The sequence below is a fragment of the Paenibacillus sp. TSA_86.1 genome (assembly GCF_052691815.1).
The window spans coordinates 115,343-173,013 of the sequence record NZ_JBQZGE010000011.1 but is presented as its reverse complement, the minus strand read 5'-3'; the positions used below and the strand labels follow the sequence as shown (position 1 = coordinate 173,013).

The following is a 57,671-nucleotide window of genomic DNA, read 5'->3' as shown; positions in this document are numbered from 1 at the left end:
GTTCAAAGTGTTCACGAGCTTGAAGCCAGCTCTTGATCTTTTGAATCACCTCTTCACTCGATATATATAACAGTCGTTCCTTACGGCCTTTTCCAAAGATCAGCACGGTTCGCTCTTCAAGATCGATATGTTCAAGGTCTATGCTAACCAATTCACCAATTCGAATCCCAATGACGTACAACAACTCAATAATTGCAGCATTTCGCAGGTTTATTCTTTTTCGAAAAATCGTGTGTAACTGTTTCATATGCTCTTGCGGAGCATTCAACAGTTTTTCAATCTCATTCACGGACAGTGTCTTGGGAATACGCCTTGCCGTTTTGAATTTCTTCCCGTAACCATTGATGGGTGATTCTTTAAGATCTCCGTTCAGTACGAGGTAATTAAAAAACGCTTTAAAACATATGTATTTTCTCTTAATCGTAGAGTCTTTTAGTATCTGTTCACTCGTTAATTGTTCAAGATACCTGCGCAAATTCTCCCTGGTTACTTCGTTTAATTCGTTGGAATCCAGCCATTGCACAAGTCTATTTAGATCAGAGAAATAAGCTTTGATGGATTTATGGGACAGATTGCGTTCCACACTTAAGTAGATCTCATACTGTCTCAAATACTGGTTTAGATCAATTATGCTGAGTTTCATGATGCCTCCTGATGTGCATGTCATATGCTGCCAATAGTCCGACCTACATTATTACGCATTCGACTTTATTTGTGAAGATGCCTTCAGACATACTTCAATATTACACGACAAAAAAGCCGGATTTCTCCGGCTCTATACATCGGCTATTTTACACTCCAATTGACCCATATAGCTTACATAGGCTTTCAGATCATATACGACATTGCTCAACACATACTGCCCCTGATTCACAAAAATCTCAATCAAATTAGGCTCTACAAAGATATTAAGTTCACATTCCCCTTGCAGCTCGGGAGTCTGAAACTGAAGATCGTATTGATCCAAGCCTCTAAATACCTCTGCACGATCCGTATGCAACCTGCCACCTTCCAGCCACACACGATAACCGCCAATGTCCAGAATTTCATGTTCCTGCAACACGGTTTTCAGTTGAAACGGTTTAGTATAATCAATCTGCTCGATAGCGATACTACTTTTAAAATACGCTTCCACCTCAGGATGCACACGGAAATAAACATGTTCATTCTCCACCTCAATCACTCGCGGCAATGCCATCATGCCAATCCACGGATTCTCACCCGGTTTCTCTACAGGCAATGGCATTCGCATCCAGGCTACCATGACCCGGCGCCCTGCGGCATCCAGATTGGTCTGAGGGGCATACAGATCCCGACCATAATCCACCATTAACAGGTGATCTGGTATGACGATATCACAGCTTTCCTCTTGAAAAGAAACCAGACTGCACATGGCATGACTCGTATACAGCGGCCCATCATGAATACCTTCTGGAGACATCAACAAGACCGTGTGCTGCGCATCAGTAAGAAGATCAGGCAAGCTGAACATATCCGGGCACTCCCACATATAACCCAATCCTGGCTTGGTATAACTATTAACGACCGACCAATGGAACAGATCCTCACTTGTATAGAACAAAAGTTTCCCCTGCTGATCTCTCGTCTTTGTACCTAAAATCATGTAATACCGATCCTGATGCATCCATACTTTTGGATCACGTGTATGTGTACGATCCCCCAGATCAGAATCAACGATCGGTGGTATGATCTGCCGCTTAGAGGTCAGGTTATCAAACGTATAGCCATCCTCCGAGATCATCACAGCCTGACTCGATTCGAATCGATCATCCACAATCACATGAACGTTCTCCTCATTGATCACATCATATTTCACAGCGGTATAAAATAAAAACAATTGTCCCTGTACCTCTAATGCCGTGCCTGAAAAACAACCATTCTGGTCATACCCTTTGCTTGGAAACAGAGCGATAGGATGGTGCGTCCATGTGACCAGATCCGGACTGGTTGCATGCCCCCAATGCATCGTGCCCCACTGCAAGCCATAAGGGAAATACTGATAAAACAAGTGATATTCTCCCTTGTAGTAAATAAATCCGTTCGGGTCATTCATCCAGTTACCTGGTGCTTTTACATGTAATTGATCTTCTTTCATCACGGCCTCCATCAACGATTTAAATGAATCTGATTTACCATGTATGTAACGCTGCCCTCTTCAACTTTTTTACACCAGCATATGTACAGGTATCCCCTGATTCATATCTGTTCAAGTCAAAAAAGCCGCCGATCTCAGCGACTTCAATTGTAACATTATTTTTTTCTCTGTAGTCTACATTTGAGAGTATATATCTAAGATTATATTTATCATTTATTCCGGGTTAAATAATCTTTCGGAACAGGTCGATAACCTCATCCTTGGATGGTTGATACGGGTTTCCTGGTGCACAGGCATCTTTCATCGCATTACTTGCGAGCAGTTCTACATCCGGGTTCTGTACGCCGAGTTCCGATAACTTCTCAGGAATGCCTACTTCTTTCGCCAATTCTCGAATTGCCGCAATCACATAGTCCGCACATTCCTCGTCGCTACACTCCTTCACGTCCATGCCAATTGCCTTGGCGATATGACGGAATTTGTCAGGTACATGTTTGGCGTTCATCTCCTCGACATAAGGCAGCAGCATGGCATTGCATACTCCATGCGGCAGATCATACACCCCGCCCAATTGATGGGCCATAGCGTGCACATATCCAAGACCCGCATTATTAAATGCTATGCCTCCCAAGAAACACGCGTATGTCATATACTCCCTGGCTTCCAGATCAGTCCCATCCTTCACAGCCCTTGGCAAATATTCAAAGATCAACTTGACTGCGGCTGCAGCCGTTGCACTTGTAACCGTAAAACCACCAGGTGTAACCATCGCTTCTACCGCATGGGTTAAGGCATCCATGCCTGTAGCTGCCGTCAGACTGGCAGGTTTATTCAACATGAGCTCGGGGTCATTCACCGACAGATCAACTAGACAGTTTCGATCCACCATCACCATTTTCACTTTTCGCTCCTCATCTGTAATCACATAGTTCATCGTTACTTCGCTTGATGTGCCAGCTGTTGTATTCACAGCTACAAGCGGAACTGATTTGGTTTTGGATTGATGTAGTCCTTCATACTGACGGATGTGTCCACCATTCGCAGCAACGATACCAATTGCTTTGGCAGCATCCTGCGGTGAACCTCCGCCTATCGATATAATGGCGTCACAGCCATGGCTCTGGAATACTCGTAATCCTTCATGCACTTGATGGCATGTTGGATTGGGCTGTACCTCATCATATACGACATAGTCTAACCCTGCTTGCCGCAGTGCAGACAATACACGCTCAGCGACACCTGACGTAACCAGTGCCTGATCTGTAACAACCAGAGCTTTGCGTATACCCATCTGTCCAATCATTGGAGCTGCATCCTGCAAACACCCTCTACCCATCAAATTCACGGGTGGAACATAATATGCATGCGTTGCCATCTGAATCAGCCTCCTGTAACCCTGATTTACTATCTTTATTGTAACTGAATCCGTTTCCAGCTATAGTGAAATAAATCACAATCACTTGATAAATGTTACATTGTCCCATCTTGTGACAAGGAAGTTTAAAACTTATTTCTTGTTCTTTTTAAATTTTTTATTTTTTATTTTTTATTTTTTTAATTGTTTAGTTTCGTGCTTGTTTGCGTAGCTATTCGTTTATTTTTATCGATGCTATGTATCCCGTACTATGTTTCCAATGATATTTATGCGCAAAAAAGGCGACTTATCCCCTAAAGAGTCTAAGTCGCCTTATCTTGCTGCATAGCCATAGTTTATTTATTAGCTAGAAAATTTGGACAACTATAGAAGGTCGCTACACACCGCCCAAGTTCTAACGCTCGCCAGAAAGCCTTACTTCCCCTCATTCTCGCATAAAAAAAATCTAACGATCCTCAGCGACGCTATTGAGCTCATTTTGAGCAAAACTGAAGCCAAAACGGGTATATTCCACCAAATAACGTTCCTACGGTTCGTTAGAATCGTGGATCACGCCAAAATGGCGAAATAAGCTCTGTGGAGATCGTTAGCCCATACCACAGCAGGCAACACAGTAACATGCGGAAAACCTTACTTACAGTGCTTTGTCGTTCACACCATCAAGCCATGCTTCGATATCACCAATGACAGAGGACACGCAGCCGTCTTCAAACGGTGATTTCAAACCAGCAAGCTCTACCAGACCAGTGAAGGACAGGCTACCACCTGCTTTGCACAATGTCAGATAATCCGCCCATGCCGATTTCATATCTTCATTGCTGCGTTTCCAGAACTGGAATGCACAGATTTGAGCCAGCGTGTAGTCGATATAATAAAATGGCGATGAGAAGATATGGCCTTGTTTATGCCAAAATCCACCTTGCTCCAAATACGCGTTGTCTTTGTAGTTGATATGTGGCAAGTAAATCTTCTCGATATCGCGCCAAGCCTGCTTGCGTTCAGCCGGTGTTGCATCTGGGTTCGCATAGACAAAATGCTGGAATTCATCTACAGCTACTCCGTATGGAATAAACAGCAGCGCAGAGGACAGATGATCGAACTTGTACTTGTCCGTATCTTCCTTGAAGAACAGCTCCATCCACGGCCAAGTGAAGAATTCCATGCTCATGGAATGAATCTCTGCAGACTCATAGGTCGGCCAATTATATTCAGGCACAGCAAAATTACGGCTTTCGTACACTTGGAACGCATGTCCCGCTTCATGTGTCAACACATCAATGTCACCTGATGTACCATTGAAGTTGGAGAAAATAAACGGTACTTTGTAATCGTTCAGGAACGTACAATATCCGCCGCCCTGTTTACCTTTTTTGCTAACCAGATCCATCAATTCATTCTCGGTCAACATCTGGAAGAATTTATCGGTCTCTGGCGAAAGTTCCGCGTACATCCGTTTGCCGTTCTCCACAATCCAATCTGGATCACCTTTGGGGGTTGGATTACCCGTCTTGAAGCTAAAGCCTTGATCGTAGAAATAAAGCGTATCTACATCAATCCGGCTGCGCTGACGTTCTCTGAGCTTGGTTGCAACAGGTACGATGTAATCTCGAACTTGTGCACGGAAATTCGCGACCATCTCCGCGTTATAATCCGTACGGTTCATACGGACATAACCGAGCTCCACGTAGCTTGGATAACCCAGCTTTTTCGCAATCTGTGTACGTACCTTCACCAGCTCATCGTAAATGCGGTCGAACTCCGCTTCATTCTCCGCCATAAACGTATACCGGGCTTCTGAGGCACGTTCCCGCATGGAACGATCTGTAGACAGCTCAAACGGATGCAACTGAGGCAGTGTACGCTCTTCCCCTTCAAACGGAATTTTAGCCGAAGCAATCAGCTGATCGTATTCCGTAGAAAGTTTGTTTTCCTTCTGGAGATCTTCAATGATCTCCGGGCTGAATGTTTTCAAAGCCTGATCGGCGAGCAGGAACAGTTGGGTTCCCCACTTTTGCTCCAGTTCCGCACGGAACTCGGAATTCACCAGCGCACGGTAGTAATCCGTAATATACTCCTGAACAACGGGCTGACTTTCATCCACGAACTCATTCTCTGCCTTATAAAACTCATCATTGGTATCAATGGAATGTCTGATATAGACAAGCTGTGCCTGGGTTTCGAAATCACTGCGCAAGGCATTGATCTTGTCCATGAATTCACTTTGCTCTTCCACTGAAGACGCTGCTTCAAATCCCTCCAGTAGTTCACCGAAAGAAGTCTTGATGTGTTCCAGATCGGGACGTGTATACGTATACTCGCTAAACTTCATTTATGTACACCCTTTCCTGTTTGGCAAATTTCGGGAAAAACCCGAGAGCTATCCCCTATTATACAAAAGTGAAGCTTAAAAATCCCAACTTTATGAAAAATATTTGTCCATCGGTCAAATGTTATCCATGCGAAGAACGGAACAGTTTACATCATTACGTGAGTTACCTATACGCTCCGTTTAAGTATGCTTCATAATACTAGAATCGTATCAACACAAATAAGCCCGCTCCGCATCAGCGAAGCAAGCTTATAGGCTTGTCTTTTTTTAAATGTTACAGATGATTGGCAAATTAGTGTTTATCTTCGTCAACAATCTTATAGAACCAGCCCATTCCAATCATACCCACAACCATAATCACAGCCAGAATAATAATATAAGTCATGAATGTACCCCCCTTGCCCGTATATTCATCTCTATACTAGTGTACACGCGGAATGACGGTTTGAATTGACCGAACATTGACAAAAATACGAAATCTTTAATTTTAATCAACCCAAAACGTCACATTTGTTATTCTTTTCTCCAAACTACATCCTTGTTATCTCACCATAAGACTTGTCTTATACAACTTGTTAGCATCTACAAACGTTCCGTTGTATACTATACTTCTGGATTGGATGGATATGGACATTACATCAATATATTATCACAGAGAAAGGCAGGAGCTTCATGTCAACTCGCATTTCTTTACACTCCTTATCACTTGCTCTTATGCTTGCCTTCATGCTGATCATGTTATCCGCCTGTGCGGATGGAGAAGCCCATGTGACTGTAAATACGAATGGAACGGCAGATCTGGATCTGAATCTAAGTGTGTCGGACTCCGCTCTTGGCAAAATTGGACAACACAATATGATGCCTTTGCTAGCTGAAGCATTGGAACGTAATAACTTTAAGGCAGAAGTGACCAAACAGGCAGATCAGAGTGTGTTAAAAGCAACGACCCATTATGAAAAAAGTAATATGACCGGGTTCGATTCCTCCAAGCTGCCACCAGGTATTCAGATCGAACAATCAACGACCCCGGGTTTCTTTACTTCAAAAATGCATATTACTGCCGAAGCCGACCTTATGGAATCCATGCCAGAAGGGGATATTAAAGACAAGATCAACAACGTTCCAGGTTTTCTCAAACGACTTTTGTTAAAAGATGTGAAATTTGATTTCAAACTGTCTCTCCCGATCCAAGCCGAGGATTCCAATGCAGATCAAGTGCAGGATGGTGGTAAAACGCTGATCTGGAACATTTCTCCCCTGCAAAAGAATACGCTGGATCTGACCGTACAAATTCCGAACATTCGGAATATCCTTTTAGTCTCCATCACTGGCCTTGTGCTGATCCTGTCACTGCTCATCTGGTTCTTTATCCGGCGCAGACGGGTAAGACTGCAGCAAAATCCGACGGAACATCGTGGAAATTCATGATACTCATCCTGCTATTGGATTTGTGACTTGCCAAACGGTGTTATGGATAGTAGAATACATCCGTACTGTATGAATGGTTAACCAGATGATTTAAGCAAAAACTAAAGAGGTGAACAAGTTTCATGAATATCCGGGAATGCGCCCTGCCTGGTATCGGGGTGAAGTACCAGTTTCATACAAAAGGCGGTAATCAGTTAGTCATCATCAAGCATGAGGACGGACGCCGTGAATTATTTTCGGTAAATCCGCAAGATGATGAAGAACTCACGCTGATTGCAGAATTGGAAGATGATGAATGTGTAACCCTCTCAGGATTGATCGGCGGATGGTCTTGAGTACTGGGTTCCATAACATTACAGCAGATTGAAACACTTAAAAAACAGTTGCCCCAAACACAAAAAAAATGTAACTTTAAACACGAAAAAAACCTGCACTCCAACGGAGATACAGGTTTTTTTGTATTCATCATGTATTAAACGCATCATTGGTTGAACACGTTCTTGTCTGGCTCACAGATGCCCATCAATTCACCTTCTGTGAATGGATATAGGGCACCCATGTGTTGAGAACCCGGATAATTTCTGCCGAGTGGAAAGGCTTGCTTATAAAGTCCTGCATTCCGCATTGCAAACAAGCTTGGCGGTCACGTTCCCCTGCAAAGGCTGTAATTGCAGCGATCACGGGGATTCGTGGATGAGTTTTCCTAATTTCACAAGTTGCTTCAATCCCATCCATTACTGGCATTTGAATATCCATAAAGATTAGATCATACTGCGTTTTCGCCAGTAGATCCACAGCCTGCGCTCCATTGCCCACCACATCGCATACACCGCCGAATTTGCGCAACATCTCTTCAAGCAGATGGCTGTTCACGGCCTGATCCTCGGCGATTAATATGCGAATACCGCTGGCAAGACTGTTTCGATCCGGCAGTTCCAGCCTTGCTGCAAGGTGATCTTCTACACATACAATTTCTTCTCTCCACTTCTCTAATACAATGGTGAACTGGAATTCTGCTCCCTGACCAATCTCACTTTGCACACCAATGGCTCCGCCCATGAGTTCTACCAGTTTCTTGCTAATCGCAAGGCCCAAGCCCGTGCCTCCAAATTTACGATTAATCGCTGGATCCAGTTGGGAGAAGGATTGAAATAATTGATGCTGCTTATCCAGTGCAATGCCGATGCCAGTATCCTTTATCTTGAACGATAACAGATGATGATCCGGACCATATTCTGGCGAATGATCCATCTCCGCAATAACCGTAACGCTTCCCTTTTCGGTAAATTTAACCGCATTGCCCACCAAATTAATAAGAATCTGACGAATCCTTGTCTCATCTCCACTTACACGTTCAGGAATCTGTGAAGAGATCTCACTAAATAGTTCAATCTTCTTCTCCGCAGCTTTGATGGAAAACAGCTCCATCACACTGTTCAGCATGTCCCGAATATCTACCGGCCCTTGTTCCAAATCCATTTTACCTGCTTCAATTTTACTGAAGTCCAATATTTCATTCAAAATGTACAGCAGCGACTCCCCGCTATCAATCATAATCTCCGCAAATCCTCGCTGCTCTTCGTCCAGCTCTGTTTCCATCAACAGATGTGCCATTCCCATAATCCCGTTGAGCGGCGTACGAAGCTCGTGGCTCATAATAGCGAGAAACTCGGATTTGGCACGATCGGCGTGCTCTGCCGCTTCCTTCGCACGAATGATTTCTTTTACAGATGTCATATCACGGAACACCAGTACGGCACCACGTGTTTTCCCTTGATCCATAATCGGCTTGAGTTGGAACTCCGCGAGAAAGCTCGATCCGTCCTGTCGCCAGAATACCGATTCTGTCCGCGGCAATGCCCTTCCTTCACGTACAGCCTGCAAAATAGGCGTACCTTTCGCCGGATAAGGAATGCCTTCACTCTGCATCTGTATCATCATTTTCTCCAGAGGTTTGCCATTCATCTCGTTTGGACAGATGCTCATCATCTCCGCCGCTGCAGGATTGGCAAAATTCACATTCCCATCCAGATCCAGCCCAATGACCCCTTCGGACATGCCGTTCAAGATCAGTGCTCTTTCGTAACTTAAATTTTCAATCTCTTCGACGTAACGTTTGGCAGATGTAACATCACTCGTAATGCCATAGACACCAACGACTTTGTCTTCCAGTAAAATAGGAACATTGATGACACTTGTCTCAATTCGCTGCCCGTTCTTGTGAATCAAGCCAATCTCGTAGCTCTGGGCTATGCCCTTCACCGATTCTTCAAAGTGATAACGTGTCTTCTCCAGATCTGCCGGATCAATCAGATGATCAAAAGGCCGGCTTAACAATTCATCTCCGGTATGACCTGTCAATTGCTCCTGCCCCGTATTGGCTTTCAGCAAATTCCCGTCCAGATCCATAGAAGCTACTCCAAGCGGATTACAATCAAACAAAGACTGATACTCTTGTAAATTCAACTGCTGCTGTTTACTGTCTGTAATGTCTCGAGTGACTGCCACCATCTCCTGCAGCTTGCCTGACTCATCGCACACATAATGGGTCAGTGTATCTGCCCATATAATGGAACCGTCCTTATGCTGCAGCCGATAACTAATGCGCTCCGGTGCAAGTCCATTCATCTGACCACGGATATAGGCCTGTACGCCCGGAATATCGTCCGGGTGAATGCAGAACATTCCGGATCGTCCGATCATTTCCTCGGGTTCGTAACCGAGCATGCTTCTGCTCGCATCAGATACATATTTAAATGTACGCTCAGCGTCCGCCTCATGAATTGCAATCAAATCCAGTGAGGATTCAGCCAGTATACGTGAAATACGACTACTCTCTTCCAGCTGTTTGCGCTGTTCAAGGAGTCGTTCTTCCGCCTCTTTTTGGTTCGTAATATCTGCAGCTTGTACCAGTAAATACAATGGCTCTTCCGTTTCCTCGTCCCGGACAATGCATGCTCTAATCGTTGCCCACAGCAACGTACCATCTTTTCGTTTCAAACGCACCTCCGTTTCGTACATCGGCTGTTCACCGTTGGTCATTTCCCAGAAGTTTTTCCGAAACTCTTCGTACCTGAGGTCTTCTTCATAAATCATATGTACAACGGAAGTATGTAATAGTTCTTCCTCCGTTGATCCAAGCATCTCGCAAAAAGCGGGATTTAATTGCACCCATAGTCCATTAACATGAGAAGCGACCGCAATTCCGATTGGCGCGTGTGTGTATAATTGTTCGAACAGAGACCGGCTCTGTGTGATGGAGTTTGACACTACATATCCTCCCTTACCTTAAATGTAAATGTTGCTTAAATCTAAATTGAATGTTGTTTTAATGCGAATGTAATGTTCTTCGTATGAACACATGAACCTGAACATAACTTTATCTTATAGTGTTGTACCCCAAATGACACGATTGTTAAACGAAACACAAGCAAAAATCTCAGACAAAAATCGACATGATCAGATCTTCGGCGTCACGGCATATTCAACGTTATTGAAGAACGGAGGTTATTGCCCCATGATTATTGTTGCGAATCAACCGGTTCAACTGTTTCCCTCCGAGTGGTCTTCCTTTGAATGGTACTGGTTACAGCAGCTTCAGAACCGCCCAATCCGATATGTGTATCAGTCCATGGACCATCTGCACTTTGAATGGAACTTAAGAGAATCTCTCGTAGACGCAGCCGAAGGATTGAATCGAAGTGGGGTCAGCTTTGCCTCATTTGAAGATTCAAGGTGTAACCCCGCCTTCTGGAATCGGAATGCGCAAGGCGGGTTTGAACTAAGACCGGATGTTACACCAGCTGACGGCATCAGAGATATATGGAGAAACGGGCGTTTATACGCATTCGAGTGCGCAACCGCTACCGTCATCGTACTCTATGGAGGTGTGCTTGGGAGCATACGTGAAGATGCCTTTAATTCGTTATTTCGTAATCTGCTGTTATTTGACTGGCATTATGACAGCGATCTGCGTTTGACAGAAAAAAACGGCAAGGAAACCGCACTTCCGGGAGACGTGCTCTATTTCAAAAATCCGGATGTCTCACCCAAAACCCCTGAATGGCAAGGTGAAAACACCATTATGTTGCGGGAAAACTGGTACTATGGACACGGCATTGGCATTGCAAGCGGCCCGGAGATTATCCAGACCTTAAACCAGTTTCGGTTTCCCGGCAGCCGAACCTCAGCCTATTTAATGGATATGGTCATTTATCCAGACTTTCTTTACTTATCCCGTTATGCCAAGAATGCTTCCAATGGTAACCCGGATGCATCCACACCTGTATTGCCTGGTCAAATGTATGTTCGAGTGGGTGGAAGCCGTTATCTGCGTACTTGAATACCGCTCACACGGCCATTAACGGGTCTTTGGAATAATGGATTTTATGCGTTGAAAAAGCCCAATAGAAAGCAGCCGTCAGGCTGTCTTTACATTGGGCTATCTATCTTCGATAATTCCTTGTAAAACATCAGCGCTCATGTCATACAACTAGCAATACCCCAGCTACTATACATTAAGCATACAGTCACCAGCTATAATCTTTTCATCATCCGTTTAACGGATCAAGTTGAATAACGACCTGCTTACCGCTAACCTGTACTCCCGTCGTTTTGTTACCGTGTTCTTTCAACGCTTTGCACAGTTCTTCTGCCCACACTTTACCCGCGTCTCCCTCTTTGGCACCGTGTACCTGAATGACAAACTTCACGGAATCACCTTTTTTCAGTATCCGCTCGGCTTGCGACTGTTTCACATCCCGGTCATGATCTTCCATTTGCAGGTGAAGCCGAATTTCCTTCACTTTGCGTTTCTCCGGGGATTTGCCTGCTTTTTTCTTTGCCTGCTGTACTTCCTCGCGTACTGCACCCGCACCGATCAATTTGCATGGGGGCGGGCTGGTCATCAGGGACAAACATACCAGGTCTACTTTATGCTGTTTGGCCAGCACCAGAGCTTCCCGTGTAGACATAACTCCTAGATCTTCTCCATTCAGACCCGTGAGTTGTACTTCGGCTGCTTTGATTTTTTCATTTTTAATCATCTGAGCCATGCTTCTTCCTCCTTGACATGAAAAGCCTGTCCTGATCACTAGAAGATCAGAGCAGGCTTGAATAATGGATTACATTATGTGGGGCGTTATAAACGTTTCATACGTTGCGTTAAGATTAACGACTTATCATTGCAGTTACGTTCCCGCACTATCAAGTCGTGTCCTCAAATTACAATGTGTTAAACGCTTCTGTAAGTACGGGTACGATCTGTGATTTACGGGATACTACGCCTTTAAGCAGCGCTTTGTTGTCTGCCAGCGCGACGTTGTACGCTTTTTCAACCGCTTTGGTAGATGCACCATAAGCCAGTCCAACGGAGTCATTGTTCAGGATGTCCGTTACGACAAACAAGAACAGGTCGAGTCCTTTGCTGGAAATAATCGCTTCGATCGCCGCTTCAAGCTCCGGCTGTTTTACCAGCACATCATTCACGTCAACCGCATTCACTTGTGCGATTTCAACTTTTGCTGTACCCATTACAAATTCCTTCGCATCGAGGGAGATCAGCTCAGCAATTGTTTTTTGACTCAGATCCGCACCGGCTTTCAACATGTCCAGACCGTAGCTGTCTGCATCCACACCAGCAATCGCAGCCAGCTCACGTGCTGCAGCGACATCCTGCTCTGTGCAAGTTGGAGATTTGAACAGCAAGGAATCCGAGATAATAGCTGATAACATCAGACCTGCGATTGGTGCGCTGATTTCAATACCGTTTTCTTTGTACATTTTATTCAAAATCGTTGCCGTACAGCCAACAGGCTCCGCACGGAAATATAAAGGCTGGCTTGTCTCAAAATTAGCAATACGGTGGTGGTCAATAACTTCAACAACCGTTACGTCTTCAATATCGCTTACGCTTTGCTGACGCTCGTTGTGATCGACCAGAATGACTTTGTTTACTTCATTCGCCGCTGTTTTGATCAAACGTGGTGCTGCAACCTTGAATTGGTCCAGTGCAAACTGTGTTTCGCCATTCACTTCGCCCAAACGTACCGCTTCCACTTCCAGGCCTAATTTGCTTTTCAGGTCTGCATACGCGATTGCTGAACAGATTGTGTCTGTATCCGGGTTTTTGTGGCCGAAAATTAGTGCTTTTTCCATATTCATAGCCCTCCGTCAATTCGAGTTTTAAGTTGATTCCTAGCCTTGTTTGAATCATACCTTACTGATTATAGCGCTTATACGTCTTAATTCCAATCCCTTTACAGCGAATTAATATCCTGATGCAGGCCAAAAGCTTCTGCAATCAGAGAGAAGGAGCGCAGGCGTGCCTCGAACGAATGGATGGCAGACGCAATGATCACTTCATCAGCTTCATGACGTTCAGCCATCGCAATAATTTTGTCTTTCACCTGATCTGGCGTGCCGATGATCGAGAAGGAGCGGCGCTGACGAATCTGTTCCAATTCCATCGCTGTAAACGGATAGTTATTCACCGTTTCGAGAGAAGGGAAGGATTTCTGTTCGAGTCCACGACCCAGTCGCAGGAAAAATAATTCGTTACTGCGAGCAAGTTCAGCCGCTTCTTCTTCCGTATCTGCACAGAACGCGGATACCGCTATCATGGAATGGGGCTTGTCGTTCAGAATCGAAGGTTTGAAGTGGCGGCGATAATGTTTCATCGCTTCCTCGCCGCCTGGCGTACCGAAAAACTGGGCAAACGCATACGCTGTACCTTGCGCTGCGGCAATTCTTGCCCCTTCCGAGCTGGAGCCCAGCAACCACACTTCAGGAACCGTTGGAACGGAGGGTCCAGCTACAAGTGAAGCAAAACGATGGTCTTCGGGCAACTGCTCGTGGAAGTATCCCCCAAGATCCGCAATCTGCTGCGGGAAAAACTGTACATTCGATGATTTACCCTCGTTGAGCGCTCTACTCGCAATCGGCATGCCTCCTGGCGCACGTCCAATACCGAGATCGATTCGTCCAGGGTGTAAGGCCTCCAGTAATCGAAAGTTCTCTGCCACTTTATACGCGCTGTAATGCGGTAACATGACCCCTCCCGATCCTACTCGAATACGTTCCGTATGAGCAGCCACATGGCCAATCATGATCTCCGGGCTTGAAAAGGACAGTGCACCACCGCCGTGATGCTCAGACATCCAAAATCGGGAATACCCCAGTTGCTCGGCATGCTTCGCTAATGTTACAGCCTCCTGCAGGGCATTATTGACATTACGACCCTCACTAATATGTCCATGCTCCAGTACACTCAGTTTCATATATATTCATTCCTCTCGTTAATGAAGTAATGATCTGTTTTATTTTATCTGGCTTACTTGTACATTGTAACATTAAAAATTACAGTTTCAAACTTTATCCTCATTTCTTCCTTTTTTACTTCTGTCTTTCTTTTTAACTTCTTTTTTTCTTACTCCTGACGTTTGAAAAAGAATATTAAAAACGCAGCCGGCTTCTAAGCTGGCTGCGTTACAGAACCTTACCTTATATAACACTTTGTAATGTTACATTACACCATTGAATTAAGGCGCTCTTTTCGGTAATAACTTCACGTACTCATCAGACAATTTCATTAGACTGAGCACATGTTCATAATCGGAACGATACGGTTCCAGATTCGTCACCGGTTCATAGGTTTTGAGCGAGTATGCCGTTCCATCGTCAAAGCCTGCGCCAGGAATGAATAAGATGTCATTGTTTACGAATGAACCTGTTGGCAAGTAATACCGAATGCCAAACGCGTTCCGATCCATATTCAGCAAGTCATGCCCGAATGCCGTGAACTTCTCCTGCTGCAGCGATACGCCCATGAGGTTCATAACGGTAGGCAGGATGTCCAGTTGACCTCCCGGCTGCTCAACCACTTGCCCTTTCGTTTGTTTCGGCGTATGAATCATCAGCGGGATATTAAACCGGCTTACTTTTCCATCGTAAGGAATACCGAGGTTTGTCTGAATCTGCTCCGTAATTTCCTCTTCCTCAGGTAATCCGAAATGATCTCCATACAGTACAAGCGTGGTGTTATCCCATAAACCATTTGCCTTCAACTCGTTAATCAGCTGACCTACCGCGTAATCGGTATAATTGATCGCCTGCAAATAATCATGCAGCAATTTATTCGTAATCGTTGCGGGAATTTCAATTCGTGCACGATCAGCCGGGACAGTGAACGGCGAATGGCTCGATGCTGTGATGAACTGAGCATAGACCGGTTGATTCGCAGTCTGATGCGCAGTCATTTTTTCCACACCCACCCGATACAATTCTTCGTCCGATGGCCCAAAATCGTTGAATTTGTCATTCGTGAAGCTCGGTTTATCAAAGTATCGCGTGAACCCGAGGGCAGGATACATCTTATTGCGGTTCCAGAACGTTACGTCGTTAACGTGGTATGTCTCGGACTCATATCCTTCTTTGGCCAGAAGTTTGGGTAGACTCGGAAGGTTACGGTCACTATATCCGGCTGACATGGGTACAACCCCTGTAGGATAGATGGAAGTATTCGACATAAATTCCGCATCCGACGTATTTCCTTGACCGATCTGTTGGAAGAAATGAGAGAAATAATAGCTTTCTTTCGCAAGATTATTCAAAACCGGTGTTAATTCTTGCCCGTTCAACGAAGCGTTAATCGGAAAATTTTGAAAGGATTCCAGTTGAAGCACAATCAAATTGCTGCCTTTTGCCTGACCAAAATATTTTGCCTTCACCGCCGCACCGTTTGCCGCTTTGTTCTGGTACGGATATTGGCTAACCAAAGCATTGATCTTGGCAATCGTTTCATTAATGTTGCCACTCGCAATGGCTTCATTCTCCTTGCTCGTCAGAATGGCAGAGGACACTTGATAGTTCAGGAAACCGAGATTTTCGGCCCGCACCAGTTCGTTATCAATCGTTTCCCCTTTGACAATAAAACTGCCGGACAAAACAATGCAGAACGCCGCAGTAAGCGCCACGCCAAGTTTGCCCCAGTAGCGTCTACGACTTCTGCCAAATGTCAGACTACTCTCCTGGTAATTGCTGCGGTATGCTCCCCTGCCGCGTCTGCGCCCTATAAACCAGATTGGCACAGCCAGAATAATATCAGCAAAAAACAAAAAATGCTGTGGCTTAACCAGTGGCCCTATACTTCCTCTCACCTGGGCAACCTGCCCTAACTCGCTTAACGCGGTGTAGGTAGGAACCGAACTGAAGTGTGCGTTATACAGCGTGGCTGCAAACAGAACAAGTGAGAACAGGACATTAAACGCCCCGTATACCGTTCGCTTCCAACTCAGCGGCACAATGAGATCCAGCACGCACACAATGGTGAGCGCAGCGAGTGCATCGGTTAATAGCCCAACACCCGACAACCCATTGAAAAAGAAATACCGCAGAAGGGACAACTTCAGCAGCATTAAAATAAACAAGACAGCGAATAAGGTCCGTGATGATGTCTGCCTGCTTTTATTCATTGATCTAAACATGGTCTTTTTCAACCCTTATCTGAAATTTTTACGTTCGTTTTACAAAACGCATATTTCAGTATAACAGTTTTCGTGTAACTGTTCCATTGAGGATATGCTATATAAGCAGAACTAAAATGATTTACACGGTCACTCCAAAGACATAACTCAGGCAATAGTCGAGATATCTTCATTTTGTACACTCTGCTTGTCACCTGATGCCCGAATGACCGCCTGAGCTGCCGCAACCCGAACCCATGGAATCTGCTCAGGTCTGCAACATACAGCCCCTATTTTAATATGATGAATAAACGCAATCGATGCTGTATCTTGGATGGATTCACTGGTTATCGACGTTTTCAGATGTGGTTTTCGAATTTGCCCTTGAGCAGCAGCCGTCCCTATTAAGCTCCCTACGTTCTCTATATCACGGATGTGAACAGGATTATTTCCAAGCTGAAAAGCATGACCAACCACCCGTTCTCGCTCCGCTACTTCCTCACGCGAACAACCACATGTGGATTGTGTCAGCTCATCCGCATCAAACGAGACAAAGTCCGCATAACTCGCAAGCTGTACCGCGGTCATTGCAGCTTTTGGTGTTGTAATCGAAGCTCCCACCTTATAAACACAATGGCGGCGCTCTTCACCGAGCACCTGTTCTGCCACATGATCTGCCAAGTCCCTCATCTGTTGCATTTCTTGAACATGCTCTACATGCGGGATCATAATTTCAGGACGCACCCACAAACCCTCTCGAATACTCTTGAGCGCTGCCCGAAAAATAGCCTCCAGCTGCATTTCGTGGATCTCGGATAAAACGGTACCCAGATGAATTCCCTGCTGCTCCAGCGTATTTGAATCCGGCCATAACTCCTGTAGTGGAAAATCAAATAATTGAATGGTCACTGGACGTCCGTCCATCACTTCAAACAGATATTCGATATCAGACTGCTGCATCGGCAACAATCGTTCCAATCCACGCCTGCGCTCTGCTTCCGTACCCGCCATAACCATCTTCTGCACATAAGGTTTTCTGGACGGAGCCAACAACATGGTCTCGGTTGTACATAGCCCAATTCCTTCTGCACCCCAAGTTCGTGCCTGCCTAACCTCAGCCGTCTGTTCCACCTTTGCGAGAATAGATAACTCTTTTATTTCATCAGCCCATTCCAGCAAACGTCTCAGCTCTGGCGACTCCTGTTGCATACACGCCGTCAAATCTTCTGATCTCAATCGAAGAATAGCTTCCTCTTTTGAAATCACCCCCTCATGTACGTAATCTACTGCGCTCCTGATGGCAGCGATTGAACTTAACCTCGCAGGCTGCACAAGTTGTATACAGATGGAAGACGGGTTCACCACATAGGTGAGTTCCTGCACAACTCCTGTGCGCTTCTCTAACTCCGTACACATCATCTCAAGCTCTGTATAGCGTACAGGATTATTTCTTTTTAAATAGGAGAGCGCATGCACCATGCCAGACTTGCTTCTCGCCGGAAGATAATCCCCCATAAGACCTTTTTCCCCTGTTACCGGGTTACGGGTGTATACTTTCCCTGTCCCTTTGTAATCAGTGCACTTCTCTTGTACCACGGCCTGTATAAGCACAGGTGCTTCCATTTTTGCTTGTTCTTTTATGCTATCTTCTGCCGCATCATCTCTATTATTCATCTGCTTAGCAGAACAGAAAACCGCACGCACCGCTTTTTGAAGCTCGAGATACACATCCTGTGGAAAAGGACTTCCGTCGATCGCCTGAATCGAAGCTTTGCATTCCGCAATTAACGCTTCAAGCTCCGCCTCTCCCGTAAAATAAGACTCTGAATCCACTGGCTGCGCAGTAGTGATATTAGGGATACCATGCACCGTACGCCCATAATGCTGCAGGCTTACCAGATAACATTGAAGTGCATATAAACGATTACCAGTCTGGCGAGCAAAACCTTCGACGGTACGATCATTCAGGCCCACGTATGGTATGATGCATTGTTCAACCGACGAAGATGCAACAGCCTGATCTGGCTGCACGTTAAGCAGAAGTGGACGGATGGGGTCACCAAAAGCTGCACCCGTTTGTTGCTCCAGACACCAGACGGCACCGTCCAACTCTTCCTTTATCTCATCGGAAAGATGACCTGGACGGGTACAACATGCGCGGCTGCCTTCCGTCGTGACGATCATTCCTACTGGAACAGACCATCCAGCTTGCATCAGTTCTGCAAGGGCAGCACCGATACTATGCTTCAGTCCCTTCATCTGTGCAGTACCTTCCTCCAATAGCAATACCCGTTTTGTCATTTGCAACACTCCCATCTGCCGTCCATGGCTGTGATCGAATGAGCAGCGTTTTTAATCCATGCTGCCTTCACTCTAATGTTATGTTGCAAGAGCATCATCAAAGACTACACGTTCAGCATTTTGTAAACGTTATTCTGTTTTTGGGTTAAATTCGAATCTGTTTCAAAGCAAAAGCTCCCTCAGCATGAGCTGAGGGAGTTTTTGTAGGCGTATTTATTACCCTATAAACCGCAAGATATCGTCGATTTTCTTCCCATGAGAGAGTACACCATAGTTCATCCATGTGAAAAAATCGACCTCGTAGACATTGCCGCACTTCACCGCAGGAAGTTGCTTCCATTCCTTTCTGTCTAACCATTGTCTTTCCTCCCCAAAGGTTACGGAATCACGGTTGTCAAAGGTGATCAGCAGGTGATCCGCATCAAGCTGAGCCAATTGCTCCAACCCAATCTTGACTCTACGCTCACGCTGTGTCCACTTGCTCACATGTTCATGGGGGTTGAGACCAAGATCCCGATAAATAACCGGACCCACATAACCACATTGATCGCCGTACAGTGTGATCTCCGAAGCCGAAACACGCAGAAAAGCAACCGTTTCTTTGCGCAAACGTACTTGAAGATGTCTTTTGGCATCGAACGCTTTTTCTTCATACGACTCAACCACTTCATCTACGCGATGGGTTCTTCCAAGCACGTCCGCTGTAGATTTCAAAATAGCACGCCAATCTTCACCATCTTGTTGCACATAATAAACGGGCGCTACCTGCTCAAAACGATTCAGATTCCATTTTTTATATCCCATGTCCAGCATAATAAATTCCGGTACATACCCAGCATGAAACTCGGCATCCTGCTGACTGATATCAAATTCTGGTATATCATCCAGTTGCAAGTAATGTTGTCTGCCCCAAGCATGATGCGAACCTTGTAATATAGGCTTTACACCAAGTGCTAAAAGGAAATCCTCCAGATAAGGAGCAAACACACGTACCTCCTGGCGGTGGTGACGACGATACACGCCGGGTGAGACACCAGCATATTGCTTGAACCGGCGACTAAAATAATACTCATTACTGAATCCTACATGACTCGCAATATCATGCAGACGATCATCTGTTATCTGTAAAAGTTGTTTCGATCGCTCCAATCGAACACGGTTCACATAATCAAGAGGAAGCTGGCCTGTCAATCTTTTGAAATGTCTTGTATAACTTGTTCTGGAAAGACCTGCTCGAGAAGCAAGCTCGTCCACAGTGAGCATCTGATTGTAATGCGAATCAATGTAATGAACCGATTGTTGGAGATAGCTGCGATCAGATTGTAGCTGAAGCTCGGGATCATTTTGACGAATGACATTTCGGAACCATTGTTGAAACTGAATTTGCATATCCCACACGTCATACACATCTGTAACATGCTGCTGACGATATAATTGCTCTATACACTCCAGACATGCACTCCAAGGAGTATACGTAAATTCGGTGACTGATACTGTATCATCCGTAACCAAACTAGACCCGTGTCTGGTAGCATTCTGATTTACGTTGTTCTGAGTCGGCATGGAATGGATGGAACAGCTGTCAACCATAATCGGATTCATATCCATTTTATAAAAGCTCAACGCCTCTTTTTCTCCACCCCGAGCTGTTACAGAGAAAGAAACATCATCACGCACCAAACAAATCGTACCCGGTTCCAGCTTGGTTTGGCTATCAGAACACGCTAAAATACCCCTACCTTGCACCACAATGATGAAAGAATGAGCAGCGGTTTGCTTAGATGAATATGTTGAGCTTGTTTCCAATGTAAAATCTACGTATTGTATGCCTTGTAAGGAGCAGAGCCACGGCTTGGTCATCATGTGCAGTATTGAAGCGTACATTGTGCATCCATCTTTCTTATATGAGAATAGTTATCAATTAGATCAAGTGTAAACGAAAAAAGAAAGCTCTTCAAGCCAGGCTGAAGAACTTTCTCTATTTAACTCACTATTTATGGCGTCATCTTTTCCAGCAAATCATCAATCTTCATTGAATTCGCAATAACTGCCCCGGACTGCCAGTGAGACCGCTCCATCATGTAGACATGTTTATTTTTAACTGCAGGAAGCGACTGCCACAGTTTTCCGTCCAACATGTGGATGGCCTCCTGGTTTTCTGGGGAATCCCAGGTTCCATTCGAAGGAAACACGATAATGTGGTCGGCATCCAGACTCGGAATCGCCTCCTCGGACAAAATTTCTTGATACTCTTTCATATCTCGTGCGAGTGGATGAGGAGTAAGTCCAAGATCAGAGTAAATAAATCCGGTATACCGATTTTTGACCCCAAATAACGCCAATCCCTTGTCTGCTACGTTTAACCTCACAACCGCAACCGTCTCATTTCCAATGGTTTGTTGTAATTTTGCTTTCGCATCTGCAATTTTTTGTTTGAACTGCTCTTTAAACGCCTCACCTTTTTCCGGCTGACCTACAATATCGGCAATTGTCGTCAACACCTCATTAGAATCCTGAAGAACACTCTCCGGCAGCCGATAGGTTGGTGCTACTTTACTATATTGTTCGTATTGAGCAGCATCTACGCCACCATCCACGATGATCAGATCCGGGTTGTATTGTAAAAGTGCCTCAATGCTCCCAGTCATATCAAACTTTGGTGCATCTAACTTCAAATAATCCTGTACTCCCCATGTGGGATGATACCACTGCACAACGGGTGTAATATCCAGCGCCTTGAGATAGTCCTCGACATAGATGCCCGCAATCCGCTGTGGATGAACAGGGATCGTTACTTCTCCAAACTCATCCTTCACAACACGTGTCTCGCCGTTCGAAGCTTCCGTTTCTACACTGGTGCTCTTCTTGGCATCTTCCTGTTGTACTGACGTTTCTGTCTTTGCACTACAACCGGATATCACTATTGCCGTGAGTAATAACATCATCAACCACCCTTGAATTCCTCTGCTACGTCTTGCCATCATGCGTTTCCCCCTATATGTAATCTGTAGATGTCAACATGAGAACAGAATACTTCAATCTATAATGATAATCATTCTCATATAACTCTGTAGGTGAATTGTACATGATGCTGCCCTATGGCCACAATACACATTTGGAGACTCTTTTTTATACAAACGAAGCATTCTTGATAGAAAATAACCCCTGCTACGAATGCAGGGGCAATTTTTCTTGGGCGTAACTCTCAAACAACCGTTTCACAAACGCATCCTGCTCGCCATCCTGTAGCCAATAACTGCCGATCAACCCAAAATCATCGCTGACATAACCAGCTAACTCCGGTTCACCCGTTAAGCTTATCGTTCGTTTAAAGGCAATCTCCCTGATCTGTCGCAGCACTTCATCTTCGGCAACGGCGGAGTCCCCGGCATAGCGTTCATAGGCCTGCATCCACTCATCTGCAAATGGGGCTTCATCCCGCTCATCCAGATACGCGTCTACATCAAGCCCTTCGAAATTTCGTTCGCTTATCAAGCGTCCCTCTTTCAAATCGTGCAACAATGTGTTTACATCGCCTTTGCTCATTCTGTCACTCCTTCTTTCCCCTTCTTCTCGATCACAATCAGACAAGTGCTGTCAGGCAAAGATGCAGGGTTCCCCTTTTCATCCATAAAATGAATCCGATCTACCAGCGCTTCGGTATAACCCTCTTGCAGGAAATGATGCAGCTTGATGATCTCCGCCTGCTCACCCAACGTTTCACGTATGCATTTCTCATAGGCTTGGGGTGTAAATACGCCAAACTGCTCCTGAATTTCGTGTACATAAGCTTCCTCGCCCCAAGTATAGGTGTACAGGAACTCCATCGCATCATTAATCGGCATCATTACTTCATCATCCGATATACGTTCAAAAGTGATCTCGCGCCCCTTGAAATCTGCTGCATAACGCTCCAGCCAGCGCAACCCGTCAGGCTCCAGGAATCGAATTCGTCGTTTCTGCGTCTCAGGCTCGCTCATAATACCGTCCCGGATAAGGATTCTTCCGCCTGCGGAGAGCACCTGAAAAGCACTTTGCAGCGCCGCCGCCACCGTATCTGTATTGAATCTGCGTCCGTCACGCTCAATATAGGAATACAACTCATGCAGAATGGAGGAAAAGATCACCGTATCCACTGTGCCAGACTCCACATACTGATTCAGCTGCAGCGCATCCCCTTTCATCACATGCCAGTGATGGGACTCCCGCTGCTTTTTACGCTCCAGCGCTTCGATCACGTTGGCCGAAATATCAATGCCAATCGCCTCAACCTCCGGCTTCTCCTGCTCAATCAGATCGAGCAGAACGCCGCCGCCCGGACCGATGTCAAGCACACGTATGCCGACCATGTAGTCCAGCAGCACTTTTTTGTAATCCCCCGAACTGTTCATGTCCGAAAGGTACGTCTCTTCATTGTGGAACCGATCATACGCATCCCGGCGCAGCCCAAACAGATCAAATAATAACAGCACCGCCTGTTCGTACAATGGAGATTTCTCTGCTTCAATGCAAAATGCAATCAGTTTCTCGGCCGCAGGCGAGAATTCAAAGGTCACGAATAGCGTATCTGGCAGATCAGGATATCGTTCGACCCGATGTCCAAGATGCGGATAAGGTAATTTTTCTCCAGCAATGATCTGCTCCCACGAATACTGCTCCAGATATTTTTCAATCATACGTTTCTTGTAGATATTCAGCTTTTTGGCACCTTTGTAGTCGTAATACATCGTGTTCATTAGCGGTTCAAAGCTGATATGACGAATAGAGGTCACGGAAGAAGCGTTAGAAGGACTCGTTTTTTCCTGGTTCCATTCTTCGCTGTGGAGTGCCAGCAAAAATACTTTTACCATCTCTTCCAGCGAAAAATCCCGCATAGCTGACTCCACATACCACAATGTACGTGAAGCCATCGGAGCCAGTTGCTGTTCCACAGGAAACTGCTGTTCAAGCTTGGCATATGTTTCATCGATGGCTTCACCTTGCCGGATGGAGTTACTTCTCAGGCGGGATAATCGTTCTTTTACGCTCCAGTCCGTATGTTCCGTTCCTGTTACGATCCGGTTCACAATCTGCTCTACTTCACCCTGAACCTGATTCCAAAGATGGGAATCAACGGCTGCAATAATACATTGGTTCAAAGCCATCAGCAGGGTACGCAGTTCACTGTCGGTAACCCAGCCTTCGGTCATCAAAGAACGCAACGGTATATTCTCCGCAAACGGAATCTCACCCCGTGTGTATTGCCCAATCAATCCGTGCGTGGATATTAAAATGCGAATGATCTCCTGTTTCGGAGAAGTTGCCGACTCCAGCCCATTCGATCCGTCGGTTGCATATAAACTATAGAGCTGAGCCGAGCCAATGTTATGTACAAACAGGTTAATCCCCTGCTGCTGCCATGTTCTGCGTTGATCCAGCGAACCCCCTTTTGCCGTTTCCGACCAGGCCAGCACTTCCTCTAGCAGCTCCTTCATCCAGAACGAAAGCTGGAGTCCGTTTAACACCTGAAGTGTACGCTCCGTGTAATCCAATACCGCATTGATCTTCTGAAGCTCAGCAATCGAGTGAATACGCTCCAGATTAATACGCGGCTTCTCCGCCGCTGCTAACCATTGCAGCCATTCCGGCTCATGTTGCAAATGTTGTTGTTGTGACTTTCCTGATTTATAACGTTCGATCGCTTCCAGCGCGTGCAGCATGATCCTTCACCCTCTTTATCTCATGATGTTGTATGAACTGTTTCATCTACCAAGCGGAGCCTGTTCCGCACAAACTGAAGCAACTGTCCCGCTTCCGAGGGTGGCAAACTTTCATCCAGACGTGCTGCAGCTACAGGCAACATCCAGGCTTCAATCTGTTCAAGAGTGATCCCCGACAAAGCTATATAATGCTCTATATACTGTTGCAAAATCAAACTTCGAGCCTGCTCAAGTCCTTCCCGCATCACAGGCTCTGCATCATCGGGCAGATTGCCGCTCATTAATATTACCCACGTCCGAGCCACATCACCCGCAGGATTTCCCGTCATTCCTGTCATCCAGTCGATGACACAATGTTGTCCCTCGTCCTTGCCTAACATTACATTATCGGGATGATAGTCACCGTGGCAGATCACCCGCTGCTCAGGCAATGCGGACAAATACTCCAGCAGGCCCTTCTGTTCAATAGTAGAAAAGCTGGATACGCGTAGAATCGCATGCTCCAGAATTTTTTTCTGAGAAGGCAATGTAGTGCCCTCATCATGTACCTGATGCAGTTTATACTGAATTTCTGCCATTGTGGATGATAGCTGTTCCAGCAATTCCGGCTGCTGAATCATCAGCGATAACAGCGTTGTACCCTCGAAACGTTCAAATACGATGCCCGTGCGCGTCGCGTGATCCATTTGTTTTACAGCACGAGGAACCGGCAGCCCCTTATCGTATACCAACTGACTGATCTGATATTCATTCTGTACCGCTTCCCCTGAGAACCCTGTCCGGTATAATTTTAAAATAAGACCATCTGCGTAATGGTAGATCTCAGCTGTTCTTCCTTGTCCCATCAGCTTCATGCACTTATCCCTCTACCTGAAAAATGGAATCAATAATCAATGGCAGATGATCTCTGACGGAAACGGCTCCGAAGACGGATCTTGCGTGCATTCCCTGTTCTTCAAAAACCTCTACCATCAGATCCGAAAATCCATTCAGCACTTTGTGATGCTCTTGATAGGAAGCCGAGGCATTGATAAAACCTTGCACCTTCACGACCCGTTTGACGCGATCCAGCGATCCTAACATATCCCGAACAACAGCAAGTATCTCCAGTCCGGCGTTACGGGCAAAGTCATACCCCTGTTCGGTCGTAAATTCCACACCAAGCTTGCCGCGCTTATCCGTAGCCGGGCCTTTTCCCGATACATACATGATGCCATTTACAATTACGGCGTTTGCATATTTCCCGGCAGGGGCACTGGATTGCGGAAGCTTGATTCCCATTTCTTGCAGTCTGGCTTCGATCATACTCATAACCAGTACACCTCTCTCATTTTATAATAAAATGAAACGCTTCTGAATGTGATTATGTTATTGTGTTTTATGCTTTCTTCATCCCATCCCGTCCATTGTACTCCTGCCTGTATGTTCTTGGCGACATCTGTACCGCGCGCTTAAACATCTTGCCAAAATGTGAAAAATTACCGAATCCCGCCAGCAAGGCAATATCCGTTACCGACTCTTCACTTTCACGCAACAGACGCTGTGCCTCTTTCACCCGCAATAAATTCAGATAATCGCTAAAGGCAAAACCCGTCGTTTGTTTGAATAGCCGGCTTAAATAATGTGGACTGATCCGGAACTTGCCTGCCACTTCAGGCAGCATCAGTGGATTCTGATAATTTTCATTCAGATAACGAACAACCACTTGAATCTTGGGGTGAAGAACAGGGTCATGATCATCCGCTTGTATACGTCCCAGATCACGGTGTCGATAGGTATGCAGCAGCAGTTCCAGCGTCCGGTGACGCAGCAATATTCCACTTCCCTCGTCGGACTTACGCATTTCCTTCACCATCTCTTTCACAATCCCCTCCGTCACCTTGGCGATAGGAGCAGGGAATCTTACAATGGGGATATCCCAGCGAAAGGGCTCGGTTAAACCCTCTTCAAGTTCACTTGAGACCGCCATAGCGGCAAACAGTTCCGGCTGAAGGTATAACACAATTCGCTCATGGCCTTGCATTCCGCTTTCTAATGTTTTATGCACCGTGTTGCGGTTCACAAATACCAAGTCTCCTGCTTTGATTCGATACGACCGATCCTTGATAAAATAAATACGCTCACCAGAGAGCAAATAATACAGCTCATAATGGTCGTGAAAATGATCGTCCGGCATAGAGTAATACCCGATACGACGATCATATTCCATATGTAGTAAATTCGTTGCATCATGGTAATCCGCACGAATGGCTTCGGTCATGGCGTTCTCTCCTTTTCACAATTATAGCAAAATACGCGGCATTTGAAAGCGGTTACGCATAAAATGCGGCGAAAGAAGTGCTCCTTTGTTATAGGCTAAACTTACATTCAAGGAGGCGATATGCATGGGCAACAAAAAACGTTATGTATTGGTCGGAACCGGCGGTCGTGCCGAATTTTTCTACGGTGCCTTGACCCGGGATTTCAGTGAAACTTCCGAGCTTGTTGGTTTTTGTGATATCAATCAGGTTCGTTTGAATTATGCGAATAAGCTGCTGCGAGAAAAATATAACTATGCTGAGGTGCCAACTTACCTGGCAGATCAGTTTGACCAGATGATCGAGAACGAGAAGCCAGACTACGTTATTGTCACCAGCGTGGATCGGACTCACGATAAATACATCATTCGGGCCATGGAGCTTGGCTGTGATGTGGTTACCGAGAAACCGATGACGATCAATGAAGAGAAATGTCAGGATATTCTGGATGCTGTAAAACGTACCGGACAGAACGTACGTGTAACATTCAATTATCGTTACGCACCGCACCACACGAAAATACGGGAACTTATTCTGGACGATGTCATTGGCAAAGTCACTTCCGTTCACTTCGAATGGCTGCTGAATACCCGTCACGGCGCCGATTATTTCCGTCGTTGGCACCGGGACAAGCGCAATAGCGGCGGATTGCTGGTACACAAATCGACGCATCACTTCGATCTCGTGAACTTCTGGATTGGCTCACAGCCAGATACGGTATTTGCTTTTGGAGATCTGATGTTTTACGGCAGGGAAAATGCCGAGGATCGCGGGGTTACTCAATTTTATAACCGTGCTACAGGCAACCCGCTCGCTCAGGATGATCCATTTGCCCTGCATCTGGATTCGGACGATCACCTAAAATCCATGTATCTCGATGCCGAGACTGAGGATGGATACCAACGTGACCAAAGTGTGTTTGGTGAAGGGATCAATATCGAGGATACGATGGGTGTGCTTGTCCAGTATCGGAACAAAGCAATCCTGACCTATTCCCTGGTCGCTTATCAACCGTGGGAAGGTTACCGTATCGCCATCAATGGTACAAAAGGCCGTATCGAGATGAATATTACAGAGCAATCCTATGTCAATTCACTGGGCGATAAGAGCAAGGAAGGCGCTTTGATTGGCAAAACGCTACGTGTGGTTCCCATGTTCGACGCACCTTATGAAGTGGAAGTGGAAGAAAAAGAAGGCGGTCACGGCGGGGGCGACCCTGTGCTGCTGAACGATCTGTTCGGCGCGCCGTCAGAAGATCCTTTCCATCGTGCAGCCAATCATGTGGATGGCGCTCGCTCGATTCTGACAGGTATTGCAGCCAATCGTGCTATTGCAACTGGCCTTCCGGTTAAGGTCGATACCTTGGTGCAATTCTAAAATCGGCCTATTGTTCTTGAAAAGGCAAAAGATCAGAGACCTGGAATCTCTGATCTTTTGCCCTTCCTGGTTTTCATTCCACAAGTACATCACATCTCAGTACGGTATCAACCGGAATGAACATGGGCTGCCAAGTATTCACCATCCTCCTTGCTCTGTTCATATACTAGGTATAAACGATGAACGGAGGATGACTTATGAGCTGGCAGCATCTTCGCACAGGTAAAACACTCCAGCAGCGGTTGGCCCAATTCCAGGGGCATCTTGCTGAGCTTAATACCCCGCGTACCGGTTTGGAGCCCGGACGCATCCGCCGGGTATTCCCTCGTAATTTTGTCAAAATCAATCATCAATTATTTATTCCGCTCAGCTTGAATTCCATTCGTGTATTCAACATCCCTCGGACACAGCGAGGAATCCAGGTGGGCATTCGTACAACATTTCCTTCGCGTAACGCGTTCAGGAACATCAGACTGGTTGGCGTTGGACTCAATTATATTGAGCTGCAAGGTAAAGGCAGAGTCCCTTCGCGTATTCTGTTTCCGCTTTCCAGCGTGGAGTCGATCTATCGGCCTCGCAAGCGAACCTATAAACGGAAACGCGGCTGTATCCGCCGCAGGTAAACCGGAAGGAGCGATCCATTCTATATACTTGAGCCATAACTCCTTAAACGAAAAAAGCGGTGAGAATCGGCTGTCTCCGCTTCTCACCGCGAGGTTTGATCCCTACCTGCGATACACATGATCTGTGTACCCATTAATCACTGAAACACGCTCGCCGAATTCAATCAAATGCCTGTCCAGACATCCTTGGCATAACGGCCTTGTTTTTCAAGCTGATTAAGCCAGGTCTCTGCCTCTTGTTCCGTTTTACCCAGGATGTCTACATAAGCCTGTTTCAGCGTCGCCTCCACATCCGGAGCCATTTTACTGCCATCTCCGCAAATGTACAGATATGCACCATTTTCCAGCAAAGGAATCAACAGATGCGCATCCTCTTTCATTCGGTGCTGAACATAACACTTCGCTTCCCCCTGAATCCGGGAGAATGCCGTATGAAGCTGCACCAGCCCCTCTTGCTGTGCGGTTTCAAGTTCGTTTTTATACAGATAATCATGCTCGGGATTGCGGCAGCCAAAGTACAGATGGGCTTCACCAACTTGCTCACCTTGCTGCTTCATCACATGTCTCGCCTGCAAGAAACCACGGAATGGCGCTACACCCGTTCCCGGCCCAACCATAATGACGGGCACCTCTGGACGCTCAGGCAGCTGGAATCCAGATTCCGGAGTACGGACAAACATCACAACCTCATCCCCAGGCTTGAGCCGAGCCAAATAATTGGAAGCAATGCCTTTGTATACCCCTTCTCCGCTCCAAGCGGGTGCCTCCACCACACTTACCGTAATGCTCGCTTGCGCTGCTTGCACTCGCGGCGAGCTGGAGATGGAATAATATCTGGCCTTTAACGAAGGCAGCAACTCAAGAAAACGCTCAAACGGCAGTTCACATGCTTCATATTTCTCCAGATAGTCCAGCATAGATACTCGTTTGCCACGCACTTCCTTCATATATAATGACTCATCCAGCAAAACTTCAAGCTCCTTCTTATGTGGCGGGCAGACCGTATGTGCAGCAAGCTCTCTCAGCTGTGCACGTGTTGCAGCCTCCTGCAGTTCCACACTATGGCTGAGCAAGTCGTACAGGTTCACTGGCTGTTGCAACGGAAGATGCGCCGCGCTTCGACCCGATGCATCCAGTACCAGGTGCTCGGCTCCGGTAAATCCGTAGCGGCGAAGGACTCGCTCCACCAGCTCCGGCGGATTATGTGGCAGAATGCCCAGATGATCGCCTTCCTTATATGTGATTCCCTCGGGCAATTTAATCTCCAGATGTCTTGTACTCCGCTCACTACCCGCATCATGAAGTTCCCGATTCTCCAGTACGGCAGCAGCATGTGCTTCATATGTTTGCACCAGCGGAGTAACCGCCATTCCACTGACAAAATGTACGGACAGTGAGCTTCGCTCACTCTTCGAGTCCGTATTCAGCTTCAATTCCAGCGTGCGCGCCAGGTCAGGCCATAGTTGTTCTGTCCAATCCTCCACCTGTTTCTCAAAATCACCACTGGCATCCGACTCACCAAGTGATGACAGACGCTTTGCACCGTGTGAGTACAACTGCTCATCAATCAAACGCGGAATGCGTTGATATGTACTAGTCCAGTTGTGATCACCACATCCAAGAACAGTATAGTTCACACCCTTGAACTCATCTGCATCTGCCTGCCCAATCCACTCTATGAACTTTTTGGCGTTGCTTGGCGGCTGACCATTATAGGATGCACTGACAATAATGACAGCTCCTTCTTTCGGCAGATTGCCGACGCGATCATCCAGCGCAGCGACTTCACTGCGAAAACCTTGGTGTCTGGCGGCATCCGCGATTTCACGCGCGGTACCTTCTGCCGTCCCCAGGTTGGAGCCGTACAGGACAAGCATAGGAGTATGATGTGCATCCACAACATCTTGTTCATTTTTTTTCACAGCAGTAGCAGGCTCTTGCACAGTCACACCAGGTACAGCCAACACAGGTTGACCTCCGCGTGGACGTACTCGTATAACAAAATTGTCAGGTTTAAGTGTCAAGGTCTCTTTGACCTTCAACTGATAATTCGTATGATCGATGAAGTCAAAATGCTTCAAAACCATACCCAGCACCAGCGTGGCTTCCTGGAGAGCAAATTGCTGACCGATACAGGCGCGTTGACCGTTACCGAACGGTTTGTACGCGTTATGAGGCACTTTGCTTGGATCTTCGAACCGCTCAGGCCGAAACTCTTCCACATCGTCTCCCCACGCCTCACGGTCCCGATGCAACTTGGGTATGAGCACGCTGACACTGTCTCCTTTTTGCAGCGGATATTGTCCGCCAAGCACGGTATCTTCTTTTGCATACAAGGAAAATGCTGGCGCGGTTGGCCACAAGCGCAATGCTTCGCTCAGCACCATACGTATATATTTCAATTGACGAACCTGATTATACGTCGGCACCGGATCTTTCAGAATCTCATCTGCTTCCGCCTGAGCTTTTGCCAGTTTATCCGGATTTTTCATCAGGTAATATACCGCAAAAGATAACAAACCGCTCGTTGTCTCATGCCCTGCGATCAGGAAGGTAATAATCTGATACCGGATATTTTCATCATCCAATGTTTCGCCTGTCTCCGGGTCTTTGCCGCTAAGCATATGAGAAAGAAGATCATCTGCCCCTTCCTGCGGCTGTGCCTTGCGCTCTGCAATGATGTGATCTACCAGCGAGAACATGGAACGGATGTCCTGCTCGAATTGTTTCTTTTTGGTAATCATCAACTTATCCTGCAAACGCAAACGCTGCAATGAACTCATCGATTCATCCAGTGCACGTACCATGCTTGTAATGAATGGATGCGGTTCTTCTCGATAGAAGCTGTTAAATCGGTAGTTAAATCCACATAGGCCTATGGTGTCCAGCGTCAGACGAGTCATATCATCCGGTACATTCACCGTTTCATCGGGATTAAGTCTCGACCATTTCTGAACCAACTGTACGGCGAGATCCACCATTTTGTTATGGTACCCCTGCATCGCACGCTGGCTGAAGCTTGGAAGCAGCACATTATGTGCCTTTTTCCAGTTAGGCTCGTCCGTCCAACTTGTAAAGAGTCCATCCCCGGCAAAAGCACGCACCTTGGCGAGCGGAGCCCATACTCTTTTATCAAATTTGGATTCATCCGTAACCTCGGCTACGTATTTCTCACTCGAAAGATAAAGCTCACTTCTTCCAGGGTAATCCATGCGGAAAATAGGACCGTACTCTTCTGCCAGCTTAACCAAAGACTGCGTTGGTTCGTCAAAATTCAACTGCGGCAGGTTACCTAATGGGCCGTACGTTTTGGGCTGAGGCACTGAAATGGATGGCATAGCTCTCACTCCTTCTTTTTCTTAAAATGTAAATGATGAATTCTGTTGACTCAGACTTCATTGAACCCCTTTTTCGACCGTATGTGTGTGTATATGTCCTACCCAAAACTAACTGACCGTAATCGTAATATGGTCAATTTGAAGTAAAAAAAATGGGCGTTTCTCTATGTCTATCTTTACCATATCATTTCCAGTTCTAATCTTCAACTGTCCTAAGCCTTAGTTTCTCACACCTCTATTCTCATATTTCTAAAAAAAAACAAAAACTGCCCTCGGCAGAAAATTACGCCAGCAGGACAGTTCTATACTCACAGTTGCTCCCCGTTTCAGATGAGCAAGCGTGCAAACAAGCTAACCAACAATTAGACCATATACAATTCCTGGGCCATGAACCCCGATGGTCAAATCATTCTCAATATCAGATGAACGGCTGGGACCCGAAATAAAATGAATGCCTGCCGGCAGCTGCTCTCTTCCTGCTTCGTCGAAACGGTTCAGTGTCTCACCAAGTCTTGTGTACAGTCGCTCAACCGGAATAATCAAGATCAGCACGGTCGGCAGCAGACTGACGGAGCGTCCCTTCTCCGGGGAAGAAAGCACGGTAACCGAGCCTGTATAAGCAGTCGCATAATCCGCCATCACGACACCGATGTCCGCTTCGGCTGCTCGGGCTTTCCAATCCACATCCGGAGCACTGTTCCATACGGAAACTTGTCGATCTGGAAGCTGCTTCTCCAGTCCCAGATCCGTAAGCGCCTGCTCATTCTGACGAATGAGATATCTAGCACTTAATTCATGAGCTTTATTGGTAATAAATGCTGCGGCTTCTTCCATATTCTGAACTCGGGCGATATGAGCACCGACACTGACAAAGTTATCCGTAAATGCCTGAATTCGCTGTTCCTGATCCCATTCCAGCTCATTCCAAAAGTCCGGGGCACCTCGAAAAGCATGGACTGGAGCATGGCGCTGTCTAGGCCTTTTTAACTTGGCGGCGATATCGTCCATGAATTTCTCCTGTCTGCGCCGCGACTTTTCCTCCATGGCTGCAAGCCATTGCTGATGTTCACTTCCCATGCTTCAACCCTCCCCGCGATTACGAATAAGCTGCTGCATACGCTCATGTACAGACGAATCCATAGCAGTATTCTGCTGATCCAACTCTTGCTCCAGATTGTCCCATTGCTGCCGGAAGGATTTTTTCGCTAGACTGGGAGCCACTCTGTAGGAGTTCCAACCTTTAAGCGGACCAATCTTTAATGAGATGCCATCATTGCGAACAACCGCCTTCTGCCCGATCTGCCCAAGCCGAATTGCGGCAGCAAAACGTTTGGAATTCGCCACAACAGCTGCAAACCCTCTCATTCCCATGCTCTCCAGCTTATCTCCATGTCCGTTTTCAACCTTACGTCTCCGTAAGTAAACGAGCATGTCATGCAATGGAATCTTGACCGGGCAAGCTTCATAACAAGCACCGCACAGACTCGATGCACTTGCAATATCGTTCCACTCCTCAATGTTACCGTTTAATGCAGGAGTCAGCACCGCTCCAATCGGGCCGCTGTAGGTTCCGCCATAAGCATGACCGCCAATGTGCCGATATACCGGACAAGCGTTAAGACATGCTCCGCAGCGAATACAGTTGAGCAATTCCTGGAACTCGGGATCACCAAGTTGCAGAGATCGGCCATTATCCACAATAATGATATGCATTTCATCCGGGCCATCTGCATCTGCCGAGCGACGCGGGCCTGTAATACCCGTCATGTACATCGTGAGTTTCTGCCCAGTGGCAGAACGAGGCAACAAGGTCGCCATGACCTCCAGGTCTTCCCAAGAGGGTATGATGCGTTCCATACCCATCAGTGTAATCTGTGTTTTTGGAACGGTAGATACCATGCGAGCATTGCCTTCATTTTCAAATAACACCATCGAACCTGTCTCGGCAATAGCAAAATTGCAGCCCGTCAAACCAATGTCGGCTTCCAGAAATTTTTCACGCAGCTTCTTGCGCACAAACCCGGCCAGCACTGTCGTATCCGGCTCCAACACCTCTCCTGCTTCCTTGGATAACAGCTCGGCAATTTGATATCTGTTTTTGTGAATCGCCGGAATGACGATATGGGATGGCGCCTCACCCGCAAGCTGTATGATGTATTCGCCAAGATCGGTTTCAATGGCTTCAATGCCTGCCGTTTCCAGTACATGGTTCAGATGCACTTCTTCCGACACCATGGATTTGGATTTCACCACACTTGCAGCTTGTTTAAGAACCGCAATGTCCAGTGCGATTGACGCTGCTTCTGCAGAAGTGTCTGCAAAATGGATATGCACACCGTTTGCACGGGCGTTGTTCACGAATTCATTCAAGTAATAATCGAGATGCGCAATCGTATGCAGACGAATCTGACGTCCACGCTCCCGCCATTCTTCCCAGTTACCATGCTCTTCGGAGGCTGCCTTCTTGCCATTACGCAAACGTTCTGTCGTAAACTTCACGGCTTTGCGGAGAAAATCATCATTCAGTGCCAAACCCGCACGGGATTTGACCGTTTCATTCATAACACCAGGTTGACTCATCCGGTCTGCACCCCCTCATATAACAGTTCAGCCAGATGCATCACGCGTACAGGTTCGTTTCTGTACCGAAGGTTGCCTGCAATATTCATCAGACAAGCCATGTCTAGCCCAACAAGTACTTCAGCCTGTGTTTCTTTCACATAGTCCACCTTCTCACTCACCATCGCCCCCGAGATTTCCGACATTTTAATGGCAAATGTACCCCCGAACCCGCAGCAATCTTCTGCATGAGGCAGTGGGACCAGTTCAAGTCCTTTGACTTTGGAGAGTAAAGCCAGCGGTTCATCTTTCACCCCAAGCAGGCGGCTGCCATGACAAGAAGGGTGGTAGGTTACTTTATGCGGAAAATGTGCACCGATATCCGTTACACCCAGTACCTGTACAAGAAATTGCGTGAACTCGTAAGCCTTGGCTTCAAGCCTTTTCGCTTTTTCCAACCATTCCGGCTCATCTGCAAACAGCTCAGGGTAATGATGAATCATATAGGTACATGAGCCTGATGGACACACGACAAAGTCGCTGTCATCAAATGCTTCTAATATTGTTTTGGCAGCAACCCGCGTCTCATCCCAGTATCCGCTGTTATAAGAGGGCTGGCCACAACACGTCTGCACTTGCGGAAATTCAAGGCGAACGCCATGAGCGGCAAGCAATCGGACCATTGCCTCCCCCACTCGAGGATAGATGGCATCGCTGAGACAGGTTATAAACAAGGAGACTTTCATCATTACACGCTCCAATTAACAATTTATTTCAAGGCCGGCATTCAGGCTTCGTTATACTGTAAGCACCCGTAAATGATACGCACTGCTCGCGGAAGTCTGCTCCTCGCTCAAGGGTTGATCCGTAATGATGGTGTGTACAGTATCCAGTGCGGTCACACGAGCAAAAGCCCGAATGCCAAACTTGCTCGCATCAGCCAGCAAGATCACCTGATCCGCGATCCCGACCATCTTCTGTTTTAATCTGGCTTGAAGTTCATTCGATTCACTGATGCTGCCGCTTTCCAGATGAACACCTTTGCAGGATAAAAAAAGTTTGTCCACATGATAGGTTTCCAGCGAACGCTCTGCAAGGGGTCCAACAAAGGATAGGGACCGAGCCGCCAGTTGCCCACCTGTGGAGATGACCTCGATGTGGTCTCGAGTGCTCAGTTCGGTAGCAACTTGAATCGAGTTGGTTAACACCGTCAGGGGCATATCTGGCATGTTCGCCGCCATATACCCTGCAGTTGTACTGGCATCCAGCAAAATACGATCTCCAGCTTGAATCAACGCCAAAGCTGCATCGGCAATCCGTTTTTTCTCTATCGTCTGCGTCGTTTCCCGAATTCGGTAAGGTATCTCCGGCTGATCCTCCTTCACACTAACCGCTCCGCCGTGCGATCTGCGCAACCGGCCGGCCCGTTCCAACCGATCCAGATCGCGGCGAATGGTCTCTTCGGTTACACGGCAGCGCTCACTAAGCTCGGATACTCGCATGCTCCCCTTGATATTCACTAACTCCACAATCCGGTCATAACGTTCTGCCGCGAGCATGTCTACACCTCACTCCCGGTTTCTGTCCCTGGTGAATTAGCCGTTATTCGTACAAACCGTTCATACGCTTCTTCCCATGCCGACTTGTTATCTTCCGGCTCATATTCTGTTACCGGGAATGAATCTCGAATGACACGGCGTGCTTCCCAAATATCCTTGAACGCTCCGCTCGCAATCCATTGCACAGCCATATTTCCGATCGCACTTCCCTCTGCTGGCCCTGCCCAGACGGGCTTGCCAATGGAGTTCGCTGTCCACTGGCATAACAACTCATTCTGAATGCCGCCGCCCACCATATGCAATCCGCCGAATGACTGATCTGATAGCTGCTCTGTCCACTGCAGAACTCTACGGTATTTCAAAGCAAGACTCTCCAGAATGGCCCGAGCTATGCTTCCCTGATCTTCTGGAACAAGCTGTCCTGTCTTGCGGCAGTATTGACGAATCCGCTCTGTCATGTTGCCCGCAGGCAGAAACAGTTCATCATCCGGGTCGAACAGGCTGGTAAAAGCCGGAGCCACCTCTGCCTTCGCCAGCAATGATGCATAACTGATTCCTTGCCCTTCGCGCTCCCACTGTCGCATGCATTCTTGCAAAATCCAGAGACCCATAATGTTCTTGAGAAGACGATATGTGCCACCTGCGCCACCTTCATTCGTAAAGTTCAACGCTAGACTCTCAGCACTGATGACCGGCTGATCCAGCTCGGTTCCCATCAGGGACCATGTCCCGCAGCTTAGATATACAAAGCTTCGTTCCGTCGCTGGAACCGCCACGACAGCTGAACCGGTATCATGCTCAGCCACAGCCAGGACGGGAATGGACGATAGGCCGATATCATTACGTATGCTGCTGCGGAGCTGTCCAACAGGAGTCCCGGGCAACACCACATCACCGAACCATTGATCTGAAACACCGATATGGGCGAGCAATTCCCGATCCCATTGTCTCAGAACCGGATTGTATAACTGTGTTGTCGTTGCATTGGTGAACTCATTCACCGCTTCTCCTGTGAGGAAATAACGTAACAGATCAGGAATCATCAGAAAACGCTCAGCTTCACGCAGCAACGGAGAAGCACTGCGCTTGAGTGCTGCAAGCTGATATAATGTGTTAAACGGAAGAAACTGGATGCCTGTACGTTCGAAAACCCGCTTAGACGTTAACTCCTGACAAACGGTATCCATCACGCCGTTGAACTGGGTGTCACGATAATGATAGGGATTACCGAGCAGTTCACCGTTGCTTCCCAGCAAACCAAAATCCACGCCCCAAGAGTCAATCCCCAGACTCTCCGGTATTTCACCTTGTTGTTTTACAAGCGTCAACCCCTGAAGCACTTCATGATGCAGCCGCAGAATATCCCAGTGCATCCGTTCTCCGGCTTTCACAGGTTCATTTTTGAAGCGATGAATTTCCCGGGTTTCGATCCCTCGATCATTCAGCTGCCCCAGTATAGCCCTGCCGCTTCCCGCACCCAAATCATAAGCCAGCACACTCACTGCTTTCCCACCTTCCTGCAAGTTATCGTCTTCAACCTTCACATCTATCTTGGATCCTGAAGTCTAATCATACTGGACAACCACCATGACTTATACCGTGATCTTCACTTAACTCTTTTCCTTCTGCTACACATTCATCTTTACTTCCTGCCCGAATAACTCTTTGTTTGTTTTTGTTTAATACTGTTTAGTTTTATTTAACGAGTATATCATCATTGTAAGCGTTTGAATACCCATGAATTCGCTTTTCCACCCCACAACAAAAACGACTCACTCCCTTTCGGGAGGAGCCGCTGCTTCATTTTTACATATAAAAAGGTTCATTCTTCGTGCCGGATTGTCCTGACTGAGGTTGGATATCACGTTCAAAATGTTTAAAGCGTGTCCCCTGATAGGTTAGCATGCCTCGATCCTGCTCCACCAGCATACCGTACATTTGACCGCCTACATTCAGTTCCAGACGTTCCCCATTATCAAACTCAAAAGTGGCGTAATAACTCGTTGTAGCACTGCTATCGCCGCTTCCACCGCTAACCTCCGTTCGTTTCGTAACAATTCTGGAATGTAAGGTCAGTACAGCTGCAGCATTGTTGGAAGACCAGGTTCGTACACCGGAGAAGATGGCATATACGATGCCGCCTGCCACAACGAGAAACACGATACCGATCAAAATAGGGACGATCGTGCCCATTGCCCCAAGTTCATTGAAGCCAGAAAAAAAACCACTCTGATTGCCTTCAAACCCCGGCACGCCGCTCATATCATCGAATCCCCCGAAGCCATCTACACTCAACTGGCCCACTGACGGGAATATGCCCGTAACCGCCATAACACATCGTTCCTTTCCCCACGCAAAATAAAACTTCACCGCTTCCCGTTCAGAAAATGGTGCACTCTCAGACACCCCTTCTGCCTTGTCCATATACTATATGAGCCGGATCATGAATACAGACGTTCAAGTTCGTCAACAAGACTGCCGACGTAAGCAACTGCCGTGCGAATCGGCTCAGGGCCGGACATGTCTACACCCGCAAGCTTCATCAGTTCCTGCGGCGGGAGACTTCCGCCGGATTTAAGCGCTTCAAGCCAGCGATCCACTGCAGGCTGTCCTTCCTCTCTGATCTTCTGCGCAGCTGCTGTTGACGCGGTTAAACCTGCTGCATAGGTGTATGGGTATAAGCCCATATAATAATGAGGCTGTCTCATCCACGTCAGCTTGGCACCTTCGTCTACCACCAACTCAGGCCCCCAGAATTCCGAAAGAATCGCACCTTTCAGCTCACTTAACGTTTTTGCCGTAATCGGCTTGTCGTTCGTTGCGAGCGTATATACCCTGCGCTGTAATTCTCCCTCCAGCAGATGCGTAACGAAGTTGTGATAATACGTGTTAAGTAATTGCAAAATGACCCAACGCCGCATTCTCGGATTCTCAGAACGGTTCAGCAGATGATCTGCCAGTAACATTTCGTTCATTGTAGAGGGCGCTTCGATAAAATAGAGAGAAGGCCGCGTATTGGTAATCCGCTGATATCTTCCAGCTAGCATAAAATGACCCGCATGCCCCACCTCATGAGCCAGCGTGAATGCCCCACGCATGTTATTCGCCCATGAAATTAAGATATAAGAGTGGGAGCCATAGATGGAGGAACAGAACGCTCCCGTGGATTTACCTGCATTATCCGCATAATCAACCCAGCGGTCATTAAAGGCTCGTTCAACAATCTCTCCGTATTCAGGCCCCAGTACATCCAGCGCCTCACGAATCAGCGTACAGGCTTCATCATATGTAATGGCTGGACTGAATTCCGGATCAAGCGGAGCCTTTAGATCACAGAACATCAGTTTGTCGAGTCCAAGCTCCCGTTTTTTCAGCGCAGCCAGTCTGCGCATATGTGGAGCAAGTTCCTTTTGAATAATATTCAGGACGTTATTGTACATCTCCTTGCTCACTTGCTGCGGCGCCAGCAGCATGTCCGTCACATCATCATATCCGCGCAGACGGGATAACACCACCTGTTTCTTCACCTCGGCAGCATATCCTTCAGCAAACGTATTTTTGTAATTATTCAACGTTTCATTGAAGGAGGCGTAAGCGGAGCGGCGCAGCTCAGTATCGGGTGACATCTCGTAATTATTTTCATAAAAAGACCATGATAATGGACGGGATTGTTCCTCACCATCCCATGCTTCAGCAAAAGTCATATCCGCCAGCTTGCCACGCTGGTAGATTCGATAGGGCGAATCCAACACTTCGCCGAGTGAAGCCAGTACTTTCTCCGTCTCAGGCGAGAGCCGATGAGCTTTTTCCTCCAGCAGTCTTTGCAGGCTACGCTTATATGGTGCCAGACCCGGAAGCTTATTCAAATACTGCTCAATCGTACCTTCCGGCAGGGAAACAATTTCGGAGTTGATAAAAGAGAGGCTGGACGACAGGGTAGATAGAATATCACCAGCTTTCGCTGCGTTCTCCATATTTACCGGGTTTGTGCTGTCCTCCGACTGTTTCAAACGCGCATAAGCCCCCGCCTTGCCAATCCGTTCCTGCAAAACTTCCCGGGCATCCAGACAAGCGAGCAATTGCTCTGCCTGTTGACCCAGTGTACCCCTGAAGTTTTCGATATCAGCAGCGGCATCTGGCAGGGATGTAAGCTCCTGTTCCCATTCCGCATCGGTAGCAAACAGATCTCTCAGATCCCAGGTCGCTTCCACCATGACCTCGGCACGTGTACGTATCTTATCCATCTGATTTGTCCTCCTTCTTGCATTTCCAATATCTCTCATCGTATCATAATCTGCCAATGCATACATGACATGTCCTATTTATGAGACTTTTGGTTTAACTCCGCAAAATCAATCCGGCTTAAAAAGTAAAAACGCCAAGTTCCGGACGTGTCCAGTTCCTTGACGTATCTTTTATCTTATTTATGTTTATTAAAGTTTTATGCTTGTTACAGTTGTTCATTTCTGTCACTTATAAAATAGTCCGTTTAGACAGCGTTTAGTCCGCTTTCCAAATGACATTTTCACCGTAGTTTTTACCCCAGTTGTACATCGCATGCAGCACAGGCATCAAACTCTGACCATGATCCGTCATCGAGTATTCAACTCGGGGCGGAACCTCGGCATACACCTTGCGCTCCACCAGTTTGTCTTCCTCCAACTCACGCAACTGGTTCGTCAGCATCTTTTGTGTAATGTGCGGGATCAAACGTTTCAACTCACTGAATCGTTTGGTGCCCTCCAGACCCAAATGCCACAATATAATAAGCTTCCACTTGCCACCGATCACCGCCAGCGTTAATTCCTTTTCGCAGTTGATTTCTTTCAAATTAATGCGTTCCTTCACTTCAGACGCCATGGCTCAAAGCCCCCTTTATCTCGTAACTATATAAGTTGAACAATAGATTTTACACAGTCCACTCCGATGACAGAATAACCTTTCAATCGCTGTTATCCCCAGATTTTTTGGACTCCCCTTTCCAAAGGGGAAAATCCGGTGATAAAGGCGAACGCTTCACTTTTTCAGGTTTTTTCTGTCCTCTCCGTTAACGTGTAAAGAATTGTTCCACTTATATAGTTCATCTTTATATTAAGCCTGCTTCCACATTGGCCAACGTGTGTGTGACCCAACCCTAATACTTCATTTTACTACAGCACGGAAGGAATGCAACGTTTGTTAATTTTCTTCTTTTCGCAGAAAAGACCGAAATCCATGCAACAGCACAGGACTCCGGTCTACTTCTTTTTTTACCTATTCGAATATTAACACTTCGATGGAGCTACTCCAAGTTCGCATGTCGGCGAAACATATCCGATCCGGTCATGCCTTTCATCTCCATCATGGTGAGGATCAGCGCATCCATGCTTAACAACAGGCTTTGTTCAAACAAGGAACCCATAGGCTGGATGGTAACATCCGCTCCAGCTCCTGCTGTATCCTCTTTCGCTGAAGCTGGCAGACGCACAACCGCTTGGGCCATCTGCGCAATCGTGGACTCCGGCTTAATCGTGATTAAGCCTACAGGTGCGCCCGCTTGATTCGCTTTCCGTGCCATCGCGGCCAGACTGCCTGTCTCTCCAGAGCCCGAACATAACAGCAGGAAATCCGCTGAGCTAATCCCCGGTGTCACGGTCTCACCCACCACGTAAACGGCAAGTCCCATCTGCATCAATCGCATCGCAAAAGCTTTTCCCATTAGACCCGAACGACCTGCCCCGGCCACAAAAATATGCTCCGCAGCCAGCAGTTTCTCTGCCATCGCCTGCATCTCGGCATCGTCAATCTGACTTAACGTGCGCTCTAATTCCTTCAGGATTTCTGCGGTATATGCTCTGCTGCTCATAAGCTTACCCTTGTTTTACAAGGCGCTGCATTTCAGATGCCACAGCTGCTTTATCCGCTTGTCCTGTGATTCCGCCGCCAACAATGACCAGGTCAGGTTGTGCTTTAATTACTTCTGGCAAAGTATCCAACTTGATACCACCAGCGACTGCAGTTTTAGCATTTTTCACCGCACCTTTGATCGTTTGCAGGTCTTCGAACGGGCTTTGTCCAACGGCTTGCAGATCATAACCGATGTGAACACAGATGTAGTCTACGCCCAGAGCGTCCACTTCACGCGCACGTTGTTCCAAGTTAGGTACGTTGATCATGTCCACGAGAACTTCTTTGTTTTGCTTTTTCGCTTCTTCTACAGCACCTTTGATCGTCATATCGTTGCTTGCACCGAGAACGGTGATAAGGTCTGCCCCAGCTTCAGCCGCTTTCATAATTTCGTAGCCGCCAGCGTCCATAATTTTCAAGTCAGCGAGTACTTGCAGGTTAGGGTAAGCTTCTTTCATTGCTTTTACTGCATGCAAACCTTCGTTAATGATAATCGGTGTGCCGATCTCGACGATATCAATATAGGATTCAACCTCTTTAACCAATGCGATACCTTCCGGGATGTTGACCAAATCAAGTGCAAGTTGTAATTTCATGTTATATGTCTCCTTTGTTATTGAAATATAAGTAAATGTTGTTATATAAGTTGAAACTAAAGATTTTACACAGTCCACTCCGATGACAGAATAACCTTCCAATCGCTGTTATCCCCAGATTTTTTGAATGAATTCCCTTTTCCCAAGGGAAAAATCCGGTGATAAAGGCGAAGCATATGCTTCCGATGTTAGCTTTCTTTCAGAAAGCTTTTGGCTTCGCTTTTCCAGTTTTTTTCTGTCCTCTCCGTTAAAGTGTAAAAGAAGTGTTCAACTTCTATAGATCCAAATGTTTGTTCTTACCGCCAACGTTCATTGGCTAATTTCAGCTTCTTGTACGGTGGCTTCTAGTTCATTGTAGATCCTGACTGTCCATTCAGGAAGTACGCACTTTCAAGTGAGGTAGTTACTTCGGAGAAACTAATGAAAGTATAACGTTGTTATCAGAATTCAATTTCAAATTACAGTCTTATAGTACCTTTTCTGACTTATAGAAATAGAAAAACCCCGCCTTCCCAGGCAGGGTTCCTCTCCATCTTCATTCCAGCGTAAGCTGCATGTTGATGTCTTCTTTTATATAATCTCGTTACAGATATACAGGTTTCACACATACCGGCTTGGATACACCTGTGCTGTGACCTGTGTATTTCAAACGGCCGCTCTCCTGATCAACTGTGAAAGTAACCATGTTGTTGGTATCACGGTTAGCTGCAATCAGCATTTTACCGTTCGGTGTCAATGCGAAATGACGCGGGTGCTGTCCTTCTGCGGAGACATGCTCTACAAGTGTCAGATGACCTTTGTCTGCATCCACAGCGTATACGACGATACTGTCGTGTCCACGGTTGGAACCATATACAAAACGGCCATCGCTCGAAACCGTAATCTCGGCAGTTGTATTCTCAGCGCCGTCATAACCATCAGGCAGCGTTGAAATATTGGAGATTTCAGTCAGCGTGCCCGCAGCTGCATCATATTTGTAAGAAGTGATGGACGAATCCACTTCATTGATCACATAAGCAAACTGACCATTCGGATGGAACGCCAAGTGGCGTGGCCCTGCGCCCGGATGAGTCTTCGTTTCACTGTGGAATACCAATTCCTTTGTACCCTCGTTAATGGAATAGATCGCAATTTTATCTGCGCCCAGATCCTGTACTGTCATGTATTTGCCGTCCGGGCTGAAGAATGCAGAGTGCACATGTGGCTTGTCCTGACGTTCAGGATGTGCCCCGTGGCCTTCATGTTTCTTCTCGTCGAGAAGGGCTCCAACCTCACCATTGTCAGTGAGAGCCTGAAGCCCAACCAATCCACCGTGATAGCTGGACAAGATCAAATATTTACCGGAAGGGTCACGTTGGATATGACATGGCGGAGCAGAGATGGAGTCCTCGCGATTCAGCAAAGTCAATTTACCTGTGGAAGGATCTACGCTCAGTGCTACTGCTTCCGACATTTTATTGCCTTCGGCAGATGCCGTTTCACCAATGGCATACAGTTTGTTAGCTTGTGCATCCACGTTGACAAACGTTGGGTTTTTCACACCGGCAATTCCGTCCAGCTTAGACAGACTGCCTGTATCCTCATTTAATTCGTATGCGTAAATGCCCTCATTTTCCGTTTCGGCATAAGAGCCGACCAATACGAGCAAGCGTTTTGATTCACTCATTACAGTTTCCTCCTCTATGTGTATGTAATCTTGTTGCACCTCTTCTATAATAAATCTGCCATATCAAAATAGCAATCTGCCCCCTACTCACTCCCCAGAGCCCTGCCATGTTTAACGCAAAGCAATGCGTATCCGAACGAGGATGTCCTTATCCATTCAACTGTCGAGCATTTCCTGCTATGATAAGATAGGTTTTTCATCCAGAAAGGACTGAACAGATTGTTTACCTCGTTTTTCATGACGCTCTACCATGTGTTTCTGCCCATATCCCTGCCAGTGATTGGCGGAGTGTTGTTAAAACATTTCAGAGATTGGGATACTCGGCCATTATCAACGTTTTCACTCTATATTCTAAGTCCTGCGCTCATCTTCCATACCTTGTTACATGCAGAGATTACCTGGACCGATGTCACAAGCACCTTCTGGTTCTCCATCCTTAACCTCGTGGCCCTCTGGGCCCTTGCCGAGTTACTGAGCCGGATTTTTGGTCTGGGTGCACCGGAAAAAGCAGGTCTGACCCTCGTCTCCACATTCACGAACTGTGTGAACTACGGGCTCCCGCTTGTACTGCTTGCTTTCGGTCAGCTGGGACTGGACAAGGCTTCGGTTTATGTTATTGGACAGATGATTATTGTCAATACGGTAGGCATTTTCTTTGCCGCAAGATCAGAATTCACTGTAAAAAACGCGCTGCTTTCCGTTTTCCGTATGCCCACCATCTATGCAGCCATTATCGCTGTCATCTTGCGGAGCTCTGGCATTCTTCTTCCCGAGGCACTGGATGGGGGCATCTCCATGATGGCTGCCGGTTACTCTCCCATGGTTCTGGCGATCCTGGGCGCACAGATGCTCAGATCCAAAGGAGATAGAGCACCTTGGCAGTCTAACGTCCGTAAGGCATTCTGGGCAGGGCTTGTCGTGCGGCTTGCTGCAGCACCCGTCTTAGCTTGGCTTATTCTGAAAGCACTGCAAGTCGAGGGGACATTATTTCCGGTGTTGTTCATCCTTGCCTCGATGCCAACCGCAGTGAATGCCGTTATTTTGGCTGAACAGTTCGGTGCATCTCCGCAATTTGTATCCCGCTGTATTCTGTGGACCACCGCTGCATCCATGGTCATTCTTCCGATTATGATTGTGATGTCTTCCTGATCAGCACAGATGCCGTGCTGGCACCAGAGGCGTTTGCCGCTTGGCGACGCTTCTCCTGCCGGCGTTCATGCCGCCGATGAAGGGCTCTGACATAGAAATATTTCACAACAAAATACGAAATAAAGCCCAGAATTAAACCAAGCACACTCATCCCTGCCAAAATATCGAGACCGCCAAGCAGCAATTCACTTACTGCCGACCAGTTTCCATGAAACAGTTCCCTCCATGCACTCTCATGCATAGGTCCCTGCCCCATACTATGAGATGGCAAAATCCATGAACCAATCTGCTTCGCAAGTGGCATCAGAATAATGGGCAGAAACGTCAGCTTGCCCACGACATTACCCACAATGGCTGCTGGCATGGAGCCTCCAGCCAGACGCACAATCGGATAAAATACAAGATAGATCAGGGACGCGGTCGATATTACGATCATTTCAAGTCCGAACCCTATGGCAAATCCGGTAGATACCTTGTGAGCACCACCCGGAGCACGTAAAAGTTTGAGAAAATTCAGTTTCATCGCACGAGTTAAACGTGCCAATCGATTAGGTTTGCGCTTCTGGTTCTTCATCCTGAATTTCTCCTTATTTTGCACAAATGACGAATTAAGTCGTCTATTGTCCGATTATATCACACTGCGTCAGCTCCAGTGGTTACAATCACGGGACGTGTTTCCATCAACACATTCCCTGCTACCGCACGAGATATCATACAGGAAGCTTCCGCTTTATGTGCCAGCTTCTCGGCTTTGCTCAGATCGGACTCGGATGCATCGCTTGGAAGCACAATTCGCGGCCTGTGCACAATTCGTTCATACGTAAAGACGTTATTTGTCACATCTACCGTTGCCTCCGATTCCAGCGTCAGTTCATCCGGTGTAATATCCGAACGCTCCAGCATCGCGGCCAGAGTGATCAGGTAACAAGTCGCTGCTGCACCCAACAACATCTCATCCGGGTTGGTTCCTGTTCCAGGGCCGCCCATCTCCTGCGGAATGGAAATGACTGTTTTTAAACCGCCTGCATCAATCGTGCCCTCACTGTTCCGTCCGCCATTCCAAACCGCTTTTAAGTGAAACGGATGTTTCATTGCCATCGATCCTTTCTATGATAAGTTGAAATAAATACATTTACACAGGACACTCCGATGACAGAATAACCTTCCAATCGCTGTTATCCCCGGATTTTTTTGATTCCTTTTTCCAAAGGGAAAAATCCGGGGATAAAGGCGAAGCATATGCTTCCGATGTTAGCTTTCTTTCAGAAAGCTTTTGGCTTCGCTTTTCCAGGTTTTTTCTGTCCTCTCCGTTAACGTGTAAAAGACCCATTCAACGTATCTAAAATTAATAATCTTAATTTGGAGTCACACACGTATACACGTAATTTGAAGCTCATTTAAAGCTTCAACATGCTCGTCCTGCACACCCTGATCGGTAATCACCTTCCCGACACTCTCCATGCCGGCCACTCTTGTAAAAGCCTGAATATTAAACTTGCTCGAATCGGCAAGCAAAATAACTTCGTCCGCAATCTGGATCATTTTCTGCTTCACCAGAGCTTGTAATTCATTCGACTCGCTGATGCCCTTGGTCAGATGTACACCTTTGCAGGACAAAAATACCTTATCCACATGATACGCATCCAGCGAGCGCTCTGCGAGCGGCCCGACAAAAGACAAGGATTTCGAAGCAAGCTGCCCACCTGTGGCAATAACACGAATCTGTTCCTTCGTGCTGAGCTCCGCCGCGACCTTGATTGAGTTGGTTAGCACCGTAAGGGGGATGTTGGGCAGTCCGGCTGCCATGTACCACGCCGTCGTACTCGCATCCAGAGCAATCCGGTCGCCCGGTTCCACCAGCTTCACCGCTTCACCAGCAATACGGCGTTTCTCATCTGCATGAGCAACAGCTCGCTCAGGGTAAGGAATCTCGGATTGCAGTTCTTCCTTGTACTTCACACTTACCGCTCCGCCGTGGGATCGTCTTAGCCTGCCCGCCTGCTCCAGCTTGTCCAGGTCACGGCGAATCGTCTCCTCTGTCACCCCGCAGCGCTCACTAAGCTCGGTAACACGCATGCTTCCTTGCGCATCTACCCATTCCACAATTTTCTCATATCGTTCCGCAACGAGCATCCTTCATCCACTCCAAACCGTTATTATACCAATGAATCCTGTCACCCCATCATATCATAGAGCGGTCAGAAGGAGAATTTCAGACCCTTGCAAGAAATGACTCTCAATAAACATTCAGGCTTATATACAAAAAAGGAGGCTTTCGCCTCCTCTTTCCAAGTCATTACGACGAATTATTTATCGTCTGCCATAGGGAACCAGCCCGGTGTGTGGATGATCGCATTCCACAATCCGTCAGGGATCACCAGACGTTCCTGATCCGATTTCGTCAGAATGGTCTCGATGTCCTCTTCCCGTCCGCTTTCGATCTTTTCGACCCAATCCGGCTCGATAATCAGTTCACGTCCAATCGCCAGCAGTGGAACACCAGACTCCAGCGCTTCAGCAGCCTCATCTGCGGTATGGATTGCTCCTACGCCAATCACAGGCACTTTACCACCGACGCGATCCAGAATATATTCGATTCTGGCACGTGTATCCTCTTCACCACGTCTTGGCTTCGACCAGAACTCACTCAAGGAAACATGCAGATAGTCGAGGTTTTTGTCTTTCAAAGCATCAATCAGTGCATACGTATCCTCCATCGTCAGACCTGGCGTTTCAGGCTCTTCCGGCGAGAATCGGTAACCCACAATGAATGGAAGCTTGGTATGCTCGGCAACGACACGCTGCACTTCGTCTACCACAGCGAGCGGGAACGCCAACCGTTTCTCCACACTGCCGCCCCAACGGTCTTCACGGCGATTGGAATGAGGAGAGAAAAATTGCTGGATTAGATAACCATTCGCGCCATGAATCTCAATACCGTCAAAACCCGCTTCTATCGCACGACGAGTCGCTTCACCAAAATCACGGATAACCGATGTGATCTCTTCGTCTGTCATTTCTCTCGGCTCCGGTGAACCCGGACGTTCACTTGCGACTGCACTAGGTGCAACCACTTGGCCAGCAGGAACCGCTTGTTCCGGGGTCAGACGGCCTGCATGGAACATTTGCAATACAGCAACAGAACCTTGCTGTTTAATGGTTTCAGCCAGACGTTTCAGGCCTGGAACAAAGCTGTCGTCATAAGAACCAAATTGGGCTGGAAATCCAATACCGTTTGGTGTTACATGCGTTACCGCCGTAACCGACATACCTGCCCCGCCTGTACGACGCGCATAGTATGCAAGCTCAGCATCCGATACTGTGCCATCTGGATTAGAGGACATATGAGTCATAGGAGCAAGCACGATCCGGTTTTTCAGTGTAATGCCGCTTGGCAGTGAAACTTGTTCAAACATTTTCGAATACTTTGGATTCATTCGTGGTTCCCTCCTGATATTATATCTCTTTAAATAGATATATGGATATATAACGCCTCACTACTGTAATTATTATAGTTACGTTTGTTTTCAATTGCAACCTTTACTTTTTCCAATCCTTGTCAGCCTGTATGAAAACGATGGAAAATGTATAAAAGGACAGAGTGTCCTCAGACGCTCTATCCCGTTTTTTAACCAATCCGCGAGTTCAGAAACATAGGGACCTTAGAGCCGCAGACCCACGTACAGCATCTGTTTTCTTCCTGAAATGTTCAGAAACTCCGAACGTACGCCAGCTTTTGCTCCATCTCTTCCACGCATTCATAGCAATCATGTTCGTCATTCGCCACCATCGGCGTGACAGGGTACAGATTCATTTCTGTTCGGTTATACGTTTTAAGCAGTGGCAGCAGTTGAGTCACTCTTGTATTGGCCGGATCGAGCCAGCTGTTAATCTCTTCATCCATCAGAATCGCCGGCATCTTGCTACCAAACTCACGGGTTGCCAGATTCGCGCCAGCCATGAGCATCGTACAGGTACGGAGCGGTTGCTTCCGTGTGTCTTTCCAGATCTCGTACAGCCCCGCAATGCCAAAGAGACCGCGATCCGGCATGACAACACGCACCGCATACCGCTTCTTACCTTCCTGCCGCCAGTAATATAGCCCATTGCAAGGAATAACGCAGCGTTTGCTTTCCACCAGCTTGTAATATGCAGGATTTTCATGAGCGGTCATCAAATTGGCATTCACCGCATCCCGTCCCCAGAACGGAATGAACCCCCAGCGAAACTCATCCAATACACGCTCTCCATCCTGATGCAGAATAATCGGTGTATGTTGCGTTGGGCTAATGTTATACCGATTTTTGTAGTAATACATGACACGTTGTACCTTGAAGTGATCTCGAACTTCGTCCAGATCGGCCGCGAGTGAAAAACGTTCGCACATCATCATACACTCCTTTTTTCGGGTGAGGTTGAGTGTATTGTTTGTAAGTCAAGGAAATTTATGCATACTCCCCGGACAGAAAGCGACTTGTTGTGACAAACATTCCTTTGTGGCACAGGTATTTCCTATTTTCACACGACAAAAACAACGACTTGCGACTCATTTCAGGTGTACTTTTCCTTGTTACTATAATAGAGAAATTATACATTTATTGGAGGTTTTAATCATGAAAAGGAAGTTTCTGATGAGTCTGATGTTGTTCTCTGCGCTTGCGATGTTTGGCAGCACGATCTACGCAGCAACCTTTTTGAATTACGGCTACCCAAGCTCCACCATTCCGATCCGCACCTACAACTACGCTTCTGCATGGCAAGGTCCTATGGATGCTTCTCTGGCGAACTGGAACAATGCAGGAGCCAAAGTGCAATTCGTCAAAACGAATAACTCTCCCAACACCATCACCGCTGGCAACTTCAACAACACCGCTTATGGTGTCAACTATGCCTCCGTCTCTGGCAATCAGGTCGTCAACTTCCGCATTGAACTCAACGCCTCCACCATTACCCCTGACGCATCCAACTTATCTAACTTCATTCAAAGTGTGTTCGTCCATGAACTAGGTCACTCCGTTTGGCTTGGTGACAACCCAACCACAAACAGCCCTTCCATTATGTCTTACACACGTAATCGTAATTCCATGACCAAACCACAAACTTTCGATATCAATAATGTCAGATCCCGATATTAATGCGTATGTAAACCATTCGTAACATTGACAACCTAATTCCCAAGGAGGATTCCGATCTATGAAAAAGAATCAAGCACTCGTATTGCTTACCTCATGCATGATGATCCTGTCTGTCGTTGGCTGCTCTCCAGCCACTCCAGCTGCATCTTCCCCAGAAGCCCCCATCACCATTATCGCTTCCGAGGATTATCCCAATTATGGCAGTGTAGACGCGTTGTCTGACCGGGCTGATACCATCGTGAAGGGTAATGTTATGCATACCCGGGTTGAAGCTTTGGATGACAGAGTGCAGACTGACTTCCAAGATCCGAATCATCGTAACGCAGCCGGAAGTGCGGCAGAAGCCCAGGTTTCTTTTGACAAAATCTATACGATCTATACGGTTCAGGTAACTGAATCCTACAAAGGGGGTTACACAGCCGGAGATCAGCTTGAAATCAAGCAACTGGGTGGCCAACTGGGCAACACCGAAATCGTCAATGATGACAGCCTCACACTTATGCCAGCCAAGGATTATGTACTTTTTCTTGAAACCTATGCGGACACACCAGCAAGCCTGCTGAACAGCGTTCAAAGTCTCTATGTGGTCAAACCTGCTCCCAAATCAAGCCAGGCCAGCCAGCAAACTCAGTCTGAAGTGATTGTCAGTGCCAATCCGGAGAATGATCTGACGCTCAGTCTGAGCGAACTTCAACAGATCAAAAACGAAAACGGACAGTCGAATCCATAATTCTTCTATGCTCTACATAAAATAAGGAACGTGCCGCTCGGAAAACCGGGCAGCACGTTTTTATTGTTGCTATGACGGTATACCCCACTGCCCACTGTTAACATGCGGTATATACCGGAAGGGTAAACCAGAAGCAGCTTCCTTCTCCCTTTGTACTCTGCACCCCGATTTCACCTCCATGCCGCTCTACAATGGATTGAGCTATCGCGAGCCCAAGTCCCGCGCCACCATTACTTTTACTGCGAGATTTATCAATCCGGTAAAACCGTTCGAAAATACGTGTCGTTTCTTCCGCTTCAATTCCCTCACCTTGATCCATCACCGCAATTCGCAAAAATGCTCCCTGCTCTATTGCAGTAAGCGTGATTGTGCCTTCTGCAGAAGAGTACTGAATGGCATTTTGCAGTAAATTGGAGAGCACCCGTTTCATCTGGGCAGGTACCATCATGGCGGCTGGCAATCGATCAGGCAGCTCAATCTCAACATTCAGCTGTTTCTCGGCAAGATGGAACGAAAAACTTTCGAGCGTGCCAAGCAGCAACTCATCAACATGGCTGGGTTGCGGATCAAATGGCTCCCCTTGGGCTTCCAGACTCGACAGATCAAACAAGTCCTGTATAAGCCCTCCCAGCCTTTTCGTTTCAAGGCGAATCGTATTCAGATAACGTTGAAACGTAGCTTCATCCTTGATCACATCGTCCTCCAGCGCTTCAACAAAGGCCTGAATGGAGGCAAGTGGCGTACGCAAGTCATGAGACACATTCGCAATCAGTTCTCGTCTGGCCGATTCGGAGTGATGCAGATGGTCAAAGCTCTGCTGCAGCCTGCAGCTCATCTCATTAAATTGCTGTGCCAGCAGTTTGAATTCCCGCGGACCGATGAGAGGGACTTCCGTGCGGAAATCCCCTTCGGCCACTCGTATTGTATGTTCGGTAATACGTGATATCGATTTTTCCAAAGGCTTGGTCAATACATACTGAAGAACAAACGAAAGCACACCTACGCCAGTCGTTATCCCCGACAACCAATATAACTGTTCAATCGTGAGCAGCATTTTGGAATAGCTAATGAACAAACAAATCAACAATACGCCAATGCCCAGAAGACTGGACAATACCAGATACGTACGTAATTTCATGATGACTCACCTGCAAACTTGTAACCTATGCCCCAAACGGTTTTAATATATTTCGGATCTGAAGCATTTTTTTCGATCTTCTCTCGTAACCTCCGAACATGAACAGTTACTGTGGTCGTATCACCTTCGTAGCTAAAATCCCAGATTTTGCTTAACATCTGACTACGCGAGAATACTTGACCGGGGTGACCCGCCAGCAAATACAACATCTCAAACTCGGTAAGCGTTAAGTCAATCAGCCGTCCGTTAATCTCTACCTCGCGTTTTACAAAGTCAATGGTCAGCCCTTCATAACGAATTGTATGTGAGGCTTGAGCTGCAGCAGGGGAAACCTGTACCGTTCGCATTCTCCGCAATATCGCTTTGACACGCAGAACCAGCTCTCTCGGACTAAACGGCTTGGTCAGATAATCATCCGCCCCCATGGTCAGGCCCATCAATCGATCCTGTTCTTCCCCGCGAGCAGTCAGCATCACAATGGGTACATCCTCGGTTTTCCGAATCTCGTTACAGATTTCCCAACCATTTTTATGTGGCATCATCAGGTCTAACACAATCAGATCTGGCGTGTGACTGCGCCACAGCTCAATCGCCTCCATGCCATCCTTAGCTGTCACAACGGTATAACCTTCCCTTTCCAAGTACCTGCGGCAAACATCTGTTATATTACTATCATCATCAGCGACCATGATACGCTCATTCAATGAACTCACCCCATATTCAAAACAAGCATTTTGCTTCATCATATCACAGGGCAAGAATTATGTTTCACTTCATCGCCTTCATAGGCATCATGTATTTTGAAATGACCATATCCGTCACATAGGTGTTGCCCTCATGGATTGTAGGCATCGACTTCAAGCTAACCTGCATGCCGTCGACCATCATTTTTTTAGAACCAACCCACACTTTAATGGTTTTAGCCGCAGGCATCATAGCCTCTTCCATCATCATATCGTCGTCCATCATCATCATGTCATCTTTCTTCATTTGGTCATCTTTTTTCATCATATCATCGTCCATCATCATGTCATTTTTCATTGTCATGTCCTCTTTCATCATCATGTCGTGCATTTTGTCCATGTACACTAACGTAACGGAGCGGTCTTTGCTGTCCCACATAATACTGTAACCATACATTTTTGCTGCCTGTCTCAATTGAACAAGCTCCATGCCATCCTTTTTAATCATCTTCATCTCTGCAGCGCCTGCACTTGCTAACCCTGCAAAAGTTAAAGACATCATCAAAATCGCTGCTACCATCGCTTTTTTGCTTTTACTTGTTTTCATCATAATGATCACACTCCATGGTTTAGTTACTTGCAAGGACTACAATAAGGAAAACAACTTACGATTCTCTAAGCAAAATATTACGAAAGTATTACAATGTAATTATTTGTATGTTTTCTGATATGAAAAAACGATTGAATTCCCTCTTGACGAGAGACTTCAACCGTTTTATCGCTTGCAGCCGCTTATTTTCCACTTGCCTTATGTTCAATTCACACGAATAAAATCCACCATAGAGCGAACTTCAACCGATCCCGGATTCGAGATGACATCGGCTTGCTGTAACCCTTGTCTGGAAGTGAACTTCACCTTTACCGGAAGGCCGGGAATCAGATCAAAGAAGTTATCCGAAAATACCCCTTCGGCCTCCGAAGATAACCATACCTGCTTGGCAAGCACGGCACTTTCCAGTACCAAATGTACACCGTCCTCATCGGTTCCTCCGCTGACTGTAATGTTAGCAGGTTGCAGCTTAAGGTCTTTGGCAGACACAAAATAGTGCTCTTGCGCGAGTTCAGCTCCCCCCTTTTGCCTCAGATCCAACCGTAACAGCGTCGTCGCAGCATCATGCCCTTCGAGCCACTCTGCATTGCGCAAAGATAACAACTTATTACCTGAATTTGGTGCTACGCTTACTTCACATGTTTCCTCCCGATGAACCGTTCCATCGAACCCAACCAAACGAATGTGTAATCGCCCCTCCACCGGTTGCAGTTGATCGGAAATCACATAGATATCGGTGACATCTTCTTGAGTACCATCCACGGAGACTAATACATCATTGAAACTACGCTTCGCATAATATTGCAATGCCTTCCAGCGACCAAGATAGTCCATACCGGCCCACGAAGCGACAGGCCAGCAATCATTCATCTGCCAGTAGAGTGTGCCCATACAGTAAGGTTTACGGCGGCGGTGGGCTTCGATTGCCGTTTTCATCGCTTCCGCTTGAAGTATCTGACTCATATATAGGAAGGATGGGAAATCCTTCGGTTCATGCAAATACATGTCCATATACTGCTTGATCAGTCGATTCCCCGCACCGTTCTTCTGATGTGCGAGCATGACCTCAGACTCCAGTGCCAAGTCTTCTTCCTCCGCATACGTGCGTACCGACTTGTATTCCGGAAAGGACTGGAATCCATACTCACTCATAAAACGGCCTACATAAGTATTGTAATTCTCAAAAGGCTCGACATTGTGCCATACACCCCAATAATGGATATCCCCTTCCGATGTAGACGGATGGGCATGCTGCTTTTCATCTCCTGTCAGCGATACAATAGGGGAAGAAGGCCAGTAGTCTACACCAGGTGCATACGCTTCGACCACTTCTGGCAAAAGGTCATGGAAAATCGCTTCATAATCCGCCCAGATGCGTTCGCGCTGTTCGGCAGTGTAATCTTTTTTCCATCCCCAGCCACCATTCTCAATATAATGCGCCCAAGCCGAATCAATCTCATTGTTGCCACACCACAGCACAATACTCGGATGGTTACGCAAACGTTTCACGTTATCAATCGCTTCATGCCTAACACTGTTCAGGAATGCTTCATCACCCGGATACATGCTGCACGCGAACATAAAGTCCTGCCACACCATGATACCGTATTCATCACATAGGTCGTAGAACACATCCTCTTCGTAGAAACCACCGCCCCATACACGCAGCATGTTCATGTTGGACTCCGCTGCCGATATGATCTCATGCATGTATCGTTCCCGCGTCACTTCGGTGATGAAGCTGTCATTCGGAATATGGTTGGCCCCTTTGGCGAACACCGCAACTCCGTTTAGTTCAAAATAAAAGGAAGCTCCGGCTTCGTCCGGATCACGCACAAGACGGATGGAACGAAGTCCTGTTTGAACCTCGTACGCTGCGACAGCACGCTCCCCCTGAAGCACTTCAGCAGCAAATGTATACCGATACGCCTCACCCAATCCACGGCTCCACCAGAGTTTTGGATTTTCAATCAAGACGGGAATCTCTACCGAATGGGAACCAGGTTGCAAAGACACCGCCTTCTCCCAGCGCTGACCCTCTGCACCTATGCGAATCACGGTATCTAGAGGCTGCGAAGTTTCCACTTCTACCACGGCAGTGACTTGTGCCGATGTGGCATTCACTTCATTTTGCCGGATAAATAGATCATTAATTCTTACATCTGTCCATGCTTCAAGCCTCACTTCACGCCAGATGCCACTAGTGACAAAACGCGGACCCCAATCCCAGCCATAGTGATATGGCGCTTTGCGAGCAAAAATACTTACTCGTTTATCCCCCAGACCGCCCACATCGGATTGGTCATTGGATGCAGGCAATGCATATCCCAGCTTTTCCAGCTTCGGCAGATCCTCCTGAATGGGAGAACGAAAATGAACACGAAGCATGTTATTCTTTTCCTTCACGAATGCTTTTACTTCTGCCTTCCACACCCGGAACATATTATCCGCAGACAACACATGTGCGTCATTCACATATACATCCGCATACGTATCCAGTCCGTCAAAAACAAGTTCCAAATACTCCTGCGCATAGAGTGAGGCCTCAACATCAAAGGTTGTGCGATATTCCCAGTCCTTCTTGTCAATCCACTGTACTTCCTTCTCATTCGTCCCATAGAACGGGTCGGGAATTTGGCCTAATCTCAGCAGATCGGTATGTACGCATCCTGGCACCTGAGCGGGCATCCACTCCTGATCTTCACACGCCTTGAACGTCCAGTTTTCAAAAAGTTGCGATTGGTTTATGCTCATGACAGCCTCCCATGTGGTTCATGATAAAAGTATTTTGTTAGGTTTTGTTATTTTATTAGCAAACAATCAACAAAACAAAATTAACATGTTAGCTACATAACAGTCAATGCATTTGGTGAATTAAATCCATCTGATTATCTCTTCCAACACAAAAAAAGACATAGAGAGTTACTTCTCCATGTCTCTTCGATGTGTTTTGTTCCCAAACTCCACTAAGGCCAAAAGACTTTACTCTATTACGATAACAAGGAATGATACTCGTCCCGCATAATAAGTTCCGCGTGAATCAGCTTGCGTTCATGGGGAGCTTCGGGAGTGTTGATCCGCCATAACAGCTGATCCACGGCCCGCGCTCCGAGATGTTCTTTGTGAATATGTGCCGTTGCCATAATCGGATCATCTGTCCGTGTATTATCAAACCCTGTCACTGCACACCGTTCCGGCACCCGGACGTCGCGGCTTCGTAAAGCCTCGATCATAATAAATGCGGTATGATCATTCGCACAGACGATCACCTCTGGTATATCTTCAAGGCTCATGTTTCTGATTGTTTGCTGCATATCCGTATACTCCTGCACCAACAGCCCCGCAAGCTGATCTGACTGTAGCTGCATTTCTTCAAGTCCCATCCGGTACCCCAGCCAACGTTCCCTGAAGCTGACGGCATCAGGCAGCTGTCCGGCAAACTGGAAGCGTTTGTATCCTTTCGCTGCAAGCATAAGAACTAACTCTTTCATGCCTTTCACATTGTCAGTAAATACCGTATCCGTATGAATTGCCGAATCTTCATGATCCACCATGACAAGCGGAATACGCAAGCGGTAGATTTCGAGCAATACCGGCGTTGAGATCGTACCCACCG

At 46.9% G+C, this 57,671-nt stretch carries 47 protein-coding genes (2 of these 47 running past the window's edge); 8 read left to right on the top strand and 39 right to left on the bottom strand.

Annotation, left to right across the window (positions count from 1 at the left end; translation table 11 throughout):
* The 4 genes from ACUTVW_RS19760 to ACUTVW_RS19745 all read right to left on the bottom strand — a co-directional run.
* A protein-coding gene (locus ACUTVW_RS19760) for a tyrosine-type recombinase/integrase (RefSeq protein WP_445647342.1) crosses the window boundary here: on the bottom strand, positions 1–643 show its 5' portion. Its footprint begins 296 nt before the window's first position; only the first 643 of its 939 coding nucleotides appear in the window; it begins with the start codon at positions 641–643; its stop codon lies beyond the left edge, outside the window.
* A 132-nt stretch (positions 644–775) separates the two neighbouring features.
* On the bottom strand, positions 776–2,116 hold the full coding sequence (locus ACUTVW_RS19755) for a glycoside hydrolase family 32 protein (RefSeq protein WP_445647341.1): 1,341 nt from the start codon (positions 2,114–2,116) through the stop codon (positions 776–778).
* A gap of 223 nt (positions 2,117–2,339) precedes the next feature.
* Positions 2,340–3,491 (bottom strand): iron-containing alcohol dehydrogenase, encoded by a 1,152-nt coding sequence (locus ACUTVW_RS19750; protein ID WP_445647340.1) that lies wholly within the window; start codon positions 3,489–3,491, stop codon positions 2,340–2,342.
* A 634-nt stretch (positions 3,492–4,125) separates the two neighbouring features.
* Positions 4,126–5,820 carry a M3 family oligoendopeptidase gene (locus ACUTVW_RS19745; protein ID WP_445647339.1) on the bottom strand — a complete coding sequence of 565 codons (1,695 nt, stop codon included), beginning with the start codon at positions 5,818–5,820 and terminating at the stop codon, positions 4,126–4,128.
* Between the two features lie 672 nt (positions 5,821–6,492).
* On the opposite strand from ACUTVW_RS19745, the gene ACUTVW_RS19740 reads away from it, so the two are divergent.
* Positions 6,493–7,248, top strand: coding sequence for a hypothetical protein (locus tag ACUTVW_RS19740; RefSeq protein WP_445647338.1), 756 nt, complete (start codon positions 6,493–6,495; stop codon positions 7,246–7,248).
* A gap of 122 nt (positions 7,249–7,370) precedes the next feature.
* Positions 7,371–7,583 carry a hypothetical protein gene (locus tag ACUTVW_RS19735; protein WP_434751474.1) on the top strand — a complete coding sequence of 71 codons (213 nt, stop codon included), beginning with the start codon at positions 7,371–7,373 and terminating at the stop codon, positions 7,581–7,583.
* Positions 7,584–7,770: 187 nt separating this feature from the next.
* On the opposite strand, the gene ACUTVW_RS19730 is transcribed toward ACUTVW_RS19735, so the two are convergent.
* Entirely contained in the window at positions 7,771–10,518 is a 2,748-nt protein-coding gene (locus ACUTVW_RS19730) for a PAS domain S-box protein (RefSeq protein WP_445647337.1), read from the bottom strand.
* Positions 10,519–10,765: 247 nt separating this feature from the next.
* Between ACUTVW_RS19730 and ACUTVW_RS19725 the strand changes: the two genes are divergently transcribed.
* Positions 10,766–11,590 carry a protein-glutamine gamma-glutamyltransferase gene (locus tag ACUTVW_RS19725; RefSeq protein ID WP_445647336.1) on the top strand — a complete coding sequence of 275 codons (825 nt, stop codon included), beginning with the start codon at positions 10,766–10,768 and terminating at the stop codon, positions 11,588–11,590.
* A 208-nt stretch (positions 11,591–11,798) separates the two neighbouring features.
* Here ACUTVW_RS19725 and infC read toward each other — a convergent pair whose 3' ends face one another.
* The 12 genes from infC to ACUTVW_RS19665 form a co-directional block, all read right to left on the bottom strand.
* A complete protein-coding gene (infC, locus tag ACUTVW_RS19720; protein ID WP_445647358.1) occupies positions 11,799–12,293 on the bottom strand; it encodes a translation initiation factor IF-3 in 495 nt (164 codons plus the stop codon).
* A 178-nt stretch (positions 12,294–12,471) separates the two neighbouring features.
* Positions 12,472–13,404: a manganese-dependent inorganic pyrophosphatase gene (locus tag ACUTVW_RS19715; protein WP_445647335.1), complete on the bottom strand. Its 933-nt coding sequence runs from the start codon at positions 13,402–13,404 to the stop codon at positions 12,472–12,474.
* Positions 13,405–13,505: 101 nt separating this feature from the next.
* Entirely contained in the window at positions 13,506–14,525 is a 1,020-nt protein-coding gene (locus ACUTVW_RS19710) for an LLM class flavin-dependent oxidoreductase (protein WP_445647334.1), read from the bottom strand.
* A 261-nt stretch (positions 14,526–14,786) separates the two neighbouring features.
* Positions 14,787–16,730 carry an LTA synthase family protein gene (locus ACUTVW_RS19705; protein WP_445647333.1) on the bottom strand — a complete coding sequence of 648 codons (1,944 nt, stop codon included), beginning with the start codon at positions 16,728–16,730 and terminating at the stop codon, positions 14,787–14,789.
* Between the two features lie 147 nt (positions 16,731–16,877).
* The gene (locus ACUTVW_RS19700; RefSeq protein WP_445647332.1) at positions 16,878–19,010 is read right to left on the bottom strand and encodes a putative PEP-binding protein; all 2,133 of its coding nucleotides are present in this window, start codon (positions 19,008–19,010) and stop codon (positions 16,878–16,880) included.
* 216 nt (positions 19,011–19,226) lie between these two features.
* On the bottom strand, positions 19,227–20,870 hold the full coding sequence (locus ACUTVW_RS19695) for a helix-turn-helix domain-containing protein (RefSeq protein WP_445647357.1): 1,644 nt from the start codon (positions 20,868–20,870) through the stop codon (positions 19,227–19,229).
* Between the two features lie 134 nt (positions 20,871–21,004).
* Positions 21,005–21,991 (bottom strand): ABC transporter substrate-binding protein, encoded by a 987-nt coding sequence (locus tag ACUTVW_RS19690; protein ID WP_445647356.1) that lies wholly within the window; start codon positions 21,989–21,991, stop codon positions 21,005–21,007.
* Between the two features lie 187 nt (positions 21,992–22,178).
* A complete protein-coding gene (locus ACUTVW_RS19685) occupies positions 22,179–22,556 on the bottom strand; it encodes a hypothetical protein (protein WP_445647331.1) in 378 nt (125 codons plus the stop codon).
* A complete protein-coding gene (locus ACUTVW_RS19680) occupies positions 22,553–24,709 on the bottom strand; it encodes a class I SAM-dependent methyltransferase (RefSeq protein WP_445647330.1) in 2,157 nt (718 codons plus the stop codon). Before ACUTVW_RS19680 ends, ACUTVW_RS19685 begins: the two co-directional genes overlap by 4 nt.
* A gap of 20 nt (positions 24,710–24,729) precedes the next feature.
* Entirely contained in the window at positions 24,730–25,563 is an 834-nt protein-coding gene (locus tag ACUTVW_RS19675; RefSeq protein WP_445647329.1) for a phosphotransferase family protein, read from the bottom strand.
* 4 nt (positions 25,564–25,567) lie between these two features.
* Positions 25,568–26,020 (bottom strand): RidA family protein, encoded by a 453-nt coding sequence (locus ACUTVW_RS19670; protein ID WP_445647328.1) that lies wholly within the window; start codon positions 26,018–26,020, stop codon positions 25,568–25,570.
* Between the two features lie 67 nt (positions 26,021–26,087).
* The gene (locus ACUTVW_RS19665; RefSeq protein WP_445647327.1) at positions 26,088–26,969 is read right to left on the bottom strand and encodes a helix-turn-helix domain-containing protein; all 882 of its coding nucleotides are present in this window, start codon (positions 26,967–26,969) and stop codon (positions 26,088–26,090) included.
* 124 nt (positions 26,970–27,093) lie between these two features.
* Here ACUTVW_RS19665 and ACUTVW_RS19660 point away from each other — a divergent pair, with 124 nt between their 5' ends.
* Together ACUTVW_RS19660 and ACUTVW_RS19655 are read left to right on the top strand one after the other, a co-directional pair.
* On the top strand, positions 27,094–28,383 hold the full coding sequence (locus ACUTVW_RS19660; RefSeq protein WP_445647326.1) for a Gfo/Idh/MocA family oxidoreductase: 1,290 nt from the start codon (positions 27,094–27,096) through the stop codon (positions 28,381–28,383).
* Positions 28,384–28,580: 197 nt separating this feature from the next.
* Positions 28,581–29,006, top strand: coding sequence for a hypothetical protein (locus ACUTVW_RS19655; protein WP_445647325.1), 426 nt, complete (start codon positions 28,581–28,583; stop codon positions 29,004–29,006).
* 164 nt (positions 29,007–29,170) lie between these two features.
* Here ACUTVW_RS19655 and ACUTVW_RS19650 read toward each other — a convergent pair whose 3' ends face one another.
* The 12 genes from ACUTVW_RS19650 to ACUTVW_RS19595 form a co-directional block, all read right to left on the bottom strand.
* Positions 29,171–32,344, bottom strand: coding sequence for a bifunctional cytochrome P450/NADPH--P450 reductase (locus ACUTVW_RS19650; protein ID WP_445647324.1), 3,174 nt, complete (start codon positions 32,342–32,344; stop codon positions 29,171–29,173).
* A gap of 351 nt (positions 32,345–32,695) precedes the next feature.
* Positions 32,696–33,421, bottom strand: coding sequence for a LutC/YkgG family protein (locus tag ACUTVW_RS19645; RefSeq protein ID WP_445647323.1), 726 nt, complete (start codon positions 33,419–33,421; stop codon positions 32,696–32,698).
* Between the two features lie 3 nt (positions 33,422–33,424).
* Complete coding sequence (locus ACUTVW_RS19640; RefSeq protein ID WP_445647322.1) at positions 33,425–34,924, bottom strand: LutB/LldF family L-lactate oxidation iron-sulfur protein; 1,500 nt, start codon at positions 34,922–34,924, stop codon at positions 33,425–33,427.
* Entirely contained in the window at positions 34,921–35,649 is a 729-nt protein-coding gene (locus tag ACUTVW_RS19635; protein ID WP_445647355.1) for a (Fe-S)-binding protein, read from the bottom strand. Before ACUTVW_RS19635 ends, ACUTVW_RS19640 begins: the two co-directional genes overlap by 4 nt.
* A 51-nt stretch (positions 35,650–35,700) precedes the next feature.
* Positions 35,701–36,462 carry a DeoR/GlpR family DNA-binding transcription regulator gene (locus tag ACUTVW_RS19630; protein ID WP_445647321.1) on the bottom strand — a complete coding sequence of 254 codons (762 nt, stop codon included), beginning with the start codon at positions 36,460–36,462 and terminating at the stop codon, positions 35,701–35,703.
* A 2-nt stretch (positions 36,463–36,464) separates the two neighbouring features.
* Positions 36,465–37,964, bottom strand: a complete 1,500-nt coding sequence (locus ACUTVW_RS19625; protein WP_445647354.1) for a rhamnulokinase — start codon at positions 37,962–37,964, stop codon at positions 36,465–36,467.
* Positions 37,965–38,268: 304 nt separating this feature from the next.
* Positions 38,269–38,886 carry a DUF2500 domain-containing protein gene (locus ACUTVW_RS19620; protein WP_445647320.1) on the bottom strand — a complete coding sequence of 206 codons (618 nt, stop codon included), beginning with the start codon at positions 38,884–38,886 and terminating at the stop codon, positions 38,269–38,271.
* A gap of 17 nt (positions 38,887–38,903) precedes the next feature.
* Positions 38,904–40,706: an oligoendopeptidase F gene (pepF, locus tag ACUTVW_RS19615; protein WP_445647319.1), complete on the bottom strand. Its 1,803-nt coding sequence runs from the start codon at positions 40,704–40,706 to the stop codon at positions 38,904–38,906.
* 256 nt (positions 40,707–40,962) lie between these two features.
* Positions 40,963–41,322 carry a winged helix-turn-helix transcriptional regulator gene (locus tag ACUTVW_RS19610; protein ID WP_434751496.1) on the bottom strand — a complete coding sequence of 120 codons (360 nt, stop codon included), beginning with the start codon at positions 41,320–41,322 and terminating at the stop codon, positions 40,963–40,965.
* A 421-nt stretch (positions 41,323–41,743) separates the two neighbouring features.
* Positions 41,744–42,307 (bottom strand): 6-phospho-3-hexuloisomerase, encoded by a 564-nt coding sequence (hxlB, locus tag ACUTVW_RS19605; protein ID WP_445647318.1) that lies wholly within the window; start codon positions 42,305–42,307, stop codon positions 41,744–41,746.
* 4 nt (positions 42,308–42,311) lie between these two features.
* Entirely contained in the window at positions 42,312–42,944 is a 633-nt protein-coding gene (gene hxlA / locus ACUTVW_RS19600; protein WP_445647317.1) for a 3-hexulose-6-phosphate synthase, read from the bottom strand.
* Positions 42,945–43,527: 583 nt separating this feature from the next.
* Entirely contained in the window at positions 43,528–44,610 is a 1,083-nt protein-coding gene (locus ACUTVW_RS19595) for a lactonase family protein (protein WP_445647316.1), read from the bottom strand.
* A 237-nt stretch (positions 44,611–44,847) separates the two neighbouring features.
* On the opposite strand from ACUTVW_RS19595, the gene ACUTVW_RS19590 reads away from it, so the two are divergent.
* Positions 44,848–45,759 carry an AEC family transporter gene (locus tag ACUTVW_RS19590; protein WP_445647353.1) on the top strand — a complete coding sequence of 304 codons (912 nt, stop codon included), beginning with the start codon at positions 44,848–44,850 and terminating at the stop codon, positions 45,757–45,759.
* Here ACUTVW_RS19590 and ACUTVW_RS19585 read toward each other — a convergent pair.
* The 5 genes from ACUTVW_RS19585 to ACUTVW_RS19565 form a co-directional block, all read right to left on the bottom strand.
* A complete protein-coding gene (locus ACUTVW_RS19585) occupies positions 45,737–46,333 on the bottom strand; it encodes a DUF2062 domain-containing protein (RefSeq protein WP_445647315.1) in 597 nt (198 codons plus the stop codon). The genes ACUTVW_RS19590 and ACUTVW_RS19585 overlap by 23 nt on opposite strands.
* Positions 46,334–46,392: 59 nt before the next feature.
* On the bottom strand, positions 46,393–46,851 hold the full coding sequence (locus ACUTVW_RS19580) for an OsmC family protein (RefSeq protein ID WP_445647314.1): 459 nt from the start codon (positions 46,849–46,851) through the stop codon (positions 46,393–46,395).
* Positions 46,852–47,124: 273 nt separating this feature from the next.
* Positions 47,125–47,892 (bottom strand): DeoR/GlpR family DNA-binding transcription regulator, encoded by a 768-nt coding sequence (locus tag ACUTVW_RS19575; protein WP_445647313.1) that lies wholly within the window; start codon positions 47,890–47,892, stop codon positions 47,125–47,127.
* A 173-nt stretch (positions 47,893–48,065) separates the two neighbouring features.
* The gene (locus ACUTVW_RS19570) at positions 48,066–49,196 is read right to left on the bottom strand and encodes an NADH-dependent flavin oxidoreductase (protein WP_445647312.1); all 1,131 of its coding nucleotides are present in this window, start codon (positions 49,194–49,196) and stop codon (positions 48,066–48,068) included.
* A 272-nt stretch (positions 49,197–49,468) separates the two neighbouring features.
* Complete coding sequence (locus ACUTVW_RS19565) at positions 49,469–50,146, bottom strand: SOS response-associated peptidase (protein WP_445647311.1); 678 nt, start codon at positions 50,144–50,146, stop codon at positions 49,469–49,471.
* Between the two features lie 226 nt (positions 50,147–50,372).
* On the opposite strand from ACUTVW_RS19565, the gene ACUTVW_RS19560 reads away from it, so the two are divergent.
* Both ACUTVW_RS19560 and ACUTVW_RS19555 read left to right on the top strand, forming a co-directional pair.
* A complete protein-coding gene (locus ACUTVW_RS19560) occupies positions 50,373–50,894 on the top strand; it encodes a hypothetical protein (protein WP_445647310.1) in 522 nt (173 codons plus the stop codon).
* Between the two features lie 58 nt (positions 50,895–50,952).
* Positions 50,953–51,624, top strand: coding sequence for a hypothetical protein (locus ACUTVW_RS19555; RefSeq protein ID WP_445647309.1), 672 nt, complete (start codon positions 50,953–50,955; stop codon positions 51,622–51,624).
* 97 nt (positions 51,625–51,721) lie between these two features.
* Here the strand turns inward: ACUTVW_RS19555 and ACUTVW_RS19550 are convergent, their stop codons facing one another.
* The 5 genes from ACUTVW_RS19550 to ACUTVW_RS19530 form a co-directional block, all read right to left on the bottom strand.
* Positions 51,722–52,762 carry a sensor histidine kinase gene (locus tag ACUTVW_RS19550; protein WP_445647308.1) on the bottom strand — a complete coding sequence of 347 codons (1,041 nt, stop codon included), beginning with the start codon at positions 52,760–52,762 and terminating at the stop codon, positions 51,722–51,724.
* Positions 52,759–53,466 (bottom strand): response regulator transcription factor, encoded by a 708-nt coding sequence (locus ACUTVW_RS19545; RefSeq protein WP_445647307.1) that lies wholly within the window; start codon positions 53,464–53,466, stop codon positions 52,759–52,761. Before ACUTVW_RS19545 ends, ACUTVW_RS19550 begins: the two co-directional genes overlap by 4 nt.
* A 64-nt stretch (positions 53,467–53,530) precedes the next feature.
* Positions 53,531–54,055, bottom strand: a complete 525-nt coding sequence (locus tag ACUTVW_RS19540; protein ID WP_445647306.1) for a hypothetical protein — start codon at positions 54,053–54,055, stop codon at positions 53,531–53,533.
* A gap of 204 nt (positions 54,056–54,259) precedes the next feature.
* On the bottom strand, positions 54,260–56,809 hold the full coding sequence (locus tag ACUTVW_RS19535) for a beta-mannosidase (protein WP_445647305.1): 2,550 nt from the start codon (positions 56,807–56,809) through the stop codon (positions 54,260–54,262).
* 236 nt (positions 56,810–57,045) lie between these two features.
* Positions 57,046–57,671, bottom strand: partial view of a LacI family DNA-binding transcriptional regulator gene (locus ACUTVW_RS19530; protein WP_445647352.1) — the 3' portion only. 388 nt of this gene lie beyond the right edge of the window; only the last 626 of its 1,014 coding nucleotides appear in the window; its start codon lies beyond the right edge, outside the window; its stop codon occupies positions 57,046–57,048.

Bases quoted from the DNA above. Each gene is read 5' to 3' on its own strand.
- ACUTVW_RS19755 (WP_445647341.1), bottom strand. From the start codon at position 2,116: ATGAAAGAAGATCAATTACATGTAAAAGCACCAGGTAACTGGATGAAT.
- ACUTVW_RS19750 (WP_445647340.1), bottom strand. From the start codon at position 3,491: ATGGCAACGCATGCATATTATGTTCCACCCGTGAATTTGATGGGTAGA.
- ACUTVW_RS19745 (WP_445647339.1), bottom strand. From the start codon at position 5,820: ATGAAGTTTAGCGAGTATACGTATACACGTCCCGATCTGGAACACATC.
- ACUTVW_RS19740 (WP_445647338.1), top strand. From the start codon at position 6,493: ATGTCAACTCGCATTTCTTTACACTCCTTATCACTTGCTCTTATGCTT.
- ACUTVW_RS19735 (WP_434751474.1), top strand. From the start codon at position 7,371: ATGAATATCCGGGAATGCGCCCTGCCTGGTATCGGGGTGAAGTACCAG.
- ACUTVW_RS19725 (WP_445647336.1), top strand. From the start codon at position 10,766: ATGATTATTGTTGCGAATCAACCGGTTCAACTGTTTCCCTCCGAGTGG.
- infC (WP_445647358.1), bottom strand. From the start codon at position 12,293: ATGATTAAAAATGAAAAAATCAAAGCAGCCGAAGTACAACTCACGGGT.
- ACUTVW_RS19715 (WP_445647335.1), bottom strand. From the start codon at position 13,404: ATGGAAAAAGCACTAATTTTCGGCCACAAAAACCCGGATACAGACACA.
- ACUTVW_RS19710 (WP_445647334.1), bottom strand. From the start codon at position 14,525: ATGAAACTGAGTGTACTGGAGCATGGACATATTAGTGAGGGTCGTAAT.
- ACUTVW_RS19705 (WP_445647333.1), bottom strand. From the start codon at position 16,730: ATGTTTAGATCAATGAATAAAAGCAGGCAGACATCATCACGGACCTTA.
- ACUTVW_RS19700 (WP_445647332.1), bottom strand. From the start codon at position 19,010: ATGACAAAACGGGTATTGCTATTGGAGGAAGGTACTGCACAGATGAAG.
- ACUTVW_RS19695 (WP_445647357.1), bottom strand. From the start codon at position 20,870: ATGACCAAGCCGTGGCTCTGCTCCTTACAAGGCATACAATACGTAGAT.
- ACUTVW_RS19690 (WP_445647356.1), bottom strand. From the start codon at position 21,991: ATGGCAAGACGTAGCAGAGGAATTCAAGGGTGGTTGATGATGTTATTA.
- ACUTVW_RS19685 (WP_445647331.1), bottom strand. From the start codon at position 22,556: ATGAGCAAAGGCGATGTAAACACATTGTTGCACGATTTGAAAGAGGGA.
- ACUTVW_RS19680 (WP_445647330.1), bottom strand. From the start codon at position 24,709: ATGCTGCACGCGCTGGAAGCGATCGAACGTTATAAATCAGGAAAGTCA.
- ACUTVW_RS19675 (WP_445647329.1), bottom strand. From the start codon at position 25,563: ATGAAGCTGATGGGACAAGGAAGAACAGCTGAGATCTACCATTACGCA.
- ACUTVW_RS19670 (WP_445647328.1), bottom strand. From the start codon at position 26,020: ATGAGTATGATCGAAGCCAGACTGCAAGAAATGGGAATCAAGCTTCCG.
- ACUTVW_RS19665 (WP_445647327.1), bottom strand. From the start codon at position 26,969: ATGACCGAAGCCATTCGTGCGGATTACCATGATGCAACGAATTTACTA.
- ACUTVW_RS19660 (WP_445647326.1), top strand. From the start codon at position 27,094: ATGGGCAACAAAAAACGTTATGTATTGGTCGGAACCGGCGGTCGTGCC.
- ACUTVW_RS19655 (WP_445647325.1), top strand. From the start codon at position 28,581: ATGAGCTGGCAGCATCTTCGCACAGGTAAAACACTCCAGCAGCGGTTG.
- ACUTVW_RS19650 (WP_445647324.1), bottom strand. From the start codon at position 32,344: ATGCCATCCATTTCAGTGCCTCAGCCCAAAACGTACGGCCCATTAGGT.
- ACUTVW_RS19645 (WP_445647323.1), bottom strand. From the start codon at position 33,421: ATGGGAAGTGAACATCAGCAATGGCTTGCAGCCATGGAGGAAAAGTCG.
- ACUTVW_RS19640 (WP_445647322.1), bottom strand. From the start codon at position 34,924: ATGAGTCAACCTGGTGTTATGAATGAAACGGTCAAATCCCGTGCGGGT.
- ACUTVW_RS19635 (WP_445647355.1), bottom strand. From the start codon at position 35,649: ATGAAAGTCTCCTTGTTTATAACCTGTCTCAGCGATGCCATCTATCCT.
- ACUTVW_RS19630 (WP_445647321.1), bottom strand. From the start codon at position 36,462: ATGCTCGCGGCAGAACGTTATGACCGGATTGTGGAGTTAGTGAATATC.
- ACUTVW_RS19620 (WP_445647320.1), bottom strand. From the start codon at position 38,886: ATGGACAAGGCAGAAGGGGTGTCTGAGAGTGCACCATTTTCTGAACGG.
- pepF (WP_445647319.1), bottom strand. From the start codon at position 40,706: ATGGATAAGATACGTACACGTGCCGAGGTCATGGTGGAAGCGACCTGG.
- ACUTVW_RS19610 (WP_434751496.1), bottom strand. From the start codon at position 41,322: ATGGCGTCTGAAGTGAAGGAACGCATTAATTTGAAAGAAATCAACTGC.
- hxlB (WP_445647318.1), bottom strand. From the start codon at position 42,307: ATGAGCAGCAGAGCATATACCGCAGAAATCCTGAAGGAATTAGAGCGC.
- hxlA (WP_445647317.1), bottom strand. From the start codon at position 42,944: ATGAAATTACAACTTGCACTTGATTTGGTCAACATCCCGGAAGGTATC.
- ACUTVW_RS19595 (WP_445647316.1), bottom strand. From the start codon at position 44,610: ATGAGTGAATCAAAACGCTTGCTCGTATTGGTCGGCTCTTATGCCGAA.
- ACUTVW_RS19590 (WP_445647353.1), top strand. From the start codon at position 44,848: ATGACGCTCTACCATGTGTTTCTGCCCATATCCCTGCCAGTGATTGGC.
- ACUTVW_RS19585 (WP_445647315.1), bottom strand. From the start codon at position 46,333: ATGAAGAACCAGAAGCGCAAACCTAATCGATTGGCACGTTTAACTCGT.
- ACUTVW_RS19580 (WP_445647314.1), bottom strand. From the start codon at position 46,851: ATGAAACATCCGTTTCACTTAAAAGCGGTTTGGAATGGCGGACGGAAC.
- ACUTVW_RS19575 (WP_445647313.1), bottom strand. From the start codon at position 47,892: ATGCTCGTTGCGGAACGATATGAGAAAATTGTGGAATGGGTAGATGCG.
- ACUTVW_RS19570 (WP_445647312.1), bottom strand. From the start codon at position 49,196: ATGAATCCAAAGTATTCGAAAATGTTTGAACAAGTTTCACTGCCAAGC.
- ACUTVW_RS19565 (WP_445647311.1), bottom strand. From the start codon at position 50,146: ATGTGCGAACGTTTTTCACTCGCGGCCGATCTGGACGAAGTTCGAGAT.
- ACUTVW_RS19560 (WP_445647310.1), top strand. From the start codon at position 50,373: ATGAAAAGGAAGTTTCTGATGAGTCTGATGTTGTTCTCTGCGCTTGCG.
- ACUTVW_RS19555 (WP_445647309.1), top strand. From the start codon at position 50,953: ATGAAAAAGAATCAAGCACTCGTATTGCTTACCTCATGCATGATGATC.
- ACUTVW_RS19550 (WP_445647308.1), bottom strand. From the start codon at position 52,762: ATGAAATTACGTACGTATCTGGTATTGTCCAGTCTTCTGGGCATTGGC.
- ACUTVW_RS19540 (WP_445647306.1), bottom strand. From the start codon at position 54,055: ATGATGAAAACAAGTAAAAGCAAAAAAGCGATGGTAGCAGCGATTTTG.
- ACUTVW_RS19535 (WP_445647305.1), bottom strand. From the start codon at position 56,809: ATGAGCATAAACCAATCGCAACTTTTTGAAAACTGGACGTTCAAGGCG.